Annotated in this window: 55 protein-coding genes, 1 tRNA gene and 1 other RNA gene (1 of these 57 running past the window's edge); 21 read left to right on the top strand and 36 right to left on the bottom strand. The window is 54.0% G+C overall.

Features of this window, described 5'->3' with window-relative positions; all coding sequences use genetic code 11:
• Window positions 1-227: the beginning of an amino acid adenylation domain-containing protein gene (locus AC52W5_RS05560; RefSeq protein WP_495670274.1), read on the bottom strand. The gene continues 5,137 nt to the left of window position 1, outside the view; only the first 227 of its 5,364 coding nucleotides appear in the window; it begins with the start codon at window positions 225-227; the stop codon falls past the left edge of the window.
• A 176-nt stretch (window positions 228-403) separates the two neighbouring features.
• On the opposite strand from AC52W5_RS05560, the gene AC52W5_RS05555 reads away from it, so the two are divergent.
• Complete coding sequence (locus AC52W5_RS05555) at window positions 404-640, top strand: hypothetical protein (RefSeq protein WP_495670273.1); 237 nt, start codon at window positions 404-406, stop codon at window positions 638-640.
• A 17-nt stretch (window positions 641-657) separates the two neighbouring features.
• Here AC52W5_RS05555 and AC52W5_RS05550 read toward each other — a convergent pair whose 3' ends face one another.
• Together AC52W5_RS05550 and AC52W5_RS05545 are read right to left on the bottom strand one after the other, a co-directional pair.
• On the bottom strand, window positions 658-1,419 hold the full coding sequence (locus tag AC52W5_RS05550) for a thioesterase II family protein (protein ID WP_495670272.1): 762 nt from the start codon (window positions 1,417-1,419) through the stop codon (window positions 658-660).
• Entirely contained in the window at window positions 1,419-1,649 is a 231-nt protein-coding gene (locus tag AC52W5_RS05545) for an MbtH family protein (RefSeq protein ID WP_495670271.1), read from the bottom strand. The genes AC52W5_RS05550 and AC52W5_RS05545 overlap by 1 nt, the downstream gene beginning before the upstream one ends.
• 372 nt (window positions 1,650-2,021) lie before the next feature.
• Between AC52W5_RS05545 and AC52W5_RS05540 the strand changes: the two genes are divergently transcribed.
• The gene (locus AC52W5_RS05540) at window positions 2,022-2,609 is read left to right on the top strand and encodes a serine acetyltransferase (protein WP_495670270.1); all 588 of its coding nucleotides are present in this window, start codon (window positions 2,022-2,024) and stop codon (window positions 2,607-2,609) included.
• A gap of 59 nt (window positions 2,610-2,668) precedes the next feature.
• Here the strand turns inward: AC52W5_RS05540 and AC52W5_RS05535 are convergent, their stop codons facing one another.
• Together AC52W5_RS05535 and AC52W5_RS05530 are read right to left on the bottom strand one after the other, a co-directional pair.
• Complete coding sequence (locus tag AC52W5_RS05535; protein WP_495670269.1) at window positions 2,669-2,884, bottom strand: FecR/PupR family sigma factor regulator; 216 nt, start codon at window positions 2,882-2,884, stop codon at window positions 2,669-2,671.
• A 148-nt stretch (window positions 2,885-3,032) separates the two neighbouring features.
• Window positions 3,033-3,542, bottom strand: coding sequence for an RNA polymerase factor sigma-70 (locus AC52W5_RS05530; RefSeq protein ID WP_495670277.1), 510 nt, complete (start codon window positions 3,540-3,542; stop codon window positions 3,033-3,035).
• A 150-nt stretch (window positions 3,543-3,692) separates the two neighbouring features.
• Between AC52W5_RS05530 and AC52W5_RS05525 the strand changes: the two genes are divergently transcribed.
• From AC52W5_RS05525 to AC52W5_RS05505, 5 genes are all read left to right on the top strand, one after another.
• Window positions 3,693-5,081 (top strand): efflux transporter outer membrane subunit, encoded by a 1,389-nt coding sequence (locus tag AC52W5_RS05525; protein WP_133668295.1) that lies wholly within the window; start codon window positions 3,693-3,695, stop codon window positions 5,079-5,081.
• Window positions 5,066-6,307 (top strand): efflux RND transporter periplasmic adaptor subunit, encoded by a 1,242-nt coding sequence (locus AC52W5_RS05520; protein WP_495670268.1) that lies wholly within the window; start codon window positions 5,066-5,068, stop codon window positions 6,305-6,307. Before AC52W5_RS05525 ends, AC52W5_RS05520 begins: the two co-directional genes overlap by 16 nt.
• A gap of 87 nt (window positions 6,308-6,394) precedes the next feature.
• Window positions 6,395-9,589 (top strand): efflux RND transporter permease subunit, encoded by a 3,195-nt coding sequence (locus AC52W5_RS05515; protein ID WP_495670267.1) that lies wholly within the window; start codon window positions 6,395-6,397, stop codon window positions 9,587-9,589.
• A 235-nt stretch (window positions 9,590-9,824) separates the two neighbouring features.
• Window positions 9,825-10,943 carry a glutamate 5-kinase gene (gene proB, locus AC52W5_RS05510; RefSeq protein WP_495670266.1) on the top strand — a complete coding sequence of 373 codons (1,119 nt, stop codon included), beginning with the start codon at window positions 9,825-9,827 and terminating at the stop codon, window positions 10,941-10,943.
• 39 nt (window positions 10,944-10,982) lie between these two features.
• On the top strand, window positions 10,983-11,315 hold the full coding sequence (locus tag AC52W5_RS05505; protein ID WP_081363468.1) for a protein tyrosine phosphatase family protein: 333 nt from the start codon (window positions 10,983-10,985) through the stop codon (window positions 11,313-11,315).
• Window positions 11,316-11,432: 117 nt separating this feature from the next.
• Here the strand turns inward: AC52W5_RS05505 and AC52W5_RS05500 are convergent, their stop codons facing one another.
• The 6 genes from AC52W5_RS05500 to AC52W5_RS05475 form a co-directional block, all read right to left on the bottom strand.
• A complete protein-coding gene (locus tag AC52W5_RS05500) occupies window positions 11,433-11,963 on the bottom strand; it encodes a CNP1-like family protein (RefSeq protein ID WP_133668299.1) in 531 nt (176 codons plus the stop codon).
• Window positions 11,963-12,562 carry a DUF3501 family protein gene (locus AC52W5_RS05495; RefSeq protein ID WP_495670265.1) on the bottom strand — a complete coding sequence of 200 codons (600 nt, stop codon included), beginning with the start codon at window positions 12,560-12,562 and terminating at the stop codon, window positions 11,963-11,965. The genes AC52W5_RS05500 and AC52W5_RS05495 overlap by 1 nt, the downstream gene beginning before the upstream one ends.
• Before the next feature lie 59 nt (window positions 12,563-12,621).
• Complete coding sequence (locus AC52W5_RS05490; RefSeq protein WP_495670264.1) at window positions 12,622-13,953, bottom strand: (Fe-S)-binding protein; 1,332 nt, start codon at window positions 13,951-13,953, stop codon at window positions 12,622-12,624.
• Between the two features lie 163 nt (window positions 13,954-14,116).
• Window positions 14,117-14,536, bottom strand: coding sequence for a rubrerythrin family protein (locus tag AC52W5_RS05485; protein WP_208290978.1), 420 nt, complete (start codon window positions 14,534-14,536; stop codon window positions 14,117-14,119).
• A 210-nt stretch (window positions 14,537-14,746) separates the two neighbouring features.
• The gene (locus AC52W5_RS05480; RefSeq protein WP_074972857.1) at window positions 14,747-15,697 is read right to left on the bottom strand and encodes a D-2-hydroxyacid dehydrogenase; all 951 of its coding nucleotides are present in this window, start codon (window positions 15,695-15,697) and stop codon (window positions 14,747-14,749) included.
• A gap of 88 nt (window positions 15,698-15,785) precedes the next feature.
• Window positions 15,786-16,703 (bottom strand): DMT family transporter, encoded by a 918-nt coding sequence (locus AC52W5_RS05475; RefSeq protein WP_495670263.1) that lies wholly within the window; start codon window positions 16,701-16,703, stop codon window positions 15,786-15,788.
• 76 nt (window positions 16,704-16,779) lie between these two features.
• Here AC52W5_RS05475 and dapC point away from each other — a divergent pair, with 76 nt between their 5' ends.
• From dapC to prmB, 4 genes are all read left to right on the top strand, one after another.
• A complete protein-coding gene (gene dapC, locus AC52W5_RS05470; RefSeq protein ID WP_495670262.1) occupies window positions 16,780-17,973 on the top strand; it encodes a succinyldiaminopimelate transaminase in 1,194 nt (397 codons plus the stop codon).
• Window positions 17,974-18,023: 50 nt separating this feature from the next.
• On the top strand, window positions 18,024-18,845 hold the full coding sequence (dapD, locus tag AC52W5_RS05465; RefSeq protein WP_074972863.1) for a 2,3,4,5-tetrahydropyridine-2,6-dicarboxylate N-succinyltransferase: 822 nt from the start codon (window positions 18,024-18,026) through the stop codon (window positions 18,843-18,845).
• A 272-nt stretch (window positions 18,846-19,117) separates the two neighbouring features.
• The gene (gene dapE, locus AC52W5_RS05460; protein WP_074972865.1) at window positions 19,118-20,251 is read left to right on the top strand and encodes a succinyl-diaminopimelate desuccinylase; all 1,134 of its coding nucleotides are present in this window, start codon (window positions 19,118-19,120) and stop codon (window positions 20,249-20,251) included.
• A 440-nt stretch (window positions 20,252-20,691) separates the two neighbouring features.
• Entirely contained in the window at window positions 20,692-21,600 is a 909-nt protein-coding gene (gene prmB / locus AC52W5_RS05455; RefSeq protein WP_495670261.1) for a 50S ribosomal protein L3 N(5)-glutamine methyltransferase, read from the top strand.
• On the opposite strand, the gene rluB is transcribed toward prmB, so the two are convergent.
• The 7 genes from rluB to AC52W5_RS05420 all read right to left on the bottom strand — a co-directional run bounded on the left by rluB (window position 21,588) and on the right by AC52W5_RS05420 (window position 27,537).
• Window positions 21,588-22,520, bottom strand: a complete 933-nt coding sequence (rluB, locus tag AC52W5_RS05450; protein WP_495670260.1) for a 23S rRNA pseudouridine(2605) synthase RluB — start codon at window positions 22,518-22,520, stop codon at window positions 21,588-21,590. The two genes, prmB and rluB, sit on opposite strands and share 13 nt — an antisense overlap.
• 251 nt (window positions 22,521-22,771) lie before the next feature.
• Window positions 22,772-23,371, bottom strand: a complete 600-nt coding sequence (gene recR / locus AC52W5_RS05445) for a recombination mediator RecR (protein WP_495670259.1) — start codon at window positions 23,369-23,371, stop codon at window positions 22,772-22,774.
• Between the two features lie 62 nt (window positions 23,372-23,433).
• Window positions 23,434-23,757, bottom strand: coding sequence for a YbaB/EbfC family nucleoid-associated protein (locus AC52W5_RS05440; protein ID WP_177219689.1), 324 nt, complete (start codon window positions 23,755-23,757; stop codon window positions 23,434-23,436).
• 14 nt (window positions 23,758-23,771) lie between these two features.
• Window positions 23,772-25,547, bottom strand: a complete 1,776-nt coding sequence (gene dnaX / locus AC52W5_RS05435; protein ID WP_495670258.1) for a DNA polymerase III subunit gamma/tau — start codon at window positions 25,545-25,547, stop codon at window positions 23,772-23,774.
• A 132-nt stretch (window positions 25,548-25,679) separates the two neighbouring features.
• Window positions 25,680-25,778: signal recognition particle sRNA small type (gene ffs / locus AC52W5_RS05430), an RNA gene on the bottom strand.
• Window positions 25,779-26,260: 482 nt separating this feature from the next.
• Window positions 26,261-26,659 carry a hypothetical protein gene (locus tag AC52W5_RS05425; protein ID WP_495670257.1) on the bottom strand — a complete coding sequence of 133 codons (399 nt, stop codon included), beginning with the start codon at window positions 26,657-26,659 and terminating at the stop codon, window positions 26,261-26,263.
• Window positions 26,660-27,460: 801 nt separating this feature from the next.
• A tRNA-Met gene (locus AC52W5_RS05420) sits at window positions 27,461-27,537 on the bottom strand.
• Window positions 27,538-27,914: 377 nt separating this feature from the next.
• Here AC52W5_RS05420 and AC52W5_RS05415 point away from each other — a divergent pair.
• Together AC52W5_RS05415 and AC52W5_RS05410 are read left to right on the top strand one after the other, a co-directional pair.
• Window positions 27,915-28,853, top strand: a complete 939-nt coding sequence (locus tag AC52W5_RS05415) for a diguanylate cyclase domain-containing protein (RefSeq protein WP_495670256.1) — start codon at window positions 27,915-27,917, stop codon at window positions 28,851-28,853.
• 233 nt (window positions 28,854-29,086) lie between these two features.
• Entirely contained in the window at window positions 29,087-29,929 is an 843-nt protein-coding gene (locus AC52W5_RS05410; RefSeq protein WP_495670255.1) for a response regulator, read from the top strand.
• Here AC52W5_RS05410 and truB read toward each other — a convergent pair.
• The 5 genes from truB to rimP all read right to left on the bottom strand — a co-directional run bounded on the left by truB (window position 29,921) and on the right by rimP (window position 36,072).
• On the bottom strand, window positions 29,921-30,859 hold the full coding sequence (truB, locus tag AC52W5_RS05405) for a tRNA pseudouridine(55) synthase TruB (protein WP_495670254.1): 939 nt from the start codon (window positions 30,857-30,859) through the stop codon (window positions 29,921-29,923). The genes AC52W5_RS05410 and truB overlap by 9 nt on opposite strands.
• 183 nt (window positions 30,860-31,042) lie before the next feature.
• Entirely contained in the window at window positions 31,043-31,423 is a 381-nt protein-coding gene (rbfA, locus tag AC52W5_RS05400) for a 30S ribosome-binding factor RbfA (RefSeq protein ID WP_495670253.1), read from the bottom strand.
• A 29-nt stretch (window positions 31,424-31,452) separates the two neighbouring features.
• Window positions 31,453-34,113: a translation initiation factor IF-2 gene (gene infB / locus AC52W5_RS05395; protein WP_495670252.1), complete on the bottom strand. Its 2,661-nt coding sequence runs from the start codon at window positions 34,111-34,113 to the stop codon at window positions 31,453-31,455.
• 17 nt (window positions 34,114-34,130) lie between these two features.
• The gene (gene nusA / locus AC52W5_RS05390) at window positions 34,131-35,618 is read right to left on the bottom strand and encodes a transcription termination factor NusA (RefSeq protein WP_074972891.1); all 1,488 of its coding nucleotides are present in this window, start codon (window positions 35,616-35,618) and stop codon (window positions 34,131-34,133) included.
• Window positions 35,619-35,643: 25 nt separating this feature from the next.
• Window positions 35,644-36,072, bottom strand: a complete 429-nt coding sequence (rimP, locus tag AC52W5_RS05385) for a ribosome maturation factor RimP (RefSeq protein ID WP_495670251.1) — start codon at window positions 36,070-36,072, stop codon at window positions 35,644-35,646.
• A gap of 308 nt (window positions 36,073-36,380) precedes the next feature.
• On the opposite strand from rimP, the gene acs reads away from it, so the two are divergent.
• The gene (gene acs, locus AC52W5_RS05380; RefSeq protein ID WP_495670250.1) at window positions 36,381-38,345 is read left to right on the top strand and encodes an acetate--CoA ligase; all 1,965 of its coding nucleotides are present in this window, start codon (window positions 36,381-36,383) and stop codon (window positions 38,343-38,345) included.
• Between the two features lie 66 nt (window positions 38,346-38,411).
• The gene (locus AC52W5_RS05375; protein ID WP_495670249.1) at window positions 38,412-39,404 is read left to right on the top strand and encodes an MBL fold metallo-hydrolase; all 993 of its coding nucleotides are present in this window, start codon (window positions 38,412-38,414) and stop codon (window positions 39,402-39,404) included.
• 81 nt (window positions 39,405-39,485) lie between these two features.
• On the opposite strand, the gene AC52W5_RS05370 is transcribed toward AC52W5_RS05375, so the two are convergent.
• The 12 genes from AC52W5_RS05370 to cysS all read right to left on the bottom strand — a co-directional run bounded on the left by AC52W5_RS05370 (window position 39,486) and on the right by cysS (window position 50,945).
• Window positions 39,486-40,313, bottom strand: coding sequence for a TrmH family RNA methyltransferase (locus tag AC52W5_RS05370; protein ID WP_074972898.1), 828 nt, complete (start codon window positions 40,311-40,313; stop codon window positions 39,486-39,488).
• The gene (greB, locus tag AC52W5_RS05365; protein ID WP_495670248.1) at window positions 40,310-40,951 is read right to left on the bottom strand and encodes a transcription elongation factor GreB; all 642 of its coding nucleotides are present in this window, start codon (window positions 40,949-40,951) and stop codon (window positions 40,310-40,312) included. The genes AC52W5_RS05370 and greB overlap by 4 nt, the downstream gene beginning before the upstream one ends.
• A 130-nt stretch (window positions 40,952-41,081) precedes the next feature.
• Entirely contained in the window at window positions 41,082-42,086 is a 1,005-nt protein-coding gene (locus AC52W5_RS05360) for a glucokinase (protein ID WP_495670247.1), read from the bottom strand.
• Complete coding sequence (locus AC52W5_RS05355) at window positions 42,083-42,868, bottom strand: M90 family metallopeptidase (RefSeq protein WP_074972905.1); 786 nt, start codon at window positions 42,866-42,868, stop codon at window positions 42,083-42,085. The genes AC52W5_RS05360 and AC52W5_RS05355 overlap by 4 nt, the downstream gene beginning before the upstream one ends.
• A 45-nt stretch (window positions 42,869-42,913) precedes the next feature.
• The gene (locus tag AC52W5_RS05350) at window positions 42,914-44,056 is read right to left on the bottom strand and encodes a DNA recombination protein RmuC (RefSeq protein WP_074972908.1); all 1,143 of its coding nucleotides are present in this window, start codon (window positions 44,054-44,056) and stop codon (window positions 42,914-42,916) included.
• Window positions 44,057-44,231: 175 nt separating this feature from the next.
• The gene (locus tag AC52W5_RS05345) at window positions 44,232-44,690 is read right to left on the bottom strand and encodes a hypothetical protein (RefSeq protein WP_143104267.1); all 459 of its coding nucleotides are present in this window, start codon (window positions 44,688-44,690) and stop codon (window positions 44,232-44,234) included.
• Between the two features lie 42 nt (window positions 44,691-44,732).
• Window positions 44,733-45,287, bottom strand: a complete 555-nt coding sequence (locus tag AC52W5_RS05340) for a DUF488 domain-containing protein (protein WP_495670246.1) — start codon at window positions 45,285-45,287, stop codon at window positions 44,733-44,735.
• A gap of 135 nt (window positions 45,288-45,422) precedes the next feature.
• Complete coding sequence (locus AC52W5_RS05335) at window positions 45,423-47,177, bottom strand: tetratricopeptide repeat protein (RefSeq protein ID WP_495670245.1); 1,755 nt, start codon at window positions 47,175-47,177, stop codon at window positions 45,423-45,425.
• A gap of 207 nt (window positions 47,178-47,384) precedes the next feature.
• Window positions 47,385-48,179 (bottom strand): EI24 domain-containing protein, encoded by a 795-nt coding sequence (locus tag AC52W5_RS05330; RefSeq protein ID WP_495670244.1) that lies wholly within the window; start codon window positions 48,177-48,179, stop codon window positions 47,385-47,387.
• A gap of 249 nt (window positions 48,180-48,428) precedes the next feature.
• On the bottom strand, window positions 48,429-49,043 hold the full coding sequence (locus AC52W5_RS05325; protein WP_495670243.1) for a hypothetical protein: 615 nt from the start codon (window positions 49,041-49,043) through the stop codon (window positions 48,429-48,431).
• Window positions 49,030-49,422 (bottom strand): DUF5675 family protein, encoded by a 393-nt coding sequence (locus tag AC52W5_RS05320; RefSeq protein WP_074972918.1) that lies wholly within the window; start codon window positions 49,420-49,422, stop codon window positions 49,030-49,032. Before AC52W5_RS05320 ends, AC52W5_RS05325 begins: the two co-directional genes overlap by 14 nt.
• A 125-nt stretch (window positions 49,423-49,547) precedes the next feature.
• Entirely contained in the window at window positions 49,548-50,945 is a 1,398-nt protein-coding gene (cysS, locus tag AC52W5_RS05315) for a cysteine--tRNA ligase (protein WP_074972920.1), read from the bottom strand.
• An 88-nt stretch (window positions 50,946-51,033) separates the two neighbouring features.
• Here cysS and AC52W5_RS05310 point away from each other — a divergent pair, with 88 nt between their 5' ends.
• The 6 genes from AC52W5_RS05310 to AC52W5_RS05285 all read left to right on the top strand — a co-directional run bounded on the left by AC52W5_RS05310 (window position 51,034) and on the right by AC52W5_RS05285 (window position 56,276).
• Window positions 51,034-52,218 carry a L,D-transpeptidase Cds6 family protein gene (locus tag AC52W5_RS05310; RefSeq protein WP_495670242.1) on the top strand — a complete coding sequence of 395 codons (1,185 nt, stop codon included), beginning with the start codon at window positions 51,034-51,036 and terminating at the stop codon, window positions 52,216-52,218.
• A complete protein-coding gene (locus tag AC52W5_RS05305; protein ID WP_495670241.1) occupies window positions 52,215-53,456 on the top strand; it encodes a L,D-transpeptidase family protein in 1,242 nt (413 codons plus the stop codon). The genes AC52W5_RS05310 and AC52W5_RS05305 overlap by 4 nt, the downstream gene beginning before the upstream one ends.
• A 114-nt stretch (window positions 53,457-53,570) precedes the next feature.
• On the top strand, window positions 53,571-54,194 hold the full coding sequence (locus tag AC52W5_RS05300) for a peptidylprolyl isomerase (protein ID WP_495670240.1): 624 nt from the start codon (window positions 53,571-53,573) through the stop codon (window positions 54,192-54,194).
• 1 nt (window position 54,195) lies between these two features.
• Entirely contained in the window at window positions 54,196-54,690 is a 495-nt protein-coding gene (locus AC52W5_RS05295) for a peptidylprolyl isomerase (RefSeq protein WP_495670239.1), read from the top strand.
• A 13-nt stretch (window positions 54,691-54,703) separates the two neighbouring features.
• Window positions 54,704-55,360, top strand: a complete 657-nt coding sequence (locus AC52W5_RS05290; protein ID WP_495670238.1) for a PEP-CTERM sorting domain-containing protein — start codon at window positions 54,704-54,706, stop codon at window positions 55,358-55,360.
• A 91-nt stretch (window positions 55,361-55,451) separates the two neighbouring features.
• Window positions 55,452-56,276 carry a M48 family metallopeptidase gene (locus AC52W5_RS05285; RefSeq protein WP_074972931.1) on the top strand — a complete coding sequence of 275 codons (825 nt, stop codon included), beginning with the start codon at window positions 55,452-55,454 and terminating at the stop codon, window positions 56,274-56,276.
• A gap of 152 nt (window positions 56,277-56,428) precedes the next feature.
• On the opposite strand, the gene AC52W5_RS05280 is transcribed toward AC52W5_RS05285, so the two are convergent.
• The coding region (locus AC52W5_RS05280; protein WP_495670237.1) for an Ig-like domain-containing protein at window positions 56,429-57,548 on the bottom strand (1,120 nt) is incomplete at its 5' end.

Genomic DNA, 57,548 nt, shown 5'->3' with positions numbered 1-57,548 from the left:
AGACAGGCAAAGAAGCCGATTACGTAATGCTCATCATTTTCCATGAGCAACAGGGCGCGCTCGCCTGCCGAAAAACGGTCCTGCAAAATGGCTGCGAGTGCACGAACATGTTGATCCAGTGTTGTGTAGTCGAACGCTTTTTCCACGGCTCTCTCGCCTTCCTGGCCCATTACCGTCAAGGCGAGGTCTGTGGGACGTGCCAACGCGAGACTACGGAGATGCGTCACCAGGTTTTGCGGGTAAACGCGGTGAAAAATTGACCTTGGCGTCATAGTGAAACCTTTCAATGGACTGACTTTGAAACCTTTTCAGGCGGGATCTATCTGGCGAATGGACTGATCGCAAACCTGCGGATATGCAGCCCGACCTTGGCAGGGATCCAGTCTTGACAGGGGAAGCCGGGATGTCTGTCCCGACACTTCACGGCTTTTCCCCTGAGTTGAAGCCCGGTCATGAGTCTGGAATGCCAGGGCCGCTGCATAGCCATCGGTACCGGGAGGCGCCGGGCTTGTATTTCCGGCCACTCCGGGGAATCATGCGCAATCTGGTAAGCCTCATCGTCCCGGGGGCACGACAGCCCAGCATCAAACTCGAGCAACCACACTTCGATGCCCCCCGGAATGCGCTCGGGCAGCGATAAGCGCCTTAGGGGATACCTTAAGGAATACATAAGGACATATCACCAGGTTCTCGATGCGCTTCCTGACATGCTTCCGGATGGTGCAGCGCCATCCGCTGGACGAGCACGTGAAGAAAAGCCTCTTCGTGCTGCCGGAGAAAAAAATGTCCCCCTTCAAACAGGTCCAGCGAGAAATCTTCTGTGGTTTCGGATCGCCACGCTTCCAGCTTCGACTCATGAATTTCATCGTCACTGCCCCCAAAAACATGGATCGGCAGCGGCAAAGGCAAGGATTGTGCGTAGCGGAAGCTTGCACAGATGCGGTAGTCAGCGTGCAGCAGGCTGAGTGTCATAGACAATAACTCGGGACTCTCGAACACTTCTTCCGGCGTCCCCTTCTGCTTGTGCAGATCGGCGATGAGCGACGCGTCGGTATTCTTGTCCGCATAGCGCCGCCAGTCCTGCCGGGAGGGTGCGGCACAGGCTGACACAAACAGGGCAAGAGGCAAGGCTTTTTCTCTCTTGCGCAGGGAATGGACAATTCCGAAAGCGAGCAGCGCCCCCATGCTGTGCCCGAAGAATGCGTATCGCCGAGGCGGATACGCCTCGAGCTCATCCGCAAGGCGTTCGACCAGTAAAGGGAAGCTTCTCTCGAATGTTTCATCCAGACGGCCTCCCCGGCCCGGCAACTCGATCGGCTCCACTTGCACCCAGGAAGGCAGCCTGCGCCGCCAGCGCAAATACATTACTGAGCTCGCGCCCGCGCAAGGCAGTGCGAAAAGCGTCAGAGGTGCAGACATCACCTGGCTTCAACTGGACATTGTTCGTCCATGAAGCGCCTCAGGCTGAGGGGACGCATATCCGTCCATACTTTCTCTACATGTTCGAGGCAGGTTTTCTTGTCTCCCAGCACCCCGATGTCACGCCATCCTCCCGGAATGGCTTTCCACTCCGGCCAGATGGAGTACTGCTCTTCATGATTGACCAGCACGCGAAACGTCCCGTCTTCGCGGTCGAAGCAACTTGTCATGTTTGTTCTTCCCCTTAGTCTGTAAGCAGATGGCGTTCCAGATTCCCTGGACGAATTCCAATGATTGGAAATGCGTCTTAATCTTATTTGGAATCTTGTTTAGCTAGACGAATAAGGATTCGAAGAATTTAGGAAAATGACTGATAGCCTGCAGGGCTTTTTGATCAAAGCCAGTTATAATCTACCAGGACAAAATTTTTTCGTAGCCTGTTCATCGCAAAGATGCCGCGATAAAACCACCCCCCCAACTAGCAAGTATCAGGGCATAGATTTCAGGTTCAGGAACAATTGCGACTGCAATAACCTGTCCTCGATTGGTGATCCCTGCATTGGAACCGGTAGTAGTAATATGAGTGCATCCAGGTACGAGCAATGACATTGAATGAACTGAAATCTGATACCCCTGATACCCATCGGCAGTGCGGGCAATTCAGTTGGGGTCACCTAGTCAAGGAGGCGATCACTAGCAGAACGTTTCGGGTGGTCGTAACGATGAGGCTGTGCCAGGCGGCAGCAGCAGAGCCGGGTCTCCTGCGCCTTACGCTCATCCCTTTGAAAATTATGCATCGTTTGTCGACGCATTTGGCGGCTGTAGACTTTTCCTGGCGGACCAAGGTTGGCGCAGGTATAGCCATAACACATGGCTGGGGGCTGGTTGTGAATCCAGGCGCAAGGATTGGTAATAACGTAACCCTTTTTCATGGGGTCACCCTTGGGCGCCGTGATCGCATTTCCCCTGACGGAAATCGTCAAACTGAATACCCCGTCATTGAGGACGAAGTCTGGATCGGACCCCACGCGATCATCGTCGGAGGAGTAACCATAGGTCGCGGAAGCAGAATCGCAGGAGGCACATTTGTTACAGAGAGCGTCCCTCCTTATTCAATTGTATCGGGAAATCCCTCTACGATTGTTAAAGCGAATTGTACGCCGGATGTAATGAATCCCGCTCCCCTCTGATAAGACGCACGAATCATTCAGAGATATTGCATATTGGTACCCGTTTTATCTCTTCGTCATCAATCCTCGGCAGGCGGTTCAAAGGGTGGAACAAGACCGGTGATGAGCCAGAGGCGGAAGGCCTCGTCGTAGGCCTTTCTATGTGCCGGATTCATGTTCAACCAACCGATCAGCTCTTCCCATTCAGCGGGGCTGAGTGACTCGTGCTCACGTATTACCCACTCGACTGCTGTATGCCACACCTGATCCGAATCCTGGTCCTCTGAATTCGCCACGGTTTCACCTTGATGTTCCCCCGATGAATCTTCGAATTCATCGATTTTCCACAGTTTTAAACTTACCCGAAACAAGTATAGCGGATACCGCTGTGCAAGTGCTTCCAGGCGGTGGGAGTGATCAAGCTGGCAGTGATCAAGTGGGGGACTAGGTGGATTGGAGAGCAGCGCGGCAATGGTCTATTGCCTCGTGGATCAGGATATTCACCAGGGATGTCGAGATAGCCAGTTCGGCCGCGATGGCGCGATGCGTCTGCCCTTCCAGACGATGGAGTTCAAAAGCGCGCCTCGTCCGCTCCGGAAGTTCCGATATTGCTTTTGCAACCAGTTTCAGATGCTCGCGGCTGATGACTGTGGCTTCAGGCATTCCGATGTGGGATGGCACATGCAGCCCGCCGTCTTCGCCCTCGAAAAGATTCAATTCGAATGAAATGCGCCGATGATGATCGATGGCAAGGTTGCGAACTATCTGGAACAGGTATGCCACAGGCTGCTTGACATGGAATACTGCCGCTGCTTCCGATACTTTGAGATATGCATCCTGCACCACGTCCTCCGCCCGTTCGGGATTACCGAGAATCTTGAGCGCCGCCCAGCGCAACTGGGACCGATGAGCCATGAAAACTTCGCTCAGTTCAATCTGCTCTTCGACAATCATCACCGCATCTCCACAGGAAGCATATAATAATAACAATAACGAGAACTATTCTTATTATCATATAGCAATTTCTATTTTACAATATAGATTAACTTCCGGTTCCGAAGGATATAGCGAATATCCTCGCTTCTCGGATCGGCTTGAACCGAAATGCCCAGGATATTTGCGATAATAATTGTTTCGATTTCCCTTGCCGGAATTGGCGGTTGCAAAACATCTCCACTGAGAAATCCTGGAGATGCAGGCGCAGCATTCCCATCCAGATGGGCGGCGGATAAAGGGACTCCACAGCCGACCCCCGAAAACTGGGTAGAAGCTTTTGGTGATCCTAATCTGAGTGCCCTGGTTAACAGCGCCCTGGCAGATAATTATCAACTGAAGGCTGTGGCGGCGCGGGTAAAAGCTGCGGTGGCCCAGGCGCGCATAGACGGTGCAAGCCGATGGCCACAACTGCTCTTTGCCCCGGATTACCAGTATACGCAAATCCGCGAGGCGGGATTCGGTTCGGCTCGATTCAGTGTGTTTGAAACATTGTTCAGCTTGAGCTGGGAGCTTGATGTGTGGGGACGGATAAGCGACTTCCAGCAGGCAGCAATAAGAGAGGCGAATGCAACCGCAGCCGATTTTCAAGGCGCGCGCCTGTCTCTGGCCGCCCGGGTGGCGCAGGGTTATTTTGAGCTTGCCGAAGCCAGGCTCCAAGCAGCAGTGGGAGAGCGATCAGTAAAGGACCGAAGCGTTATTGTCGACCTGGTACGTGGACGCTTTGCCCGCGGTTTGACGAAAGCGCTCGACGTGCGCCTGGCCCTCACCGACCTTGCCAATGCGGAGGCTGAGCTTACCCAGGCGCACAACCAGGTTCAGATCATTGCACGCCGACTGCAAGTGCTGCTGGGGCGCTATCCGGAAGCTGTGCTGACGGCGACTGCGGAACTGCCTGAACTTCCACCCGATATGCCAGCGGGGTTGCCCTCGGAATTGCTGGAAAGACGTCCGGATCTCGTCGCTGCCTATGATCGTTTGCTGGCTGCCGACTCACGTCTGCAAAGCACGAGAAAATTACTGCTGCCGCGTGTTGCCCTGACTGCAGCCGGAGGAATGCGCAGCCAGGCACTGACCGAATTGGTGGATCCCAGGGCTCTCGCATGGAACGTGCTCATCGGCTTGGCGCAACCGGTATTCACGGGAGGGCGCATCCGGGGCCAGATCGAACTTGACAAGGCGCAGACCGAGCAGGCCCTTAATCTGTACAAGGACACGGCACTCAATGCTTTCCGGGAAGTGGAACAGGCGCTGGCAGCCGACGAATGGCTACGGAAGGAAGAAAAAGCCTTGAAAAATGCGGTTGAACAAACCGAAGCCAGCCGAAAACTGGCAGTCTATTCCTATCAACATGGGTATATCGAAATTCTTACACTGCTGGACAGTTACCGTAGCACCCTCACTGCTCAAAGTGCGCATCTTTCCGTCAGGCGCCAGCTTCTGAGCAATCGAATCAATCTTTACCTGGCATTAGGAGGCAGCATTTGCGAAGCCTGCTGAAACAAGTGGCAAGCAAGAGCATGCTCAAAATCATCATCCCCGTTCTTGTTGTGCTGGCAGGCATCAGTATTTCGTGGGCGATTGCCGTTCACCGGCCGTCACTGAAATCCGAATTGCCGGATAGCGGAATACCAGTGGTAGGGGTAATCGAGGCAACTCCACAAACGATCAAGCTGAATATTCGCTCCCAAGGTGTGGTCGTACCCCGTACCGAGATTGACCTCGTCCCCGAAGTAGCGGGCCAGATCGTCCGGCTCCATCCCAGCCTGGCCGCCGGGGGTTTTTTTGAGGCGGGCGATATCCTGATGATGATCGATACGCGCGACTATGATCACGCGATCGCCGAGGCACACGCACGCATCGCCGAGGCGGAGCGCCAGGTTGCGATGGAAGAGGCGCAGGCGGAACAGGCGCGCCAGGAATGGCAGGTTCTGGGGGAAGGAATGCCCTCGCCTTTGACCATGCGCGAGCCGCAACTGGCGGAGGCACGCGCAAAATTGAAGGCCGCGCAGGCCGACATGGTAAAAGCCCGCCTGCAGCGAAGCCGCTGCGAGTGGCGCTCGCCATTTGCAGGACGTGTGCGCAACATGCATATCGGTCTTGGTCAGTACGTTCAACCTGGAGAAAAACTGGCCCGCCTTTATGCAACCGATGTTGCCCAGATACGTCTGCCTTTGGCGACCGACCAATTCGCATACCTCGATCTCCTGCTCGATCACAGGGACAACAAGGCAGAAAGGGGGCCCAGGGTCATCTTGAGCGGAGAATTTGCCGGTATCACTCGTCGGTGGGAGGGGCACGTTATCCGGACGGAGGGTGCGCTGGATGAGGAAACTGGACTCCTCCACGCCATTGCCGAGGTGCAGAATCCTTATAAGGTCAAGCCGGGCCAGCCTCCGCTCATACCCGGCTTGTTTGTAAGAGCCGAGATCGAAGGGCGGGAGCAGGCCGATGTCTTTGTATTGCCGCCCGGTGCCGTCAATGCTTCCCAGGAGGTGCTACTCGTCGACGCGGAAAACCGCCTGCATATCCGTCGTGTAGAAATATTGCGTCGTGAACCCGATCGCATTCTTGCCAAAAGCGGATTGAAGGCAGGGGAAAGGCTGGTCATTTCGAGAATCGAAGTTCCGGTGGAAGGAATGAAGGTAAGCGCCGAGATTGTGGCTCCGGGGCCGAAGCTCAAAAAGACCGGTCTGGAGACGACAATGCAGGGCAACGCGCGATGAGCGAAGCTTTTATGCGTGACTGTTCTGCATTCCATCCGCTATGCCCACATCTTGGCCAAGGGAGGATCCATTCGTGAGTTTTTTTGAATGAAGAGTACCTTTTCTCCTTCCCTTCCCTCCTCCGGTCCGATTGCGTGGTTCGCGGCTAATCCGATCGCTGCCAACCTCCTCATGTTGCTCATTCTGCTTGGGGGTGCGGGCAGTCTGCTGTTGATGGACAAGGAAGTGTTCCCCCGTTTCATGCCACATCAGATCGAGATCAAGGCCACCTATCCCGGAGCAGGTCCTCAGGAGATCGAAGAGTCTGTTTGCATCCGCATCGAAGAGGCGGTCTACAACTTGCCCGGCATTAAAAGGTTGAATTCGGAAATTGTCGAGGGGGAATGCACGATCAAGCTGACCGCTCTGCCCACCTACGACAGGGATCAGGTGATGAATGCGGCGCGTGGAAGAGTGCAAGCGATTCAGCGTCTGCCGAAAGGCCTGGAGAAGATTGACGTGCAGCCGGCAAACCGCATCGGAGATGATGGCGTTATCTGGGTGGCGTTATATGGCCCTACCGATCCGCTTACCCTCAGGCGCTTGGGCGACGGCATTCATGCCGAACTCTCCCGCATACCGGGGGTAACGCGGGCGCACAACTATTACGAGCTGCCGTACGAGATTGCTATAGAGGTATCCACGGAGAAACTGCGCCAGTATGGCGTCTCGCTCAAGGAGGTGACGGAAACCATTCGACGCGCTTCGGTGGACCTGCCCGGAGGGGTAATGAAGAATCCGGCAGGGGAGCTGCTGCTCAGGGTCAAGGGCAAGGCCCAGGATGATGTATCGGTTGGAAATCTGGTGGTGAGCACCCGGCCGGACGGAAGCCGTGTGCTGCTTCGCGATGTAGCGGTCATCAAGGATGGCCTGGAAGAGCGGTTGTCGGAGTGGCACCACAATGGGGAAACCGCTCAAGGCTGGGAAATTCATGCCGAAAAAGATTCAGTAGCTGTGGCACGCCGTGTCAAGGCTTACGTAGCGGAAAAAAAAGCGGAGCTTCCCCAGGGAGTGGGCCTGATCACCTGGTGGGACGATTCGCAGGCTTACGAAGAGCGCATTGGCACCCTGCTCGAGGACGGGCTCACGGGATTCGCACTGGTCTGCCTCATCCTGACGCTGTTCCTTCAGTTCAAAGTGGCCGTGTGGGCCGGAGCGGGAATTCTGACGTCGATATTCGGCGCGTTCTGGCTGATGCCAGCTCTGGATATTTCCCTCAACATGCTGTCGCTATTCGGTTTCCTGCTAGCGATGGGAATTCTCGTGGATGATGCAATTATCATAGGAGAAGCCATCTATGCCCGCCAGGAAGAGGCGAAAGCAGGAGCCGCTGCCGCGACGGGAGAAGGGAACGGCTCATCGGCTGCGGAATTCCGCTGGGTGCAAAGAAACCTGCAAGCAGCAATCCTCGGCGCGCGCGAAGTCGCGCTGCCGGTTACTCTCGCCGTCATGATCGCGCTTGTCGCGTTTCTGCCCGGCTTATTCCTGCCGGGGTGGGCAGGCCAGATGATGAAACCCATCTGTCTGGTAATGGTTCTCACGCTGGTATTTTCGCTGGTTGAAGCGCTGCTGATCCTGCCCTCTCATCTGGCGACACCCTCCAGGAGCACATGGGCCTATCCCCCGTTGCTGCGGCTGCGCGCCGCGCTCAATCATGGATTGCAGCAGTTCGTCCGCCGTGTTTACGAACCATTGCTACAGAAAGCGCTTGCCTGGCGTTATCTCACGATCGCCATTTTCGCTGTCCTGCTGATGCTGGCTGTGGCACTGGTGGCCGGAGGCCATGTACGGATGGCCTTGCAGGCAGACGTGACAAAAGAGAGCTTCTGGGTCTACCTGAAATTGCCCGAAGACGCACCCTATAGCGAAACGCGGAGAATAGCGGAAAAAGTAGAACAGGCGCTGCTGCAATTGCGGGAGGAGCTGGATAGAGAGGCAGCAGACAGTGACCCGAATATCGGCGGGAGCGTCATCGTCGGCATGGAAACGATCATCGCGGAGCACAGCGCGGGTTTTTGGACCGAACTCTCTCCCACCGGACGCCAGCACATCGTGGTAGAGGATTTCATCCGGGAATGGCGCAAGCGTATCGGTGACATCGGCCGAGCCAAGATCGATTTCCTGTACAAGGAGGGGGATCTCCCCTACGATATCGAATTCGATCTCGGCCACCCCGATCCGGAGACCCTGACGGCAGCCGTGACGGTATTCAAACAGAAACTGGCGGATTACATCGGGGTATACGATGTGGTGGATTCCGCCGAGGCCGGCAAACCCGAAGTCCGCCTGCGTCTCAAACCCGAGGCGGAACGGCTGGGCATCCGGCTGGAAGATATTGCCGAGCAAATGCGCCACGCCTACTATGGCGACGAAGTGCATCGGCTTCAAAGAGGGCGCAATGAGGTCAGGGTCATGGTGCGCCTGCCACGTAGCGAGAGGCAGTCACTCGACGATCTGCAGAACCTTCCAGTTCGTTTGCCCAGTGGAGCCCAAGCCCCCCTCGGAGTCCTTGCGGAAATCGAATTGATGCCCGGCCAGGCAAAACTGCTTCGTCAGGACCGGCAGCGCATCCTCAAGGTACAAGCCCAGACCGACCCCAAACTTGCTGATGTGAATCAGATTTATGCCGGTTTTGCAGCGCATGAAATACCTGAAATAAAACGTCAGTTTCCAGGGTTGGATATCGACATTGGCGAAGAGCGCCAGGAACAGGAACAGACAATCCAGAAGCTGGTGCTTTTTACCGGAGCTGCCCTGGCCGTTATCTATGCCCTAATTGCCATCCCCTTTCGTTCGTATACCAAGCCGCTGATCTTTCTTCTGGCGGCTCCGGTGGCCTGGAGCGGCGCGGTGTGGGCGCACTGGCTGATCGGTCTTCCGCTATCCATGGAGTCGCTGGTAGGCATGATCGCCGCGAGCGGGGTGGTAATAAACGATAGCCTGGTACTGCTGGATTACGTACAAAAACGGGGAGACAGCGGCCGGGCCGTATCGGCGCTTATCCTCGAGGCATGCAGCGCCCGCTTCAGGCCAATTCTGCTCGCATTTCTCACCAACTTTGTCGGGTTTCTTCCCATCCTGCTCGAAAGGAGCGAACAGGCACAGTTCCTGGTCCCCATGACGCTCTCCCTGACCGTAGGCCTGCTGGTGGGCATGGCGGCGAGCCTCATACTGACACCCGTATGCTATGCTGTCACCGAGCCTTCCCGCAGGCAGCCGGTTCTGGCGGAAATGGCTCACTGAGGGTTCGAAACTTCGCTGTTTATAAGGATGGTGGCAGTGTTTATAATAAAAACCGTGCTCCAATCCTCCATGATAGCCGCACAGATTTGAGATTTGTTTCTGGCCTTCTGGTCTTCTAACCTTTAACCACCTCTTCAAATTGCCCTGGATTTGATTTTTTTGGTATCTGGAATAGATACCCGGTATTGAAAACCGGAATACGGGCAACTGCACATTCAATTGTAAAGCGTCAAATATGGAATCCGTTTTGAAGCAGTCGCGGCGAATCGTCGTCAAGGTCGGCAGCAGTCTGGTAACGAACCAGGGACAGGGCCTTGACCATGCGGCGCTCGCGCACTGGGCTGGGCAAATCGTTAAACTCAAGAAGATCGGCAAGGAAGTGGTGCTCGTTTCTTCCGGGGCCATAGCGGAGGGGATGCAGCGCCTGAAATGGAAAAAGCGCCCGCACGCGGTCCACGAATTGCAAGCGGCGGCAGCGGTAGGACAGATGGGCCTGGTGCAAGCTTATGAAACCTGCTTCCGCAAGCACGAATTGCAATCAGCCCAGGTTTTGCTCACCCACGAAGACTTGTCCGACCGCAAGCGCTATCTGAACGCGCGCTCCACGCTGGCCACGCTGTTGAATCTGAACGTCATTCCAATCATCAATGAAAATGATACGGTAGCGACCGATGAAATCCGCTTCGGCGATAACGATACGCTAGGCGCACTGGTAACCAACCTGATCGAAGCGGATGTGCTGGTAATTCTGACTGATCAGCAAGGGTTATTCACGGCCGATCCGCGAAAAGATGCCCAGGCGAAACTGGTGGAGCAGGCGAAAGCCGGGGATCCGGACATCGAACGGATGGCGGGGGGTGCAGGCAGCGAAATAGGACGGGGCGGCATGTTGACCAAAGTGCTGGCGGCCAAACGCGCGGCGAGAAGCGGCGCGCACACGGTGATTGCGTCGGGACGCGAAGCGGATGTCCTGATTCGCCTCGCCCGAGGGGAAGCGATCGGCACCCAGTTGCTGGCGGAAACCATGACGCTTGCCGCTCGCAAGCAGTGGCTGGCGGACCATCTGCAAATCCGGGGAAATGTCACGCTGGACGAAGGAGCGGTGGAAGCACTGGCCGTTGGCGGCAAAAGTCTTCTGCCGGTCGGCGTGACCGACGTGCGTGGCAACTTCGAGCGTGGTGAGGTCGTAGGCTGCCTTGATCCGCAAGGAAGGGAAATCGCCCGCGGGCTGGTCAATTACAATGCTACGGAAACCCAGCGTATTCTCCGTCGGGCAAGCGACGAAATCGAAAGCCTTCTCGGCTATATAGGTGAACCGGAGCTCATCCACAGGGATAACCTGGTTCTGCTTTAACACCTCTATGCAATACTCATTATCGCGGGAGAAAACCTGATGAAACCAATGACCAGAATTGACGATAATTTCTCCACCAGCCCCCAGATCGATGCCGAAGATCTGATCGATATCAAGGCCGCGGGTTTTAAAAGTGTGATTTGCAACCGCCCGGATAGCGAGGACGGAGGCCATCATCCAAACCACGATTTTCTCGCATCTGAAGCCAGCAAGCTGGGACTTGAATTTGCTTACCTACCGATTGTGCCAGGACAAATCAATGACAGTCACGTTGAGCAGTTCAAGACACTCATGAACGAACTGCCTGGTCCTACCCTTGGCTACTGCCGTCTCGGGCTTCGCTCCAAAGCACTTTACGAGCGCTCGCGATAAATATTCTTAAAATAGGCCGATCCGGGAGTTCGCTTTCATGGTGGTCAGTCCAGCCCCCGCCTAACCGTCACTTTGTTTCGCCTTCCTTGTGGAGAAGGAGAGCACTCATCCTCTCAGCTAATACCTTACCGCTCGCGGATGGATGCCGGCTTTCAACGCCTGGATCGCTTCATCCGCATCCTTCACTGTCTGAAGTCCGAGAGGACAGAAAAAATACCGGTAAAGCGCGCGCTGAGGATAGTTCTGGACGATACCTTCGAGATCGACCCATTTCGACAATCCTGCCCGTGCCCAGGTTTTATCGTTGCGCCCATAGGCATAGGTTCTTTTCTCTTCGGTCTGGCAGCGTATTCCCTCGTAGCTCACATTCATCGCACCCGTGGGGGACTTGATGACGAGGGTGTAACGCACGACACCATCTTCTCCCACTGTAATAGACGCACCGTCGACGTAATGCGTATTCGAACTTGCGGGGCCTGCATCGAATTGCAGCAGATTTTCCTGTTCGGGATAAGGAGGCAATTCCGCCTGCAGCTCAACCCACGGCCGTTCATGATCGAACTCATATTCGAATTTTTGTTGCTGGGCAGAAGCTGAAATCGATGCACTCGAAAGCAGCAACCAGAATATGAGCAGGTAAGTTCTCATCACCCCGCGAGATCCGCGGTCAGATCATCCATCAAAGCATTCCGCACTGCCGCATCCACTTCCTGCCCCGGCACTTTATAGGCAAGATGATCGATGCCCATGCTCAAAGAGGCACCTTCACGCAACGCCTTTATCATTTCCAGCTCCAGCTCGAATCGCAGAAAATGGACGGAAGCGGTCTTTTTTTCATTCTCCCGATCCAGGTCTTCATCCGCAATGGCATAGACCGGATCGAAGCCGTTCACTTTTACCCACACCTTGTCCTCTATGCCTATCAATTCGGCCAATCTGGCTACGCGCTCGACAGGATCCGGGTACTCGATCATCATGGTTGCCTTCCAGTTGGTCCCATCCGGCACCAGCGGATTGTAGGCTTCCAGTTCATCCTGAATGCCAGCTTCCTCAAAAATCTTTTCTACCCGCAGCATTTCCTGGATCTGATACCGCATCGTCAGCTCATCCTCGAAAATGAGTGTCACGTTCGTGCCGAGATGTACCTTACGGTTACGTTTGTGCGCCATTACGCGTGCACGGAATTCCTGCCGTGACTTTGCGTAATCTTCCAGGGTCATCAGGCTGCTGCGTGTGATCGGAGGCATAATTATTATTTGATCATGATAATGAATAGAGGCAACGCCAGCTGAACATCGGCAGTCGTTCAGGCCAGCCCGTAAGCAATGCGGATGAGGGTCAGGGGATGCACCTTCTGCGCGCTTGTCTCGCCCATTCCCTGCTCGATATGGCGACCAGCGATGGCGCAATCGGAACTGATATAGTCAGGATCATGCTGAGCCATCTGCCTGAACACAGGCCTGCCGATTTTCATGGAGTCGGCAAAGTATTCGCTTTTTACGCCCCAGGTGCCGTCGTGCCCGGAGCAGCGCTCCACGATGGTCACCTTCGTGTCCGGCACCATCTGCAACAGATCTTTCGTCTTCTGCCCGATATTCTGCACGCGCAAGTGGCAGGGGATATGGTACGAAACCTTGCCTAGAGATTTCTTGAAATCTGTTTTCAACAGGCCATCACGGTTTCGCATCGCCAGATATTCGAAGGGATCGAGCATGGCTTTGGCTACCGCCTTCACATCCTCGTCGTCCGGGAACATGAGCGGCAATTCCTGTTTGTACATGAGCGTGCAGGACGGCACCGCGGTGAGTATTGCATAACCTTCCCTGGCCAGTTTCGCCAGCGGGGGAATATTTTTGTCCTTGAGTTCTTTCACCGAGTGCAAGTCGCCCAGTTCCAGCTTCGGCATTCCACAACAGGCTTCTTTCTCCACGAGGCGCACTGGAATCTCGTTATGGTCCAGTATCTTCAATAAGTCGTGCCCTATTCCAGGCTCGTTATAGTTGATATAACAGGTGGAATAAATCGCCACTTTCCCCGGCGTCCGCTCGCCGTTGCGCACTTCGTGGTCCGCGTTCGGTTGGGCAGTTGCGCGAAATCTGTGACTGTCGTACTCCGGCAATCTGCGCTCGGCGTGAATGCCAAGCATGCTGTCCATCAGTTTGCGGGTAGTGGGTGCCTTGTTGATCGCATTGACTGCCTGGACCACCACGGGAATACTGGCAAGCTTACCCACTGCGTCGGTGCTGGACAACAGCTTGTCACGGAAACGCACGTCGCCTTTTTTGTGCTTGACCGCCTTGGCGCGCAGCATCAGGTGCGGAAAATCGACATTCCATGGATGAGGAGGCACATACGGGCATTTCGTCATGGAGCACATATCGCAGAGATAGCAGCGATCCACTACCTCCCAATATCGGGATTTCTCCACTGCGTCCAGTTCGCCGGTCGGTCCCTCATCTATGAGATCGAATAAGCGCGGGAACGCGGTGCACAGACTCACGCAGCGGCGGCAGCCGTGGCATATATCGAAGACACGTTCCATCTCGGCGAACAGCTTCGGCTCGTCATAATATTCCGGGTTTTCCCAATCGATGGGAAGGCGCTTTGGCGCCTCCAGGCTGCCTTCGCGAGTGGTCATACGTGAAAATGAATGCAGAAATAAAACAGATGGGAATTCAGCTGAAAGTTCTGAAACAATAACAATACAAGCGGAAGGAACGGGATGCAGGAGCCGATCCCTTCCGCTTGTTGTCTATAGCCGCTTCTCGGGCGGGCTGCCTGTCGGGCTACTTGTCGAATCGTTAGTCACCGAGATTGTCCAGAGCCTTCTGGAAGCGGTTGGCGTGAGAGCGTTCGGCCTTGCCCAGTGTCTCAAACCATTCGGCGATTTCATCGAAACCTTCATCACGTGCAGTTTTAGTCATTCCGGGATACATATCCGTATATTCATGTGTCTCCCCGGCAATTGCGGTTTCAAGGTTGGCGCGGGTCGAACCGAACGGCAAGCCGGTGGCGGGATCGCCGCTCGCCTCCAGGTATTCCAGGTGGCCGAGCGCATGTCCGGTTTCGCCTTCAGCAGTGGAGCGGAAAACCACTGCAACATCGTTTTGCCCTTCCACATCCGCTTTGTTTGCGAAGTAGAGATAACGCCGGTTCGCCTGCGATTCCCCGGCAAAAGCCGCTTTCAAATTTTCCTCGGTTTTGGTTCCTTTGAGTTCCATCATTCCCCTCCTGTAATCAAATTGCCATAAATAAAATAAAGCTTTCCGCCAATGCGACGGGATATGCGATTCGAATGAACCGGGACCAACCGGGGCTATATGCATCAGCTCGCTAACCCTATGAGACTATCGAAGGCCACTTGAGTTGTCAACCGCCTATATGCGTTCCTTATATTCCGCCTTTCTGCCGATGCGAACCGGACTGGAAATTCAGGTAAGCAGGTTTTGCGGCTTGCCCGCAACCCAGGCTTCGATATTGTCGACCAGCTGATCGGCAAGAAAACGCATGGCCTCGGTAGAGGCCCAGGCGATGTGAGGTGTCAGGATAAAGTTGGGACGATGCAAGCCAAGCAGGGGATTGCCGTTTCTTGGGGGTTCCGTCGTCAGCACATCGAAACCGGCGCCGGCGATAGTGCCATCGTCCAGGGCCTGTACCAGCGCTGCCTCATCCACCAATCCTCCCCGCGCGGTGTTGATGAGCAATGCGCTGCGCTTCATCTTGCGCAATTCGTCCGTGCCAATCAGGTTTCGGGTAGCGGGCGTCAGCGGGCAATGCAGTGAGAGGATGTCGGATTCCGCAAGCACCTGATCGAACGGGGTGAGAACCACGTCCTTCTTCTTCCGCGATTCATGATAGGCAAAAAGCACCCGCATGCCGAATCCCTGTGCAATGGCGGCAGTGCCGCGCCCAATCGTGCCCTCCCCGACAATCCCGATGGTAGCACCAAACAACTCGCTGATCTCATGAGTAAACAGGCAGAACTGCTCCGATTTCTGCCACCTTCCCTGCTCGATCTCCTGCCGGTAAGCAAAAAGATTTCTGCGTAGCGCGAGCACCAGGGCGAATACATGCTCAGGTACGGTATGAATTGCATAATTGCGGATATTCGCCACGGCAATGCCGTGTCTGCGGCAAGCGCCGATATCGACAGCGTCATATCCGGTAGCCGCGATGGCGACCATTTTCAGCTTTGGCAATTGCGCCAGGGTTTCCTCGCTCAACCCCACCTTGTTGATGATTGCGATGGTTGCGTGCTGCAAATGCGATACCACTTGATCCTGCGTTGTTTTGGCGTATTCCTCGTACGTATGCTCGAAGTTCGGCCGGCGCACCTCCACCTGCAGGGAATCCCTTTCCAGAAAAACGACGTGATGATTCATGTTCATTTCCCTCTTGTATGAAATTTGTACAGGAAACCGGAATTCCAGTGCAGTATCGGCAGAACCGGCAGAACCGGTACGGACGATGTTACTCCCGGTTCATTCTCGCTGAAAAAAGACTGGCCGAAACGATCATTGCTCCGCCGGTCCATTCCCTCAGCGTCATGGCTTCGTCGGTCAGGAAGTAAGCTGCAACCGCCGCCACCACCAACTCGAACAGCATAATCACGATAGCCTGGTTGGCAGGGGTATGGGTAAGCCCGTATTGCACGACCAGGCTCAGGGCAAATACCGTCAACCCCACCAGCAGCAGGAGCAAAAGCGTATAGGTGGAAACATCGACCGATACAGGCAGATCAGGCAGGAACAGACTGTAACCGAATGCCACCAGGGCAACTCCCACCCATACCGCAACCGATTTTAATTGAACATCATGATACTGGTCTTTTCTGCTCAGCACGTTCGCCAGAGCGAACATGAAACCAGCGGATATTCCCATCCAGTCGGCATAGGAGGAAGGCAGCAGGCTGCCTTCCGGCTGCCATAACATGATTATCGCACCTCCCAAAGAAAAAACGATAACCAGGTAGCCGTGCACGCTTAATACCTCGCCCAGCAGGAAGCGCGCAAATACGATGGTCCATAGCGGCGAGAGGTAAAATAACAGCATGACCCGCATGATTTCGCCATGGAGCACCCCAAGAACGTAAGCGAGGTTGGCCCAGCCTGCGGATAATCCTATTCCGACAAGCAGCCAGGTTTCCCTGTCAAGCATGCGTACGGTGCGCAATTTATCACGAAATACGGCCAGGCCGAGCAGCAGGGCCACAAGGTAGGTAATAACGGTTGCAGCCGGCCCGCTTACCCCGGCCTGTTCCAATAAGCGGTAGGGGTACCACAGCAAACCCCAGATCGTGGCGCCCACAAGCAGGGCAGCGATCGGGAAAGCGCTTTGCCCGCCGCTTCGTTCACCTTGGGTATATTGTTTATTTTGCTTTGTGAGCAAGAGAGTGCCCTCTTATAATCCTGCTTCGATCAATCACTCAACCTGGGGAATAGAGCTTTCTTCCCACCACCTTAAATTGAATCCTAATCTGGACCGCCTGCAACCATACCCTTTCGAGAAGCTCACCAAGCTATTCGCAGGAATCGAACCTGCATCGGCTTTTACGCCAATCAGCCTCCACATCGGGGAGCCCAAGCATTCGACTCCGGATTTCATTCGCCAGACCTTGACGGAAAATCTGGTGAAGATGGCGCACTATCCGGCAACTCTCGGGGCGCGATCCCTGCGTGCAAGTATCGGCAAATGGCTGATGCAGCGCTACGGCCTGCCGGCAATCGCTCCCGATACCGAAATCCTGCCGGTCAACGGCAGCCGGGAAGCATTGTTTTCTTTTGCGCAGGCAGTGATCGATTCTTCCAGGTCCGATGCAATTGTAATTTGTCCGAACCCGTTTTATCAGATATACGAAGGCGCTGCCTTGCTTGCGGGCGCAACGCCCTGTTTCCTCAATACCCTGCCCGAGAATGATTTTTCGCTCGATTATGCTCAGTTACCGGATGAAATATGGGCGCGCACACAACTCGTGTATGTCTGTTCGCCCGGCAACCCCACCGGGCGGGTAATGTCGATGGACGAATGGCGCCATCTATTCGAGCTTTCGGACCGGTATGGCTTTGTCATTGCGTCGGATGAGTGTTATTCTGAAATCTATTTTGATGAAGCCTCTCCTCCGCTGGGCGCACTCCAGGCCGCCCACCGTCTGGGCCGGGAACGCTTTCCCCGGCTGGTCGTATTCAGCAGCCTTTCCAAAAGATCGAACGTTCCCGGCATGCGTTCCGGATTCGTTGCCGGAGATGCGGCGATCCTGAAAAAATTCCTGCTCTACCGCACCTACCACGGCAGTGCGATGAATCCGGCAGTGCAGGCGGCAAGCGAGGAGGCGTGGAATGATGAGGTTCATGTTGTCGAAAACCGCCGCCTCTATCGCGAGAAATTCAAAGCAGTCATCAAATTACTTCAGGGTACGCTACCGGTCTCGCTGCCTGAGGCGGCTTTCTACCTGTGGCTGAAAATACCGATGAATGACGTCGAATTCGCCCGGCAGCTCTATCGCGATTATAATGTCACGGTTTTGCCCGGCAGCTATCTTGCACGGCATGCGCATGGGATCAACCCCGGCGAAAATTTTGTCCGGATTGCCTTGGTGGCATCCGTAATGGAATGCGCCGCCGCTACCGAGCGGATAAAAAAGCTGGTATCCAGCCTGTAGCAGGCAGCCTGTAGAGCAGCGATATATCAACAAGAAATCGAAGGAAGACCATGGATCAGCTCCAAAGCACGATTGAAGAAGCGTTTGAACGCCGCGCCGAGATTACACCGCGTAACGTCGAAGCGAAGCTCAAGGAATCCATTACCCAGGTACTGGAAATGCTCGACAGCGGTAAACTGCGGGTGGCGGAAAAAACGGACGGTGAATGGAAAACCCATCAATGGATAAAAAAAGCCGTGCTGCTGTCATTCCGCATCGAGGACAACAGTTTCATCAAGGGGGGATTTTCCAATTATTTCGACAAGGTACCTTCCAAGTTTGCAGATTACAGCTCCCGCGATTTTCGTAATGGCGGCTTCCGCGTCGTGCCTCCCGCAACCGTACGCAAAGGCGCTTTCATTGCCAGCAATGTCGTGCTGATGCCCTCCTACGTCAATATCGGTGCATACGTAGATGAAGGCACCATGGTCGATACCTGGGCTACGGTGGGTTCCTGCGCGCAGATCGGGAAAAATGTGCATCTATCCGGCGGTGTCGGAATCGGCGGAGTGCTCGAGCCCGTGCAGGCCAATCCTACCATTATCGAGGACAACTGTTTCATTGGCGCACGCTCGGAAGTCGTGGAAGGCGTGATTGTCGGTGAAAATTCCGTGATTTCGATGGGCGTATACATCGGCCAGAGCACCAGGATTTATGACCGCGAAACAGGTGAAATCAGCTATGGCCGCATCCCAGCCGGTTCCGTCGTCGTTTCCGGCAGCCTGCCCTCCGCGGACGGCAAATACAGCCTCTATTGTGCAGTCATCGTGAAACAGGTGGATGCCAAAACGCGCGCGAAAACCGGTATCAATGAGCTGTTGCGCGGCATTTAACGCGGCTACAAGTAGCGCAGGCAGATTGGAATTGGAGTGAAGCACGAGCCCAGGAGCAGCAGTAGGATGGATGGGTCTGAAAGCCGCAACTCATTACCCATCACCGAAACTCGATGGGTTACGCTCCACTCCACCCATCCTGCGATTATTCGAGCTTGCGGTATCAAACCCCATAAAGGCGGCGTACGTAGTACGCTTTAAAGTACATACCCCAGGTAACTTGTATTCCTTTATCATCATTGCCATATAAATTCTTTTCTGGAAAATAATCCATGCTCAATAACACGCTGGCGCTCGCGCAAATGCTGATCGCCCGCCGCTCTCCGACACCTTTCGACAATGGCTGCCAGGAAATCCTGATCGATCGCCTGGAAAGAATCGGCTTCAACATTGAAAGAATACGCTGCGGCGAAGTCGATAATCTGTGGGCCAGGCGCGGAACGGGAGCACCGCTGATTTGCTTTGCCGGTCACACCGATGTCGTGCCAACCGGCCCCCTGGAAAAATGGGAAAGTGACCCATTCGATCCCGTCACTCGAAGTGGCAGGCTTTATGGGCGCGGCGCCGCCGACATGAAGGGATCGATAGCAGCATTCATCACCGCAATCGAGGCTTTCGTCGCGGAGCATCCCGATCACGATGGTTCGATTGCGCTCCTGATCACCTCGGATGAGGAAGGTATTGCGGTAGACGGTACTGTACGGGTGGTGGAAGCCCTCAAGGCGCGCAATGAACTGATCGATTATTGCATCGTCGGAGAACCCACCTCTGTCGACAAGCTCGGCGATATGATCAAGAACGGACGGCGCGGCTCCCTGTCCGGAACGTTAACTGTGAAGGGTATACAGGGCCACATTGCTTATCCTCACCTGGCAAAAAACCCAATACACCTGGCGGCTCCCGCCATTGCCGAACTGGCCAATACGAAGTGGGACGAAGGCAACGAATATTTTCCCCCTACTACCTGGCAGGTTTCGAATATCAATGGGGGTACGGGTGCCACCAACGTAATTCCTGGCGAAGTAACGATACTGTTCAATTTTCGTTTCTCCACCGCTAGCACGGTAGAATCACTTAAAACCCGGGTGCATGAAATTCTCGACCGGCATAACCTCGAATACGACTTGCAATGGGAAAATTCAGGCAAGCCTTACCTCACCCCGAGGGGCAGCTTGGTCGATGCGGTAAGTGCCGCCATTCGCGCTGTAACGGAAATCGAGCCTGAGCTTTCCACCTCGGGAGGAACCTCGGACGGCCGCTTCATTGCCGACATCTGCCCACAAGTGGTGGAGTTGGGACCACGGAATGCAACCATTCACAAGATCAACGAATACGTCGAGGTTGCGGATCTGGAACAGCTGCCGCAGATTTACCGCCTCACGATCCAGCGTTTGCTGCTGAGATGATAAGAATAAATCCGGAGATCACCCATTTCTACGGACAGGACTGACCCGGACGTACACACACATCATCGCACTGCCCGCTCTCACAGCTACCGCAGCATCTCCAGCCGGTGGGGCAGCACTGCTGCGGGGGCGGGCAAACCACCTGGCAAAGCAGTCTACATTGCTGCGGAATGACCTTGGCAGATGCAATATCCGCAAAAGCTGCATGAGCGGCACGATAAGTATTGCTTGCCATGTACATGGACGCCTCTGCGTTAAATCCTGGCATATTCCCGTTCATTTCTTGCCTCCTTCCGGTTGCAAGGTTAACTCCATAGGATGACTGATATTTTTGCTTTCGAATATTTTCAAGCGATTAGAAGATAGACGTTAAACCAGGAGTAATCCGTTCGATGGCGCACGGATACATAAGGATCACTTTTTCTCACGGACAGGAATGAATGTTCATTGAAGCCCAAAACCAGCTCCAGACTATCCGCGACGTACTGCGTTTCGCGGTAAGCCGCTTTAACGACGCGGGGCTTCATTTTGGCCATGGCTCTGCCTCAGCGTACGATGAAGCAGCTTATCTCATTCTCCACACGCTGCATCTTCCGCTTGACCAGCTGGAACCGTTCCTGGACGCTCGCCTTCTTCCGGTCGAGCTGGGGTTGGTCTTGAAAACAATCGAGCGCCGCGCAACAGAAAAAATTCCGGCCGCCTATCTGACCAGAGAAGGCTGGCTGGGAGATTTCCGTTTTTATGTGGATGAACGCGTAATCGTACCGCGCTCCTTCATTGCGGAATTGCTGCGGGAACAACTTGCGCCCTGGATAGAAGAGCCGGCAGAAGTTTATTCCGCATTGGATCTGTGCACTGGCTCCGGATGTCTGGCAATACTGCTTGCCCAGGCATTTCCCAATGCAGTGATCGATGCGACAGATATTTCGACTGATGCCTTGCAGGTTGCTAGAAAGAATGTGGCGGAGTATGGCCTGGAAGATCGGATCGATCTTATCCAGTCGGATCTATTCGCGGAATTGGCAGGGCGCCGCTATGATCTTATTGTCAGCAATCCGCCCTATGTCAATGCGGAAGCAATGGCAGCATTGCCGGAGGAATATCGCCATGAGCCGCAAGGTGCGCTTGCCAGCGGCGAGGATGGACTGAAGGCGACAAAGGTAATACTACGGGACGCAGCAAACCATTTGACCGACGATGGCATGCTCATTGTCGAGATCGGTCATAACAGGGAAACCCTGGAGCATGCCTTTCCCGATACACCTTTTACCTGGCTGGAAATCAGTGCGGGGAATGAATTTGTTTTCCTGCTGAAACGGGATCAGCTTCCCGGCCATCAGGCTTTGTAACCGACCAGTTCCAGCAGTCGCCCTATCTCTGCCTCGTTCAATTCCATCGACTTTCCCCGTTTCAAACGTGAGGGCAAGTTGACAGGACCAAAACGAACCCGCATCAGGCGGCTCACCGTCATTCCCGCCGCTTCAAACATTCGGCGCACTTCGCGATTCCTGCCTTCCTTCAATATCACGCGATACCAGTGGTTGGAGCCCTCACCCCCTTCATCTGACAGGTAATCGAACTTGGCCACGCCATCCTCCAGCGCAATACCCGAGGTCAGCAATGTTGCCTGCTCCGGCGTTAGGCGTCCGATGATCCGCACCGCGTACTCGCGCTCGACTTCGAAACGGGGATGCATCAGCCGGTTTGCCAATTCCCCATCCGTGGTGAAAACCAGCAGCCCGCTGGTGTTGTAATCCAGCCTGCCAATAGCGATCCATTTGGATGACCTCAACTGTGGCAGCTTGTCGAAAACCGATGGGCGGCCTTGAGGATCATCGCGGCTGACGATTTCCCCTTCCGGTTTGTGATAGAGCATGACGCGGGGCAGACGCCGGGCGGATCTGAAGTGAATGATGCGCTTTCCTACCCTCACGACATCTCGAACGTCGATACGGTCTCCCACCTGCGCAGTCTTTCCATTGATCGTCACCTGTCCGCTGGCGATCAATTCCTCCATTTCGCGCCTCGAACCCAATCCTGCCTGAGCCAGCACCTTGTGCAATTTCTGTGTAACGGGTTGAGTGGAGGTGGAATCCGCACCAGAGTAAGTTGCTGCCGCTGGTTTTATCGATCCCTTCAGTCGGGTTCGTGCAGGCGATTGAGGTGATCGGGGCAAGCCTGCCGGAGTTAGCGAACCCGGAGATTTGGCGGTCGTCCCTGAGTGGCGTTGTCTGGGCGCATTGGATGATTGCGATGGCTTAGTTTTCATCGCAGTCCCAATTTCAAGCCTTCTGCCAATTTCCCCTTTCTCATGCTAACGAGTACTCGGATGGGACGAGAAAAACTTGTACTGTTTGTATTGAACCCTTCGTCTCCCGCTCCCACTAACCCTTCGTCTTCCCGTTCATCCTGAGCCTGTCGAAGGTCGAACAGGCTTAGGACAGGTTTGTCGAAGAGTGAATCGATAAAAAGGCACAATAACATAAGATAGACAGGGGCAAATATTTCCCCGAATAAACACTACTTGACTTCCCTGCGCTCGAGAACCGCTTGCGCCAGGGTACCGCTATCCACATGCTCCAGTTCCCCGCCCACGGGCAATCCCCGCGCGATACGCGTGATTTTCAAGCCCTCCTTCTGCAGCATCTCCCCGATATAATGCGCCGTGGCTTCACCTTCCACGGTAAAATTGGTAGCAAGAATAACTTCCTTCACCATATTATCCCGGGCGCGCTTCGACAGGCGATCAAGATTTATTTCCCGAGGGCCGATGCCATCCAGGGGTGAGAGCCGCCCCATCAACACGAAGTACATGCCTTTGTAGCAATGTGCCTGCTCCATCATCAGCAAATCGGCAGGCATCTCCACCACGCACAGCAAAGCAGAATCTCGCCGCTGAGAACTGCATAACTCGCATACCACCTCTTCGGTAAAGTTATTGCATTTTTCGCAATGCCTGACATGTTGCAGGGCGTAATCGAGTGAATCGGCGAGGCGGCGGGCGCCCTCCTGGTCGCGCTGCAACAAATGATACGCCATGCGCTGTGCTGACCGGGGACCGACACCGGGCAGGCAGCGTAACGCATTGATCAGTTCGTCGAGACTACGCGGGGCGTTCACTCAAACCTAAAATTACTTAACAGGATCAGGAGTTGCGGAATCGCGTCAACTTGGAATTCACGTTAGAACGGCAGTTTCATTCCCGGAGGCAGGCCCAAACCGGAGGTAAATCCCGCCATTTTTTCCTGTGTGGTCGACTCCACCCGCCGCACCGCGTCGTTCACCGCTGCCGCGATCAAATCTTCCAGCATTTCCTTATCATCTCCCATGAGGCTGCTGTCAATGCTGACACGCCTGACATCGTAACGGCACGTCATCACAACCTTCACCATACCTGCGCCGGATTGGCCCTCAACTTCTATCGAAGCCAATTTCTCCTGCATGGCTTTCATGTTCTCCTGCATCTGCTGAGCCTGTTTCATCAGATTGCTCAAGCCACCTTTCATCATTTTTACCTCCACTATTGAATAGGTTTGATCGATGAAACGATCAGTTTTGCATCGAAATTTTCAACGAGGTCACGCACGAACGGATCGGACTCGATAGCCGCGATGGCCTGCGATTGCTTCTCCTGTTTTTCACGATTTTCCTGCTCCGCCGGACTCATGCCGTTAACGACTCCCACTGAAAACTTCAACCGTACCGGCTTACCAAGATACTCCCTTATGGCGGCTTGCAGTCTGTCCTGGTAGGTCTTGTCCAGCAAATGCTTATGGAGTTCCGGTACGCAAAATTCTATTTCATCCTCGGAAAAACTCTTCACCTCGCAGTATTGAGCCAGCATTCTGCTCAATCCGTTCACCTTCAGGTGGCCAACTATCGTAATCCAGCTATGACTGAAAGACTCTGTGGAGCCCGGCTTTTCCGGCATCGGATCGCGCTCCGGCGAATCCGGCACTGGCCCTGCCGACCGCCTTGAATCACCAGTGGAATCATTCCTGGCCACTCTCCCTTCCCGGGAGCGCCCTTCCTTTTCCATCTCTGCTCGCCCTGAGCCTTTCGTCTCTGTTCGGCCTTTCGTCTCCGTTTGGCCTGAGTCCTGAGCCTGTCCAAGGGTCGAAGGATATTTGCCGCTCCCTGACTTTGCAGGCGAAGAACCTGACGTTCCTCTGTCCCTGCCTGTCTCCCCTCCTCCTGACAGGAAATCCTCCGGAATGAAAGCCAGCATACGCAGCAAAGTCATGGTGAAACCTGCATACTCATCCGGTGCCCGGCCCAGATCCTCGCGTCCGTGTATGGCAATCTGATAAAACAGTTGAATATCTTCTGGCGCGAATGTTTTCGCTAGCTGGAAAACCCGATCCCGCTCAGGCTCATCGTCACCAATCGCCGCCGGCACAATCTGCGCGAGGGCTAGACGATGCAGCAGGGTCGCCAGATCCTGCAAGGCGGCGTCGAACGAGAGACTGCGGGTTTCCATTGCATCGGCGATCGCAAGCATTCGTGCGCCATCTCGTTGCGCCAGCACCTCCAGCAGATCAAGCAGGTACCCCTGATCGACCGCACCAAGCATGTCGCGCACACTTGCTTCTTCGATCTTTCCCTCACCAAAAGCGATGGCCTGATCCAGAATGCTCAAGGCATCACGCATGCTGCCCTGTGCCGCACGTGCCAATAACTGCAGGGAAGTGGCATCACAGTTTATATGCTCCTGCTCAAGCACATGCCTGAGGTGCGAGACGATCAGCGGAAACGGAATCTGCTTGAGATTGAATTGCAGACAGCGAGACAAAACCGTTACCGGAATCTTCTGCGGATCAGTGGTCGCAAGTATGAATTTGACGTGTTCCGGCGGCTCTTCCAGCGTTTTCAGCATGGCATTGAAAGCCGATTTGGAAAGCATGTGCACTTCATCGATGATGTACACCTTGTAGCGTGCGACCGTAGGAGCGTACAGCGCGTTCTCCAGCAGTTCGCGCATTTTTTCCACCTGCGTATTGGAGGCGGCGTCCACTTCGATCAGGTCAACAAAACGCCCACCATCAATTTCGATACAAGCAGAACAGATTCCGCAAGGTTCGGGGGTAACCCCGGCTTGGCAGTTGAAGGCTTTCGCCAGGATGCGCGCGATAGTCGTCTTGCCGATACCGCGCGTGCCCGTAAACAGATAAGCATGATGTAAACGCTTCTGTTCGAGCGCATTGGTAAGTGCACGAACAACGTGATCCTGTCCTGTCAGTTCGGAAAAGCACCGGGGACGCCATTTGCGGGCAAGGACTTGAGTCGGGGAGGACACGCTATGTCGAGAATCGAATCGGCGAAACGGTTATTTCAGATTTTCAGGCTGAGGCCGTAACTGACGGTATGAATCCTTGAAGCGTGCAGTTGGGAAGATGTATTCGTCCATCCACCCAACCTGCACAAAAAGGGTGGCGAGCCCGACCCCCGGCACTTGCAAAAAATAGCTGTGGCTGCTTCCTTCCGGACCTGACCAGGTTCACTACCATGCAATGCGGGGAGGCCCGCCGTAAAGCTAAAAGAAAAAATTAAAAAAGCACAATCCCCGCAAACTGAGAAATTGTGCATATCCGTAATTTTGATATTTTGCCCGGACTCGAGGCCCACGTCTACTACCGTTCTTTCCAAACGACGAGTATCAGCCTCAATTGAGGCCGCATCTGGACAACATGCGTCGGAATAGCAGTTACGAAGGGGGTCTACCCGGATTGCGGCCGCTCGGATTCTAATTTTGCATGCTCGCCGCAATCTCTCCGGCCACCATCGCCGGGGGCGCTGACGGTAACACTCTTACCGTCCTAAAACAGGATAAGCAGTAACCGTGAAATGGCATGGGTGTATCGAGGCTACGCCAAGGATCAAAGTCTCTATCTTCTGCAGTCTGCGGCAATGATAGTGAGACGCGGATCATGATCTGATCCCTCCCCTCGCCACCCTGGAAATTTCGCAAGAGAAAGAGCTGATAAGAAAAACCCGCCGAAGCGGGTTAGATCAAGCTACTTTTCTTTGTTTTGCAGTCAATTGACGCAGATTTTTTGCCGCTTCTTTCCCCATCGATTTCATCTTTGAAGCAGCCTCTCTTAATGCTTCCCTCCTCGTCGACTTCATCTTTGAAGCAGCCTCTCTCAATATCTGTTTCTTCTCCGAATCTGCAAATCGTTTCAAAATATGACGCATCAGAGGCTGGTAGCCAATTCCATACATCGAGGCGATAAGCTTAAAATCCTCAATCAAAGATTTCTCAAGTCGTATTGAGACAGGTTGCAAATGATGCTTGTCTGTCAATGCCTGCACATCCTCTGGGTCGATTGTGACAAATTCTTCTGCTGCGCCACGCTCTCTTGAATCCTGCTCCTCTTTTGTGCTCTCGATTGTCTCCCGATAACTCATGGCCCTCTCCTTTCCAGTTAATCAACGGGTTGCGATACCTTTCTGTATATACGCAACTCTTCAGTACCAGGATCGTATGCCGATTTAATCGTCAACTCCTTCTGTGTTGGCAATTAAATTGGCATATTGTTTATACAAAACGCACCAAAGTCAACCCTAATTAACCGTTGCGAACCCAGGTCTTTTCTCTTTTCTTCAACCCGCCCTGAGCGGGTTTTTTATTTCCATACGTTAAGTGTTTAACGGTAAAAGCTTTCTTGTATTGTTAATCTGCCTGCTCGCTTCTTTCCTCCCTGCACGAAGAAGCGATTGCAGTAAACTCCCTTCCTGGCCCGGCGTTCGGCGGGCCTTTTTAGTGCCTAAGTAATTTCAGACATCGGAATAAGTGGTATTGTTGCCATTTTCTGTTCATAGAGGGTGGGTCCGAAACGAGGTATTCCAGAATCCAGGCACGCTGAGGCGCTGGAAGGGAAACGAGACAATGAGGCAATGTGTGAAAGCTATTGGAAACCTGCCATGGAAAGAGCAGGAGCAGATACCGTCGCTCTTATCAGGCGCAATTTCTCGGAGCAATTGAGATGATGATCTCTGCCGGAGAGTCATCCATGTGGATAGCTCAGCAGATGGGAAATTCTGGCTGGGGGATGATCCGTGGGATTTAGGACCGGCTTATGCCAGATGCTGGATAGAAAGCGGTAAAAATCTTCTCAAAAAAGCTGTGATTCCGGTGCCAAAACACATCATTTAGCACCTATTTAATCTACCGCTTTTCATAGAACTTCACGAAAATCAATAGCTTTTTGGTTGCGGGGGCAGGATTTGAACCTACGACCTTCGGGTTATGAGCCCGACGAGCTGCCAGACTGCTCCACCCCGCGCTAGAGAATTGAGATTATAACAAGCCGGGTTTATAAAGGTCAAATCTCTTTTATTATAATCATAGATCATAGGGCTTATGTTCGCCTCGAACTGAATGCCTTTCGGACCTTTCGGGAAGGGGAAAACGATCTCCTGGAAAAAACGGCGCCTTCTTCTACATATTATCATTAATTCCCATTTTCTTATGAGAGTTAGCGCACAGAGAGACGGGTAAAATAGGGGCAATATTCGACCTTGCGATCTTGTGCACGTTAAGTTCCGCTTACTTGCTGCCCTCAGCCGTTTGTGCGCGGATAAGCAGAAAGGGGACAGGCCACCCGAAGGTTAACGGGTTTAGAAAGGAAAGGCGATAAGTCCTTATGAAGGTATAGGCAATATGATTACCGAAGCTGATATTCATACAGCAAGGATTCTGATTGTCGATGATCAGGAAACAAATGTGCAGTTGCTGGAAAGCATGTTAGCCGCCGCAAACTACACGTCTGTCACCTCGACGACCGATCCGTTCATGGTGTATGAACTGCACCGGCAAAACCACTACGATCTGATTTTGCTCGATTTGAAAATGGCTGGCATGGATGGGTTTCAGGTACTCGAAGCCCTGAAAGAAATCGAAGCAGATGGATATCTACCTGTACTGGTCGTCACCGCCAATCCCGATTCCAAGCTGCGAGCGCTTCAGTCCGGCGCCAAGGATTTTGTCAGCAAGCCTTTTGACATGAGCGAAGTGCTCGCCCGCGTGCATAATCTGCTCGAAGTGCGGCTGCTACATCAGCAAGCGCGCAGTTACGCAAAGTCGCAGGAATTCATGGCACTGCATGATCCGCTGACGGAACTGGCCAACAGACGGCTTCTGGTGGAAAGAGTATCCCAGGCTATCATCCACGCAAAGCGCAACAATAGCGTTATGGCAGTCTTGTATCTGGATCTGGATGGGTTCAGGCAAATCAACAACACAATGGGTCACGATGTAGGCGATCTGCTTCTGAAGCTGGTCGCGGCCCGCCTCATTGCCGCAGTTCGACAGGAAGATACCGTGGCTCGGCTCGGCGGTGATGAGTTTGTGATTTCGATGCCGTATGTAAGCAATCTCGATGGCGTAAGTCGTACAGCGGAAAAAGTAATAAAAGCACTGTCGCAGCCTTACAACATTCAGGGAAATACCATCACCCTGACCGCAAGTGCTGGTATCGGGATTTTTCCTGATAATGGCGAAGATGCGAAAACCCTTTTGAAGAATGCAGATGCTGCCCTGCTGAAAGCAAAGCAGGCGAACAAAAATACTTATCGAATTTCAGAACGAGTAAGCGCCTAGCATTTAGCCCCGCTTCCGCCACTATTGCTGTGTCGCCGCAAATTTCCCATATTTTGCTGAAATCAGAACATTTATCGGAAAACCACATTCTGTTTCTGCTCGCCAAGAAAATATAATAATGACTGGCTCAAGAAAAAGAAGAATCGGTTTTTCCGTGCTATTCATCTATAAGACGGGTTACGAATAGAGGAAAATGATGAAACCGGTCAACGGGAACAAACGGGATAAAAATAATGATCAATAAACCTGACACTCTGAACGCTAAAATCCTGATCGTGGATGATCAGGAGGCCAACGTCCGGCTGCTTGAACAGATGCTGAGCGACGCGGGTTATAAAAACATTACCTCGACGATGGATCCGCGCGAAGTCAGCGATCTCTATCGGCAGAATCATTACGATCTCATTCTTCTTGATCTGTATATGCCGGGAATGGATGGTTTTCAGGTATTGGAAGCGCTAAAGAAAATTGAACGGGAAGGTTATCTTCCGGTACTCGTAATCACTGCGCAACCGGGTCATAAGTTGCGGGCGCTGCAAGCAGGAGCAAAGGATTTCGTCAGCAAGCCGTTCGACCTGATTGAAGTTCAGACCCGTATTCAAAATATGCTGGAAGTGCGTCTGCTGTATAAGCAGTTGGAGGATTACAATAAAAGGCTGGAACAAACGGTTGCGGAGCGAACCGCGGAACTGCGTGAAAGTGAAGCCAGATTTCGCCGTCTCACAGAACTGGCTTCTGATTGGTACTGGGAACAGGATGAAAAGGGAAATTTCACCAAAGTTTACGGTCCCGTCCTGGATATGCTGGGGATTAAAGTCGACCACTTGATGGGGGAATCCAAGGGGCATAATGGAACGCGCTGGAACGAAGCGGAGTATTCAGTTTTCAAGGCAAATATCGCGGCAAGACGGCCTTTTATCGATTTTATCTACAGACGGACCAAACCGGATGGGTCGACGCAATATCTGATGGTCAGTGGTGAACCTATGTTCGATTCTTCCGGCCGCTTCACTGGCTATCGGGGTATTGGCAAGGACATCACCGACAGCATGCATGCAAGTCAAGCTTCACAATGACTGCTCAACCCTTATGAGTCTTTTCGGTGAGACGTAACCTTCCGTTGAAATTTCTCCCAGTCCAAGGAATCGCTGCCCCTTGTCATACAACCGCACCTGTCTTCCTGGTGAGAGGCTTTCCCCTGCCGGATGACTGGGGATTGCGCGTCCCTGGAGCAGAGATAAAGCCGCGGCAGAATCCACAATAACCGCGGGAAAAGACTCCAGGAGACTATCGGCTGGCAGCAGGCAGGAATCCCGTTGAGATGGCGGCATAGCTTCGAGTGCGGTCAGTGTATGAGCCTGTGGCAAATTAAAACCGCCCAGTGCGCTCCGGCACAATGCGGTAAGATAAGCACCACCGCATCCCAGCGCACGTCCCAGGTCCTCTGCCAGCGTACGAACGTAGGTACCGCTCCCACATGTCACGCGCATGCGTATTTCATTGCCTTGATAAGCCTCGATACTCAAGTCGTGGATCGTTATCTCACGCCGCTGTCGTTCGATTTCCACTCCTGCTCTGGCAAAGGTATACATGGGTTTCCCGCGGTGCTTGATTGCGCTGTACATGGGCGGCACTTGCGTAGTTACGCCGATAAAGCTTTTGAGTACTGTCTGAATCTTCTCCCATGTCAGATCCTCGCATTGAGGTTCCGCACCGGCAGCAATTGAAATCTTCCCCTCTGCATCACCAGTCGTACTCATATAGCCAAGTCTCAGAGTGGCTTCATATGTCTTGTCTGCACCGAGCAGGACCGATGAAAATTTGGTAGCTTCTCCGAAGCAAATGGGCAGCAAGCCTGTCGCCATCGGGTCAAGCGTACCGGTATGGCCGGCCTTATGAGCGGAAAAAATGCGTTTGGCGGTCTGCAGGGCTTGGTTGGAAGAGAAACCGGAGGCTTTATCGAGCAGCAGCACACCGCTGATATGCCGCTTGGTACCTGCGGACATTTGAACTATGGGGTCTCGGAGCTAACCTGAATCCCGGCAGTTACTATCGAAGGTAGAGCGGGATTTGCAGATAGTGCTGGGAACTGCCATCGATCATGATGGGCCTGGTGATATCCAGCTCCGGTCATGCAGCTTGCGGGAGTAGCTGCATGAATTCGACCAGATATAAGCGTGATAAACAATTCAGGTGTTGTCAGTTTCTTTTCCAGAACGGTCGGAAGCCACGGCTTCATCTATCAGTTGCGACAGGCGGACTCCACGTTCGATGGATTCATCATAAATGAAATGCAGTTGTGGTATGACGCGTAGCTTCAACCGCTGCAGCAATTGGCCGCGCAAAAAGCCCGCGGCATTTTCCAGCCCGTTCTGGACGAGAAAGTTGTCACTTTCACTATGCAGCGTGGTATAGAAAACTTTCGCGTGCGCATAATCCTGACTCACCTCGACACCGGTCAAGGTAATCATACCTATGCGGGGGTCCTTGAGTTCGTTGCGTATCAGATCGGCCAACTCACGCTGCATCTGATCGGCAATCCGCAACGTGCGGGAATAATCTTTGGGCATAAAACTTCAATGCGGAGCTTTCGCCCCGCTTACAGAGTCCGAGCGATTACCTGGATTTCGTAGGTTTCCAACTGGTCGCCCACCTGGATGTCGTTAAAGTTCTTGAGTGACAGGCCGCACTCGAAACCCGCCCTCACCTCTTTCACATCATCCTTGAAGCGCTTCAACGAATCCAGTTCTCCGGTATGGATCACCTGGCCATTGCGTATCACTCTCACGAGCGAACCACGCCTGACAAGCCCCTCCTGAACAAGGCAACCCGCCACCGCGCCTACTTTGAAAATGCGGAATACTTCGCGGATATCCAACAGTCCGGTGATATTCTCCTTGCGCTCGGGCGCCATCATGCCAGAAAGTGCAGCCTTGATCTCATCCACAGCTTCGTAAATGATGCTGTAATAGCGCACATCCACTCCGGCAGAATTGATGAGTTTGCGCGCAACCGCATCCGCCCGACTGTTGAAGCCAATGACAACTGCTTTGGAAGCCAATGCGAGATTGATATCCGATTCTGTAATCGCCCCCACCCCACTATGAATGATGTTGACCTTCACTTCGTCAGTTGAAAGTTGTTGCAGCGCGTGCACCAGAGCCTCGTAAGAACCTTGTACGTCGGCCTTGATAATAAGTGAAAGGACTTTTACTTCTCCCCTCTGCTCGAACACGTTCTCCAGTTTGGCTGCCTGCTGCTTTGCAAGTTTTACATCGCGGAACTTGCCTTGGCGGAAGAGGGCAATTTCACGCGCCTTGCGCTCATCCGTCAGAGCCACCACCGATTCGCCGGCTACGGGAACCTCCGATAAACCCTGGATTTCAACCGGAATGGAAGGTCCTGCCTGCTCCACCTGTTTGCCGTTCTCATCCAGCATGGCCCGCACCCGACCATAAGCCGCGCCCGCCAGCAATATATCACCGCGCTTCAAGGTACCGGATTGAACAAGCACGGTTGCAACCGGGCCTCGCCCTTTATCCAGCCGTGATTCGATCACAATTCCCTTTGCCGGCGCATCCTTCGGCGCCGTGAGTTCAAGAACTTCAGCCTGGAGCAACACACTTTCCAGCAGATCATCGATACCTTGACCGGTCTTCGCCGAAACTTCGACAAACATGGTTTCACCGCCCCAATCTTCCGGCACCACTTCCTGTACCACGAGTTCCTGACGAATCCGCTCGGGATTGGCTTCCGGTTTGTCGATTTTCGTCATTGCCACTATGATCGGCACCTTCCCCGCCTTGGCATGATGTATTGCTTCAGCCGTCTGTGGCATTACTCCGTCATCCGCCGCCACAACCAGTATGACCAGATCGGTAACCTTGGCTCCCCGCGCACGCATGGCCGTAAAGGCCTCATGCCCCGGTGTATCCAGGAACGTCACCATGCCCCTTTCAGTCTCGACGTGATAAGCCCCGATATGCTGGGTGATGCCACCTGCTTCGCCGCTTGCCACTCGTGTGCGGCGGATGTAATCCAGAAGCGAAGTCTTGCCATGGTCTACATGACCCATTACCGTAACGACCGGTGCACGTGCTTCCATTTTCAATTCGGAAGGCGCGATCTCGGCATCAGCCAGGAAGGCTTCAGGGCTATCGATCGCGGCGTATTTGGCGACGTGGCCCAACTCCTCAACCACGATCATGGCAGTTTCCTGATCCAGCATCTGGTTGATGGTCACCATGTTGCCCATTTTCATCAGAGCCTTGATGACCTCAGCCGCCTTGATGGACATTTTCTGCGCAAGCGCCCCGACAGAAATGGTTTCAGGCACCAGCACCTCATGGACCACCGGCTCGGTCGGCGCTGAAAAAGCATGAGGGGTGGGTTCCCCGGAAATTCTGCCATGCTTATCCTTGCGCGCGCGCCAGCCGCTCTTTGCTCCAGTCAGATCACCCCTGGTCTTGAGACCACGCTTCTCGACCTTCTCTTCCTTCCAGACAACCGGCTTTGCCGGTTTCTTTTTCTTATCCGCCTTCTCTTCCGGCTTCACTACCGGCTTGTGTAAGGTACCTTCGGTAGAGGCAGGCTGCGACGCAGCTGCTTCCGCTTCCCCAGGTGCCACCGTTGCCGCCGGGGCTGCCGGAGCTGGCGAAGGAGTTTCAGTCGCAACCGGCGCCGCCTCAGGCCCGGCTACAGGAGCAGTAACCGGCGCCGGGGGCGTTGCAGATTCTTCGGACTCTTTGATCTCCACAACCGGAGGCCTTTCACGCAGCCTTTTTTCCCGCAACTCTGCAGCCTGGCGCGCAATCAATTCAGCCTGCCGCCTTGCCTCCTCCTGCCGCAATGCCTGCTGTGCCGCATCGATGACAGGGGTTCGCACCGGAGGCACAGGAGGAGCGGAAGGTGCAGAAGGTGCAGAAGGTGCAATGGTCTCAGCCGTTTTCCGTTCGGCTGTCAAATCGCCTTTTACAAATACGCGCTTCTTGCGCACTTCCACCTGGATGCTGCGTGGCTTACCGGTGCTATCCGCCTTCTTGATTTCCGAAGTCTGTCGACGCGGCAGGGAAATCTTGCCCTTCTCCTCCTTGGCGCCATGAATCTTGCGCAGATACTCGAGAAGCTGCGTTTTGTCCTTCTCGGTCAGGCTATCCTCGGTCATGTGCTTGCGCACACCGGCGGCCTGCAATTGCTCCAGCAGCACGGTGGGAAGCACGCCAAGTTCACTCGCAAATTGCTCTACATTCATTTGAGACATTAATTACCTTCAGTCGGCTATGCTCTATCGGCCTGAGCAAACCACGGGGCACGTGCCGCCATGATCAACTGCCTGGCCCGTTCAGTATCCATTTCGACCATTTCCACCAGATCATCCACGGCCAAGTCGGCCAGGTCTTCCTGGGTGCTTACTCCTTTAGCCGCAAGTTCACGCGCGGTCTGGCTGTCCATGCCTTCCAGCGCGAGCAGGTCTTCCGCAATGTGCTCCACCTTTTCCTCGCTCACGATGGCCTCGGTCAACAACGCGTTGCGAGCCCGATTGCGAAGCTCGTTGATAGTCTGTTCGTCAAATGCCTCGATCTCCAGCATTTCGCTGAGGGGGACGTAAGCCACTTCTTCCAGAGTAGTAAAACCTTCCTGCGCCAGAATGTCCGCCACTTCCTCATCCACATCCAGTTTTTCCATGAAGAGCTGGCGCAAAACCGAAAACTCCTCTTCATTTTTTGCCTGCGACTCTTCCATCGTCATGATGTTGAGCTCCCAGCCCGTCAATTCTGATGCCAGCCGGACATTCTGGCCTCCGCGCCCGATCGCCTGGGCAAGATTGCCTTCGTCCACGACAATGTCCATGCTGTGTTTCTCTTCATCCACCAGAATGCTGCTGATCTCGGCAGGAGCCAGCGCATTGATTACGAATGTGGCGGGATCATCCGACCAAAGGATGATGTCTACCCTTTCACCGGCCAGTTCGCCGGTCACGGCCTGGACTCTGGAACCTCGCATGCCTACACAGGTGCCGATCGGGTCCACCCGCTGATCATTCGACTTCACTGCGATCTTCGCACGCGAACCAGGATCGCGCGCTGCCACCTTGATCTCCAGCAAGCCCTCCTCGATCTCAGGCACTTCCAGTTCAAACAGCTTTATCAGAAATTCCGGCACGATTCTTGACAGGACTAACTGCGGACCTCTCGTGGTACGGTCGATCCTGTGCAAGTAAGCGCGTACTCTATCCCCAACACGCAGGTTTTCCTTGGGGATCATCTGGTCACGCGGCAATATGGCCTCCACCCTGCCGGATTCGATAATCGCGTTTCCACGTTCCATGCGCTTGATGGTCCCGGTAACCATATATTCCTTGCGCTCGAGAAAATCGTTCAGGATCTGCTCGCGTTCGGCATCACGGATTTTCTGGAATATCACCTGCTTTGCCGCCTGGGCACCGATGCGACCGAATTCCACCGGCTCCAGAATCTCTTCGATATATTCATCAAGCTTGATTTCAGGATCTTGCTGCAATGCCCCGCTCAGCGATATCTGACGGGCCGCATCCTCCACCGCATCGTCTGCCACCACCTGCCAACGGCGCAAGGATTGATAGTCTCCTGTCTGGTGGTCGATCGATACGCGCACGTCAGCGTCCTCGTTAAAACGCTTTTTCGTGGCGGACGCCAATGCAAGTTCAAGTGCCGCAAAAACAATGTCCTTCTCGACATTCTTTTCGCGTGCCAGTGCATCCACCAATAGCAAAACCTCGCGGCTCATGTTATCTCCAGCCAGTTACTCATAATTACAGTTTCGGAACGAGACGAACCTTCTCAAGGTTATTGAGTTCAAGGTCCAGCATTTTTCCATCTACTTCCAGTTTTAAAATCCCGTCCTTCACTTCGCGCAAAATGCCGACAAAATTTCTTTGCCCCTGTAACGCCACCCGCAGCCTGAGTTTAACGGACTCTCCCGCAAAGCGGATAAAATCTGCTGTCTTTTTCAGAGGCCGGTCGAGGCCCGGCGAGGATACTTCCAGCCTGTCATAATCCACGTTCTCAACGACGAGAAGCCGGCTCAGATGATTGCTGACAGCCACGCAATCATCCACATTCACGCCATCGGGCTTGTCGATGAATACCCGCAACAGCTTTCCCCCTCGTGACCGCTCCAGGTCAACCAGTTCATAACCCAGTCCTGCAAGGGTCGGCTCGAGCAATTCGTACAGATCCATAGGTGCCGATACAAACAAAAAATGGGCTGAAAGAAGCCCATCGTTATTATTCTATTTTAACAAATATTTATGATCCGGGAAATAGGAACTGAATTCCGCTTTCATGATCAACTGACAAAAAATCTGTCAAAAAGTTTTTTCTGCCAACATGTTATAGAAAAAAAACGGCAAGCCTGCAAGGGGGGACCGCAATGCGCGGATTTGCCATCGGCATGCATAAATGGCGGATCGGTATGAAAAAACTTATTACGAAAAGCGCCGAATGATACAATTTACCAGCTGAAACAAAAATATTCAGGGAGGTAGCTGTGGCGACGATTCAATCCATCCTCAATGAAACACGCACCTTTACACCCTCCGCTTCGTTCGTGGAACAGGCGAATGTATCCGGGAAAGAATATGATGCCCTTTGCGCAGAGGCTGAAAAGGACGAGACAGCGTTCTGGGCCAGACTGGCACGGGAGCACATTTCCTGGCACAAACCATTTACCCGCGTGCTGGATGAAACCAACCATCCGTTCCTCACCTGGTTCGATGACGGAGAACTGAATGTTTCATACAATTGTCTCGATCGACACCAGGTCACCCAAGCGGACAAGGTTGCGCTTATTTTCGAGGCGGATGATGGCGCTGTTACGTCCTGTACCTACCAGGATCTCTACCGTCGCGTATGCCGGTTTGCAAATGGTCTCAAGTCACTGAATATCAGGAAAGGTGATCGCGTCGCCATCTATATGCCGATGAGCATCGAAGCGGTAGTGGCAATGCAGGCGTGCGCGCGCATAGGTGCGATACATTCAGTCGTGTTTGGCGGCTTCTCCGCTAAAAGCCTGCATGAGCGGATTATTGACACAGGGGCGGTAGCCGTGATTACTGCGGACGAGCAATGGCGCGGCGGCAAGATCAACTATCTGAAAGCCGTTGTCGAAGATGCGCTTGGCAGAGGTGGAACGGATTCGGTGGAATCCGTCGTAGTCTACCAGCGGGGCAGCGGGGATCTGCAACTGCACGCCAATCGCGACATCTGGTGGCATGATCTCATCCGGGATCAGAGCGAGAACTGCGAACCCGAATGGGTGAACGCCGAGCATCCGCTATTTACGCTCTACACCTCCGGTTCCACCGGCAAACCAAAAGGCGTGCAACACTCTTCCGCGGGTTTTCTGCTGGGTGCCATCACGAGCATGCAATGGATTTTCGACTACAAACCCTCCGATATCTTCTGGTGCACGGCCGACGTAGGCTGGGTCACGGGGCACACCTATGTGACTTATGGTCCGCTCGCCGTCGGCGCGACCCAGATCATATTCGAAGGCGTTCCTACTTATCCTGACGCGGCCCGCTTCTGGAAGATGATCCAGGATCATAAGGTGACCACGTTTTATACAGCACCCACTGCCATCCGCTCGCTTATAAAACTCGGACCTGACCTGCCGAAACAATATGATCTTTCCTCATTGCGCCTGCTCGGTTCGGTGGGCGAACCGATCAACCCCGAAGCCTGGGTGTGGTATTACACGACCGTTGGCCAATCCCGCTGTCCGCTGGTGGATACCTGGTGGCAAACCGAAACAGGTGCTCACATGATCGCCCCCACGCCTGGAGCAGTAATGCTCAAACCCGGTTCCTGCACTTTGCCGCTTCCAGGTATCAAGGCCGGTATCGTGGATGAAGCGGGGCATGAGGTACCGGTCGGCAAAGGCGGCTTTCTCGTGATCAAGCGCCCGTTTCCTTCCCTGGCCCGCACATTGTGGGGCGACCCGGAACGCTTCAAAAATACCTATTTTCCAGAAGAGCTTGGCGGCAAGTACTATCTCGCGGGAGATTCAGCCCACCGCGATGCGGATGGCTATTTCTGGATCATGGGGCGCATCGACGATGTGCTGACTGTTTCCGGTCATCGTTTAGGGACAATGGAAATCGAATCGGCACTGGTAGCGAGTCCGCTGGTTGCTGAGGCCGCGGTGGTAGGCAAGCCGGACGAAATCAAAACCGAGGCTATCGTGGCTTTTGTGGTATTGAAAGGCGCACGCCCGAAAGCGGAGGACGCTCATCACATTGTCCAGGAATTGCGCAATTGGGTATCGCAGGAAATCGGTCCCATCGCCAGGCCTGATGAAATCCGGTTTGGGGATAACCTGCCGAAAACCAGATCCGGCAAAATCATGCGCCGGTTGCTGCGTACGCTCGCAAGGGATGAGGAAATAACCCAGGATGTATCCACTCTGGAAAACCCGGCGATACTTGAACAATTGAAACAGGTGGTAGCGTAGTTGGGGAATCTGCATCTTGGCCAGTTGCATGATGGCGCGCAATCTTCATCGGACGCCGAGCCTGGAATGACTTCATCGCCCTCTATTTTGCCTCCGCACATTTCTCATCTTCCCAGCCTCACTGATTATGAAAATGGGATCAGCGCCATTGATGCCGATTATTTGCGCCCCGGCCTGGCTGCAATTCATCTGATTGTGGAAAACGGCAAAGCTGCGCTGGTGGATACCGGAACTTCATCTTCCGTTCCCCGTGTACTGGAAGTGCTGCAGAAAAAGAATCTGGCTCCCGCAGATGTGGCGTACGTACTTGTCACTCATATCCATCTCGATCATGCGGGGGGTGCGGGAGAATTCATGCGCCATCTCCCTAACGCCAAACTGGTAGTGCATCCGCGCGGAGCTCGCCATATGGCAGACCCGGCGCGTCTTGTCGCCAGCGCGATGACCGTCTACGGCGAAGCGGAATTCAAGCGCATGTACGGGGATATTCACCCGATAGATGCGAGCAGAATCATTGAGGCGCCGGATGAATTCAGGCTGGATTTCAACGGCAGGCCGCTGCTGTTTCTCGATACGCCGGGACATGCGCGTCACCACTACTGCATCTTCGACGAGCAAAGCAATTCCTTTTTCACTGGCGACACATTCGGCCTTTCCTATCGGGAATTCGATGTCGATGGCATGGAATTCGTGTTTCCGACGACCACTCCCGTGCAGTTCGACCCCGTTGCGGCGCATGCCTCACTGGATCGGCTCATGAGCTACAACCCGTCTTACGCCTTTCTCACGCATTATGGCCGCATCGCGCATCTCGCACGCCATGCGAACGAACTGCATGGCCTGATTGACGCGCACGTATCGATTGCGAGAAAGCTGCGAAACGTGCCTGACAGGCATGCAGCGTTGGTGGAGGAACTGGGCGAATTGTTGTTGCGCCGAGTAGTCGCACACGGCTGTAAATTAACCGAGGAAAGGATTCACAGCCTGCTGAGGCTGGATATCGAGCTCAATGCGCAGGGTCTGGAAAACTGGCTGGATCATTCCGAGGGGAAAGGTTGAGCCGCACCAGCCAGACAGCTGTGGAAGCTGCTATAGCAGCCATATTAACGGCATGAGGAGTAGATAATAAAAAGCGGATACTTATGCGCTTCCCGCTTCCGTCTGCCTCACCCTCTCAAAAAAACAAACTGCTGCCGCAGCCGCCGCATTCAGTGATTCTGCATCCCCCGGCATGGGGATAGTAATCCGTTCATGGGCGACCTGAAGCAACTCATCGCTCAAACCCGCACCCTCATTCCCGAACACGAAGGCTACCGGACCGGTCAATCGCATCTGGTAAAGACTTTTTTTCGCACCCAGTATGCTTGCAATTACCTTGCCTCTGAACGCCCGCGCAACTTCTGCCAAGTTGGCACGTTCGTGTATTCGAACAAGGAAATGAGCGCCCATGGCGGCACGAAGCGTCTTCGGCGACCAGGCGTCGGCACAGCCGTTGGAAAGATACACGTCGCTCGCACCAGCCGCGGCGGCGGAACGCAGTATGGAGCCGACGTTGCCAGGGTCTTGTATGGCTTCAAGCAATGCACAGAAGCTTTCTGCCTGCCCTCTCTTTTGCATGGGAATGGCTTCAGGAGAAGGAATCGGTACCACAGCCATGAGGCCGGTTGCAGTCTTTACTGTGGAAACTTCGCGGAACAACGCGTCCGGTAAAACCATCACTATCGCTTCCCGCGTGGGGACGCCTTCTGTCACTTTTGTTACTTTTTCCAGCAGGAATCTGATTTCCGGGTTTTCACACCCGGTCTCGCTCACGACCAGCTTTTCTGGCTCTCCCAGCGCAAAATAAGCTTCAACCAGATGAATGCCGTCAAGGAGTGTCAGTCCCGCAATTCGCCGTTGCCGGGATGATTCCTGCAATTTAACCAGTTCTTTGAAAGTGGGATTATCGCGAGAGGTAATAAACTTCATTGAGGAGTGGAGTTATCGGCGGAGCCCGCCATCGCCCTCCCCGTTCCCGAACCCATCCCGAAGGGTTCCATGGGAATTGCCTGGTACCTGACTTCCAGAATCTCCAGTTCTTCCGTTCCCCCGGGCGCATGTAATGTCACTACATCACCTTCGCGCGCTTTGATCAATGTCCGCGCCAGCGGCGAAACCCAGCTTATGTAGCCCCTGGTGGTATCGATCTCATTCACACCGACGATGGAAACCGTTTTCTCCTCGCCTTTCTCATTGACATAGGTAACGGTGGCACCAAAAAATATCCGCGTTTCATCTTCCCGGGGCGTGGATGGATCGATGATTTCCGCCATATCCAGTCGTCTGGTGAGAAAACGAATGCGCCGGTCGATTTCGCGCAGGCGCTTTTTGCCATAGATATAATCCGCGTTCTCCGAACGGTCGCCGTTTGCGGCCGCCCAGGAAACCGTTGCGGTTACCTGAGGACGTTCCCTGTTCATCAGCCACAAAAACTCATCCATCAGCCGCTTATGCCCCTCCGGAGTGATGTAATTTTTGGCGCCGGAAGGTAATGACGGCAGAGCATCCCCGTTGCCTTCTTCGTCAAGGTCGTCAGGCTCGATTTCCCTGGTAAATGCCTTGCTCATGCTTACTCATCCAATCTCATTCAATCGATCAGCAATCGGATCTGGTCTTGTGACAAACAGGCACAATGCCTGGACCCGTTTGACAGATCCAGATCAGAAATCCAGGCTCCCAACTGTTTTCGCGATGTTTTTACACCTCATCCAGCATTCTTCGGGCTTCTTCCGCAGCCCCAAGCAATCCGACTTTTGGATTCATCACCACATGTACCGGAATTTCCTCCATCAGCCCGGAAAAGCGTCCTTTGTTGCAAAATGCTTTCATGAAAGTGCCTTCTCTCAATTTGTCGATAATTTTTGGCGCAATCCCTCCCGCCACATACACGCCACCCCGGCACAGGCCCGCCAGGGCCAGATCGCCGGCATAGGCCCCGTAAACCTCGACAAATAAATCCATTGCTTTCACTGCTAGCGGGTGCTTCTGGTTGAAGGCGAGATCGGATATAAGAGCGGCATCATCTTCTTCCAGCTGCATCGGTATCCGTTCGCGGCTGTCATCCGATTCTTCCTGCAGAAAACGAAAAACATTTGTCAGCCCCGGACCGGAGAGTATCCGCTCGACCGATACATGGCCCAGGCGTTTTCGCAGATGATGCAACAACCGGTCCTGCAACTCATTCGCCGGTGCAAAATCAATATGTCCAGCTTCGCTCGGCAACGATGAATAGTCTCCATCTTGCCAGGCGAGCCATGCCACTCCCATCCCGGTACCCGCACCCAGCACGACTCGCATCCGGCCGGCATGACATTGGCCGGCCTGCAACGTCATCAGGTCGTTTTCCTGCAGGATACCCACACCCGATGCCACGGCTGCAAAGTCATTGATGAGTTTGACTTTGGGAATGGAAAATTCCGGGGAGAGCGCCGCGGAGTTCATCACCCACGGCAAATTTGTGAGTGCTACTTCCTGTCTGGCAATCGGCCCCGCTACCGCGAAACAGGCGCTCACAGGATTGCCATCAATATCGAGCGTGGAGACTTCATTCATAAAATCCCGGAGCATGTCTGAAAAACTCGAATAGGCCGAGCTCTCATAGCGTCGTTCGCAGCGTACCCGGATATTGCCGTCTTTCAGTTCTGCCGCTTGCAGCAAGGTCTTGGTTCCGCCAATGTCGCCACTGATGAAATATTCGTTCACTGTTCACTCCATCGCTGTGCGGGGTCCTGACGATAAAACAGCGCGAGCTGCTCATATACTGCCGGGAAATGTATTCTGACAGAGAGAGGCATTTCGAAAAAAGCTTCGCTGATCACCGCGAAGAACTCTGCCGGACTCTCGGCCGCATAAGGGTCGATTTCCATCATCTCCCCCTCGTCGATACTCCTGCAAAAATCCGCATAAGCTTTACTGAACGCTTCACTCCATGCCTGCTGGCTCATATCCGGATGTATGGGAGGAAACCCGTTGGCCTCCCCATTCAGCATATCCAGCTTGTGGGCAAATTCGTGTATGACAACATTGTATCCCTGGCTGATCCCGGTTCCTGCCATAGCAGCCACCGTATCTTCCCAGGAGAGAATCACCGGTCCACCCAGCCAGGATTCGCCGGATGCAGGCTCCACTGCATGATGCGCGATGCCGTCCTCATCCACATATTCGTAATCGCGAATAAATTCACCCGGATAAACGATGATTTCTACCCAGCCATCGTAATAATCGAGATCGAGATTCAGGATCAGAATGCACGCCTGTGCAGCGATCAGTACGCGCATTTCGTCGGTGATCACCAGTCCGTGGGCACCGCTGACTTGCTTGACGTGAAGAAACAGTATGACGCATTCCCGCAAGCGCTCGAGTTCAGCCGCTTCGAGCGCGCGCAGGAATCGCAGGTGTGTTATCGCGTTCTGCCAGATATCATCGGGGACGGATTGATTCTCGATGATACGGCGGCGATACCAGGTTTTGATGTTCGAGAGCATGGGGGATTCTGGATGTATCCTCCTGCATGTGATGCCCGCCGGGACTTATCTGGAAGTTTCTTCGTCCGTCGGTTCCATCACTGACGTTTCCATTTCCAGTTGAGGCGGCTCGAGATCCACGGCCTCTATGCGGGCAAAACGTTGGCTTATCTTCCGGCTTGAAACATGCACCTCTTCCACGTCCTGATTGGCCTGACGGATATGGTCTGCAAGTTTTTTCATACGCTCGTCAAAGCGTGCAAAATCCTTGCCCAGCCTGGACAGTTCGTTCTTGATGATGTGTACCTGCTCGCGGGTTTCGATATCCTTGAGCACGGCGCGCGCGGTATTCAGTACCGCCATCAGGGTGGTAGGCGAAACTATCCACACCTGCTTCTGCATGGCGTAATCGACTATGTCCGAATGATAGGCATGGATTTCGGCGAAAACAGCCTCTGCCGGTACGAACATCACCGCCCCGTCGCAGGTTTCGGGCGGCAGGATATATTTTCCGGCAATATCATCCACATGTTTTTTCACGTCTGCCTTGAACTGCTTCTGGGCCAGGGCACGACTCGTTTCATCCGTATGACGATCGAACATGCGATGAAAATTTTCCAGCGGAAATTTTGAATCGACCGCGACCATTCCCGTTGGAGGCGGCAGCTTCAGCACGCAATCGGCGCGGCCGCCGTTGGAAAGCGTATGCTGCATTTCGTACGCAGAGGGCGGCAGGATGTTGCGAACCAGCGCCTCCAGTTGCACTTCGCCAAATGCACCGCGCGAGCGTTTGTCGCCCAGGAGTTCCTGCAGGCTCACCATATTGGTGGTCAGGCTGTCGATCTTTTTCTGGGCTTCATCGATTGTCGCAAGCCGCGTCATGACGCTGGTGAAAGTCTCGTTGGTTTTCCTGAACCCTTCGTCGAGACGTTCCGCCACCCGACCACTGATCTGGTCCAGCCGCGCTTCCACCGTTCCCCGCAGTTGATCGGAATTCCTGCCCAGGACTTCGGAAAGCCGGTTGCCCTGGTTTGACAGTCCTTCATGCAAATCCTTGAGCATGTCGCGATGCTTGTCTTCCATCAGCCTTGCCTGCTGCCCCAGCAGTTCGCGCACCATGGTCGAGAGCATGCCGAGCCTGATCACCAGATAGGCCATGGTGACAAGCAGAATCGCAGCAGCAGTAATGATCAGCAGGTAGTCTTGCATTATTTTCTGAAGTATACCGGAGAATGGTCTTTATCTGCCTGCTTTTACTGATCAGGAGAAAAACCATCGGTTGCCCTGGAAAGGCCTTCCATCAGACAGCGGCCCGAAACCCGGAAATCGGAATCGGTAACTGAGCATAGTATGCAGCATGCTGCATTTTTCAGTGCTCCAGAAGTTATCTTGCACGACCGGCCTGATACAGTTCGCTTTGCATCTGGAGCTTCCGCCATCTCTCCTGGCGCTGCCTGGAGCGTTCCTCATAGCTGCTCAATCGCTGCTTGCTTTCATGGCTTTTCTCGGCCCGCTCCTTTCGCGCCTTCCTGCCCGCCCGACGCCTGCTCTCCACAGATCTTTCCTCTCCCGTGGCATCTTTCGGTCTAACCTCCTCCGAAGCCTCTTCCCATGGGCGCGATTCTCTTGGATCCGGCTGTAAGGGTTTCGTCTCCAACGGGTTGGCGCTCCACGGACGCACTTCCCAGGGCTTTGGTTCGCCGCTTTCCTTCCCGCGCTGTTTTGTCTGGGTTTTCTGAGGCCCTGGCTTTCCCCACGGATTATCGTCAGATGCCGCAGCGGGCTGCACGATCAGCATCGCAAAACCGAGCAGCACCATCAATCGGGTAAAACATATGTTCATATTTCATTACCCCCTTTTAAAAGGTAACAATCCAATCATCGTTTATATCAGCCGCCCCTGTTGCGCAGGATAAAAAATTTTCAGGCCATCCGTCTGCGCCCATGGAGTCAGTGAATGCGGTTTTCGTCCGTGGTTATCGATGATGTCTTCCACCCGCATGCCACGGACGACAAGCGCGTCCGCAATCAATGAACGATGGCATCGCCAGGGAACGGCCTCGGCGCACATCAATGCGCAACAGTCATGCGCAGCGAGCTCGATAACCTGGTTCACATTTTCCACAAATTCCTGAGTTTGCATATAGTCCGCATAGCCACGGAAGGATGCATTGCGCCAGCCCTCATTGATCGAGTCCTTGCGCGCACGCCGAAGCCCGCCCAGGCCAGGTAAATGAGTGTACTTGATACCCGTTGCTCGCAGAGAGTCCGGCAGGGTTTCCTTGTTGAACTGGGGATTATGCCGCGAACGCGGTACGGTTCGTACATCGAGCAGGTGTGTAACTTCGTTTTTTTTCAACAGATTGACGAATTCTTCAAGAGGATGAGTTGAATGTCCGATGGTGCATATCAAGGGCTCTGCACCGAAGGAATCTTTCATGCTGTTCGCGGTGGCTTCCATAGGAGCGCTAAAATCCAGTCTGTAGTAGACCCCCATACCGGGAAGGTACGATCTGGATTAAATCCGGCTTCAGGGCCTGTTTTGTGATGAATCAGCCGATATTGCTTGCTATCGCTATTGCCCCGCCACTGTCATAGGCGAAAAAACACACCCGAAGCGGGAGGCGCTGAGTTTCACGTCCGCCCGTACCCACGCCTTATTGAAACGCTCTTCAATCAACGCCGCCCCCTCGTTTTTGCCCTGCGCCCGCAGAGCCTGCAACAAGCCATAAAGCGCCCATCCATTGTTGCGATTGCGCCGCAGGTCTTCCCAGTATACTGTCTCGGCTTCGGCGGGATGTCCTGCTTCGATCAACAGGGCCCCCAGCGTCAACCGCGGGGGCGCTTGCCATTCCGGCGGCTCGGTGTAAGCCAGTGAATCCTCGAGACGAACCGCCTGCTCCAGATACGCAATGGCGGAATCGAACTGTCCGCGCGCAGCGGCAATCTCGCCGGCGAGGACCGCGGGACCGATGCTCAAAACCGAGCGCGCTGTATTGACGGAAAGAAGTCTCCCATCGAGCGAGTCATCCTTCATGATCCCCCGTAAAGCAGCCAGCTCCTGCTCAGCCTGGGGCAGCTGCCGCTTGGCGACAAAGGCAAGGCCCCGTGCATAGTGCCATCCGCCTTTCAGAAATGCATTGCTTGAGGGAGGCTCCGGTTCCTGAAGCATTTCGTCCCACTTGCCAAACCTTGTAAGCGCCCAATAAGGTACCACCCGGAATATTCCGGTCATGGGCATTTCTTTCAAAACTGCGTCGTCGATGGTGCTCGCGACCTCTCTTGCCGATTCGATCGCCAATTCGCTTTGGCCATCGGCAGTGGCAACAGCCCAGAGGAAGTGAATATTGTGGGGAAAATAGGCCATCGCATAAAAGCCATGCTCATGCTGCCGGACGAGATATCTCACATCGGCCGCGATTGCACGCTGATTGGCATTTATGGCATCTTCGTAGCGGCCCACGCGCAGGTAAATGTGCGACGGCATATGTATCAGGTGACCGGCGTCGGGCATCAGTGTTAGCAGCGTATCAGCTGCCCGCTCGGCTCGCTCCGGCATGTTGGTCGGTTCCATGAGGTGGATATACATGTGTGTCGCGCCGGGATGCCGGGGATTGCCTTGCAGCACATTCTCGGTAACTGCGACGATTTCCTTTGTCCCTTCCATCGGATAGTCATCGCGCATCCAGTAACCCCACGGACTGGTATCCATTACCGATTCTACAAAAAGCATCGCGATATCCTGATCACCGCGAAAACGCCGATGCACCTCTCGCATAGCATTTGCATAGGCCTTGTCGTTGGCCTTTCTATCTTCGGGATTGCCGGTGTACCGCTTTTCCAAAGCCCCGATCAACGCACGCTCCCTGTCAGACGCGCTTGAACCGAGAGAAGCGGCCCTTCTGATCAGTTCCAGCGCCAACGCTTCGTTTTTTGCCTCCATGGGCGCGTTGATATTGGGTCCGAGCACGAGCGCCTGCCCCCAGTAAGCCATTGCGAGAGCAGGATCCAGCCGCGCCGCTTCCCTGAATGCACGTCCCGCTTCCGCATGATTGAAAGCATAGGAGAGATTCAGGCCCTGATTCATATAATGCTGCGCCAACTGGTTGCCGGTACTGACGGGAAACGTATGCGAACCGAGATTCAGCAGGCGGGGAGCTCCGTAATCAGCGTCCATTCGCTCACCCGATCCTTCCTGACGACGAGTTGCGTGGTCTCCGGCAGGCTCTCCGATCTCGCTGCTTTGTCCATTCTGGGCAAAAGCGCCGGAGGTTGTCCCGATCACGGACATTATTACCAGGGCAATGAAATAAAGAACGTAGGCTTGCATTGATCTCTCCTTGTCAGCCGGTTATCACAGGTTCGACTGCGTCTGATCGAACTCCGAAAACCGCATTTTAGTATTTTGATATGCAGCAATAACGAGACAATAAATAAATAACCCCAACTCAAAAAGCGTTATAAACGAATATCCACATATTCACCCGTAAAATTTTTGCTGCCGGAGCGCGGATCTTCCGGACATGACGGATTTGACTCATAGCGGCAACTCGTGGGGCAACTCGGGCAACTCGTGGCGCAGTTCCGACAGGCGGGCCAGGCAAAAATGAATGAAGGCCAGCCCTGCCAGCACAGCGGCAAACAGGTTTAAAATCGGCACGAATTGCACCAGACCTGCGAGCAGCCCCAATCCCCACAACAGAGACCGGTCCCTGGAAAATATAGCTCGCATTTCTTCCTGGGTGGCATGTTCCGCCAGTGCATCATAGCGAAACAGGCGCTGGTTCAGATAGGCGGCAGCAATAAACGGGATAACCACGCCTGCACCCGCCAGCCATAATGGAAGGGTAACCAGCCAGATGGCAATGAAAATGGCAAGAGCAATCCCCGCATTGAGCAGACTGCCGGCGAGCGTCCCGCCTTTTTTGCGCTTGAGCAACGGATAGTCGCGACGCGCGACCAGGCCGATCAAGGCAGGCATCGCGAACAGGGCAGTAATCACGAGTGCGGTCACAAAAACCAGCGGCACAAACAGGATCAGATGTGCGATCGCCTGGATTCCATAGGCGATCCATCTCGGTTCAACGCCTTCAAGCCAGGTCTGGATACCGATCGCCGTCAGCGCCTCGGCTATCCAGCCGGAGAAGGTCCCCCAGAAGGCCACGCCCAGAACCACCCACAGCAGACTTGCTGCGAGAATAGGCCAGACGATGATCCATAACACCTGAAACTGAAACAAATCACGAAATGCCCGTGATAACGCCTGAAATATCGACTCCACACTTCCCCCTTCCAAGTACCGGAATTCGGCCATGAACGAGAGAGTCGGCATTATATAAACCGCCGAATTGGCTGTGGCTCGTCTTCTCCCGCACCTTTCAATCCAGTTCAAAAATCACAACGAACTCATGGTAAGCCACGAATGACTGCACGCCCCCCAATCCCACTGAGCCCTCACTCTACTTGATTTATAGTTGAAAAGTTCAGCTATGGCTGGAATGACGATACACAGCATGATAGACGGAACAATACACGGCAGAAGCGGCAGCGATGAAAGGGGATTAAAAGCTTAACTGCTCAACTATTCGATTCCGCCCTCACATCGAGGGTCCCAGTCATACGCAAACGCGTTGTACCACGTGCTATGTTCCCAGATTTCACTGCATATCTCACCACAGATTTTTCGCTCGAATCCGCACATGCCCCCCAGCCGGAAATGTGCCGTATAGGCTCCTGCCGCGTCGCCTCCCTTCAGTTCGATAACCACGTGGCCATTCTGCTCAGAGACATGCAGCGAACGGGTATTGGTAAGATCCCTATAGAATTTCTCCGGGATGTGGAACCGCTGTCCGTCGATGAAAACAAGAAAAGCTTCAGTCACGAACCGCGGTACACCGCTATCCATTCCCCATGTGCCACCGTCGGTTTCACGGCACTCACCGCTTTTACACTTGCGCTCACGAAAAATCACCTCTACCTTTTTACCGGAGGGAAGAGCATGGTTTTTTTCGTGCTGAAAGGGCGGCGCTTCTTTTTGCGCGAGAACCGTGTCGGATGCGAAAAAGGATAGACCGATCAACGCAACGGAGAAGAGGGTAAAGCGCAAGACACTTCGTTTCAAGGGACTCAACATCGTTGGATTGATGCGTAGAGCATTGCTGCCGCCTGCCGCACTGCTCCCCCTACTCGATTTCAATGAATATTTTCTGGGTCTCGGCTGCGGTTTTCATTTTCTCAAACAGGCGAGCGAAAGCAACTCTGCTTTGTCCGATGCAGTCGACACCTTTGGTTTCACCCACCAATATGCACCCTTCTGTATTCGCCGGTATATTGCCGGGATGTATCCTGACGCCTTCAAAATTTGGCACGTTCAAAAGAAGCGGAAGGGGTTTTTGAAACCTCTGGGAAAAATTTATGACAACCTCATATTGCCCCGCGGGAATCGCAGTCTTGCCCTTGATCTTCACAGGCCTCACCTTGTCTTCCAGTGTGTAGCACTCGAACCGTCCATCGACTGACAGCTCACCTATCGTACTGTCATCGGAAAATTCCAGTCTTTTTACACACAGATCCATTTCGCTTCTCCTTCATATTTATACTTATATTGGAAAGGATAGCCGATGTGGAGGATTTCACCCGGCAAATTTGACCCGGCAAATAGGGAGAGCCAGGACTGCCATCCCGTCGATCCATGGAGTACTCAGAGAGTGGATAGACTCGTTGCCCTCCGCCAGGTAGTGCCATGAGGCCCGTCTTCCAGAATGATGTTAGCCTCCATCAATTCCTGGCGAATGCGATCCGCCTCCCGGTAATCCTTGTTGGCGCGCGCAACCAGCCGCTGTTGAATCAACTGCTCCACCTTTTCAGGTGCAAATGCGGAATCTTCCGTGGAACCCGCTTGCTGGAAATATTGCCGGGGATCCTGCTGGAGCAATCCCAGCACCCCGCCCAGGGCTTTCATCAAGGCGATATCCCTGGGTAGTCGGGTTTTATTGACTTCGGTAGCGAGGTCGAAAAGTACGGCAAGAGCATCCGGCGTGTTGAAGTCATCGTTCATCGCTTCCCGGAAACGCGATGCATATGGGTTATCCCAGTCTATTTCGACTTCGTCGTGGGCTCCACTTCCCTTGAGCGCGGTATATAGTCGATCGAGAGCTCGTCCGGCGTCTTCCAGTTGCATATCCGAATAGTTGAGCGGGCTGCGGTAATGAGCGCGGAGAATAAGAAAACGTACCACCTCCGGCTGAAAGTGGAGGAGGATTTCGCGTACGGTAAAAAAGTTGCCGAGCGACTTGGACATCTTCTCGTCATTGACTCGCACGAAACCATTATGCATCCAGTAGTTGACAAAAGGATGCCCGTGCGCCCCCTCGCTTTGTGCAATTTCATTTTCGTGGTGGGGAAACTGCAAATCCTGGCCACCGCCATGAATGTCGAAGTGCTCCCCCAGATAATGCTCGCCCATGGCCGAGCATTCGATATGCCAGCCCGGCCGCCCCGGTCCCCACGGTGAATCCCACCGGGGTTCGCCGGGCTTTGCCGCTTTCCACAGCACGAAATCCAAGGGGTCGTTTTTATGCGGATCGACAATTACCCGTTCGCCTGCCCGCAGCTCATCAAGGGATTTCCCGGAAAGCTTTCCATAACCCGGAAACCGGTGAACCGCATAATATACGTCGCCATTGGAAGCGGGATACGCCAGCTTTTTATCCACCAGAACCCGGATCATGGCAATCATGTCTTCCACATGGCGAGTGGCACGCGGCTCCCATGAAGGCGGCTCCACCCCAAGTGCTGCGGCATCCTCCTCCATTGCCTGGATAAAACGCGTGGTCAGCGCTTCAATAGATTCGTTATTTTCCTGCGCACGCCTGATAATTTTGTCATCAATATCGGTAATATTACGTACATAAGTTACATCAAAAAGGTTGGCGTGAAACCAGCGCTGCACCATATCGAATACCACCATCACGCGTGCATGGCCGAGATGGCAGTAATCGTAGACGGTCATTCCGCATACATATATTTTGACCTTGCCTGGCGTTAGCGGGATAAACTCCTGTTTTTCTCTAGTAAGAGAATTATGAATTTTAAGCATCTGGGGGAGATTTTGAATTGAACAGGCTTCTTGGTAGAATCTTGCGGACGCTGAGGGCACTACTTACAGGACGGAGAAGTATAGCACAATGAAAACGCTGGATTTTCGCCGGGCAGGTGCGCGCATTGCCTTGGTCGTGCTGTTCGCTGCTTGTCCGGTTGCGTTTGCTGATGAAAACGACGAGGTGGCCAAACTATACCAGCAGGGCAACCTGGACAAGGCACTGGAACAGGCAAACGCGTACCTCGCCCTCAAGCCCCAGGAGCCACAAATGCGGTTTCAGAAGGGGTTGATACTGACCGAGCAGCAGAAAATTCCTGATGCGATCAAGGTCTTTTCTTCACTATCGGAGGACTACCCCAATCTGCCCGAGCCGTATAATAACCTGGCGGTACTCTATGCCAGCCAGGGCATGTATGAAAAGGCGAGGGGGGCGCTGGAGGCAGCCATACGCACCCACCCCAGCTACTCCATCGCGCACGAGAACCTGGGCGATATCTATGCAAAACTGGCCAGCCAGGCCTACGGCAAGGCCTTGCAACTGGACCAGAGCAACGCGGCGGCCCAGACCAAGCTTGCGATGATCAAGGATTTATTCATCGGCAAATCTGGCGCGATAAGAACTGCATCCGCGGCCACTACTGCGCCGGCGCCGCCTGCTTCAGCCGCCACTCCATCTCCGGCCCGCTCCGCTGCCGCCGCAATGCCATCTCCCACTCCGTCATCTCCCACCCGATCCGTTGCTCCTGCGGCGCCCTCTGCTGCCACGTCTACTGCTCCCGCAACGCCGCTTGCTTCCGTCCACGCCGCGCCTGGCAAGGCGCCGCAAAAATTAGCGGAAAAAAAAACTGAAAAGGCGGAAAAATCAGCACCGGGAAAGATAGCAGCGGTTGAAACACATCCACCGGAAAAGAAATCCGGTGTTCCGGATGAATCCGACGATATCATCAAAACTGTCAATGCGTGGGCCAAGGCATGGTCCGACAAGAATGTGACGGCATACTTCGCATTCTACGCGAGTGACTTTCAAACCCCTCGTGGCGTCAAACGCACAACATGGGAAAGAACGCGGCGTGACCGCATCATCAAGCCAAAATCCATCCAGGTGGAAATCACTCACCCCAAGGTAACTTTAATCAATCCCACACGCGCGAAGGTAAGCTTCAGGCAGCTCTATCACTCCGACGCATTCAAACACGATTCGTCCAAAACACTTGAAATGGTTAAAACCGATGGGAAGTGGCAGATACGGCAGGAGCGCCCCGGGAGATGAATGTGCAAACCCCGCGTGCCGGATGCACCCGGCGGCTGATAACCACGCTTGCCGGAATAACTGCAGCAGCGCTTTCGCTCTGGATTACCGCCGCGCTGGCCGAGGAAGCCTCGGGCCTATCCACTGCCTCCATGACCGGACCGGAATCGATGCTCGTCAAGAGTCTCCAGGAAATCTCCGAGAGCCGCATGGATTCCGCATTAAACGGAATCGAGCAGCTGCTCAAGACCAACCCTAATTTCCGGCTTGCTCATCTAATCAAAGGTGACCTGCTGCTGGCGCGCGCCCGCCCCATCCACACCATTGGCGAAACAGGGATGGCAATACAGCAGCCTATCGACGATTTACGCGACGAGGCAAGAGCGCGGCTTCAACGCCATCTGGCGCCGATACCGGTCGACATGACGCCCAAGTATCTGCTGCAAATGCCGCCTGAGCAGAAATACGCAATCATTGCCGACACCGGCAGATCGCGGCTATATCTCTACAAGAATGTCGATGGAAGCCCGCGCTATCTGGCGGATTACTACATCAGCACAGGCAAGAACGGTTCGCAAAAGCTGAAGGAGGGAGATAAAAAAACACCCATAGGCGTCTATTTCGTTACTGACAACCTGCCGCGTCAAAGGCTTTCGGATTTTTATGGAGGCATGGCGTTCCCCATCAACTATCCGAACGAATGGGACAAAAAGCACGGACGCAGCGGTTATGGCATCTGGCTGCACGGCACTCCTCCGGATACCTACAGCCGTCCGCCCCGAGCGAGCGATGGCTGCGTAGTACTTGCAAACGATGACCTGAGTGCATTGGCGTCAACGCTTCAGGTCGGCATCACATCCGTCATCATCAGCGATCAGATGGAGTGGGTCAAACCTCACGATGCCGCCGCGTTGCGCAGGAAACTGGCCCAGCACCTAGAGAGATGGCGGCGGAGCTGGGAAAGCGGAAATATGGATGATTACGTCGCCATTTATGGAAACGACTTTTCCAGTGGCGAGCAGAAGCTGACGGAATGGATGCAAGACAAACGGCAGGCAGGTGCGGAAAAAAACCAGGCCAAAGTCGGCATCAGCAATGTGGGCATCTTTCTTTACCCCGGAAGGGACGATCTGGCGGTAATCAATTTTGATGAAGAACATTCCAGCAATGATCTTTCCAATAAAATCAAGAAACGCCAGTACTGGATGAAAGAAGATAAAAGCGGATCCTGGAAAATCATTTACGAAAGTGCGGCATAATCAGGAAGTCATGACTGCCTGCCCTTTCTTCACACACATGTCACTCGAGGATAGGTCGAGCAGGAGTCGACGGGTACATAATCGATAATTTTTCCACTCTTATTACTGCAGCCAATGCATATTTTCAAAGTTTTTTCAGCCTTCGCGCTCTCTTTCAGCTTCACCGCCCTTGCCGCAAATTCCCCGGCAAGCTACCCGCAAGTTGAAATAAAAACCAGTCTCGGTAAAGTAGTACTGGAGCTCTACCCCGACAAGGCCTCAAAAACCGTCGACAATTTTTTACGCTATGTGAAGGATGGGCACTACACCGGCACCATATTCCACCGTGTTATCCCGGGATTCATGATCCAGGGCGGCGGATTCGACAAGTCTTTCAAGCAGAAACCTGCCAGGCCTCCTGTTGAGAATGAGGCGGCCAACGGCCTCAGGAATGAGATTGGAACGATTGCAATGGCGCGCACCATGGACCCTCACTCAGCCACCGCACAGTTTTTTATCAATGTGGCCAATAATACATTTCTTGATCACACCTCGCCTACCCCGCGCGGTTATGGCTATACCGTATTCGGTAAGGTCATTGAGGGAATGGACGTTGTCAACAGGATTGCTGCTGCCCCCACCGGTTCTGGCGGGCCATTTCCAGCCGATGTGCCAAAGGAAACCGTAGTAATTGAGGAAATGAAACTTATTGCAAACCCCTCTCTTACCTCCCCCATTCACCCACAAAACAGGGACTGACATGATCAAACTGCACACAAATTACGGTGACATCACGCTCGAACTCGATCGGGAAAAAGCGCCGGTAACTGCCCAGAATTTTATAGACTATGTAAATAGCGGGTATTACGACAACACGATATTTCACCGCGTGATTGACGAGTTCATGATTCAGGGGGGCGGTTTCGAACCGGGTATGATCCAGAAAAAGACTCGCGCCCCGATTGCAAATGAAGCAGGCAATGGTCTCAAGAACGATAAATACACGATTGCCATGGCGCGCACCTCTGATCCACATTCAGCAACCGGTCAATTTTTCATCAATGTCAAGGATAACGATTTTCTGAACTATAAATCGCCCACAGCGCAAGGCTATGGCTACTGCGTGTTCGGGAAGGTGGTAGAAGGCATGGATGTAGTGGACAAGATCAAAAAAGTTAAAACGGGCACACGCAGCGGTCATCAGGATGTGCCAGTAGAAAATGTGATACTGGAGAAGGCAGAGATAATTCAATAACGCTGTTAACATCGTGAACACGTCCGCACCTAAAACTTTTTTCTCGCTTGGATTTGCGATCGCGCTGTGGCTGGCGGCCCCGGCTTTGCACGCCCTCCCTTTTGCAGACACGGTAGTCAGCTTTACCCCCGGAGACAGCGGCTCCGGTGTGGAGGACACCAGCGACGGCGCTTATACAGGTCTGGTGGGAGAAGGCGAATTTGATGCCCGTGCAGTAACGGCCCTGGATGGAGCGGTGTTCGGACTGGGTAGCACAGCCGAAACATCCGGATCCATAACTTTGCGCTTCAGCGACGGTGAGGTGGTGGATGGGCCCGGCGCGGATCTGCGGTTGTACGACACGTTCAGCTTCCGGGACGGGGTCAACGTGGAAATAAGCGCGGATGGGACACACTTCATGAACGCCTTTCTCTCCGCCGGGGATTTGTCGTATTTTAGATGTTCTCTTCAGCAGCCTTGCACTGCCGATGTAGACATTGCAGACCTCCAGCTGGATGCGTTCAGCTACCTCAAAATCACTACCGCGGGTACCATCGCCCTAGGCTTTCCAGGAGCCTATACGCTGGATGCCGTGGAGGCGCTCCACTACCGTCCCAACACGGTTCCCGAGCCCGGAACACTTGCATTGTTCGGCCTTGCTGCCCTCGGTCTGGCTTTTGTTCGCCGGTAATGACTGAATTGCAGGTTGAATTGCGCTCGAACCGCCAAGGAATGGGCGCCGCGGGCTGTCTTATCCAGTTTATCTTTTATTGGGAGAAATTATGTCCATCCTGTCCACCTTCAGGCTCCTCATCGCGCTATCGATCAGTGCCTGGCTGGCAATGCTTTCCGGTTGCGCCACCACCACGGCAGGCGGTGCGGTTGGCGCAAACCGTTCCCAGCTTTTGCTCATATCCTCGGAACAGCTGGAGCAAACGGCAGCGCAAGGCTATACCCAGCTGAAAACAGAAGCGACCCAAAAAGGCGCCCTGAATACCAATGAAAAACTGCTGGAACGAGTGCGCGCTATCGCTCGTCGCATCGAACCGCAAACAGGCATATTCCGAAAGGACGCTCCCGGGTGGAACTGGGAAGTCAATGTGATCGACAGCGATGAGCTTAATGCTTTTTGCATGCCTGGCGGAAAAATCATGTTTTATTCCGGGCTGATCAATCAGCTCAAATTAACAGATGAAGAAATCGCCGTGGTGATGGGGCATGAAATTGCCCACGCCCTGCGCGAGCACTCGCGCGAGCAGGTGTCGCAGGCTATTGCGGCGCAAACGGCACTGGGAGTGGGAACCGCAGTGTTCGGTCTCAGCCAGACTACCGCCCAGCTCGCCGGCATCGGCTATCAGGCGTTCATAGCCACCCACTTCAGCCGCACGGATGAGGCCGAGGCGGATCGCATCGGGCTCGAATTGTCGGCTCGTGCTGGTTACAATCCCCGAGCCGGGGTCACACTGTGGCAAAAAATGATCAATGCCAATGCGGGAGGACAACTGCCGGAGTTTCTGAGCAGTCACCCTGCTGATTCCACCCGCGTGCAGCAGATCGAGTCGCTGCTGCCAGTCGTCATGCCGCTTTATGAAGCAGCCCGCCGGTGACGGCTAAAGTTGGATTAGCCGTCCTCAAAGCAAGCTGCTTGCGTCGGTAAGCCACCGCGTCACTCCGGGAAACAAAAACAAAGCCGGGCCTCCTTCCCTTCCTTCCTTTGGCCCGGCTTTGCCAAGCCAGAAGAACGGTCTACCGGCTCCCGCTACTTGACTACCATCACGTTGACGGATGAGGATGCGCTATTTCCCGCTGCATCCTTGGTGACTACCTGGACAGTATGTGCGCCTGCCACAACGTTGCGTATATTCCAGTTGTAACCCAGCGTACTTCCCTTTCCGGTAGCCTTGAGCGCACCGTCGATGTAGAGCATATGGGTGATTCCCGAGGCGCCGCTATCGTCGCTCGCATTCACGCTGATTGGAACGTTGTTGCCCGAGACATTGCCTGCCACCGGATTGATTATCTTCACCCGCGGAGCAGTGGCATCCTTGATCACCGTGGTCGTTCCGTTTGCCACGTTCACCGATACGGCAGTCGAAGCCTTGGAATTGCCGGCTGCGTCGAACGCATAAGCGACCAGGCTTACCATGCCGTTGGTCACACCCGTCGAATCCCAGATGAAGGTGAACGGCGCCGAGGTATCAACCGCCACCGTCGTGCTGTTTGCTCTCAGCTCCACCCGCGTCACCCCGACATTATCGGTAGCTGTCACATTCACTCCAACCAGGCCCGTCACGCTTGATCCGCCAGCAGGGGAAGTAATGGAAACCGCAGGTGCCTGTGTGTCGCCGGCGATCACTGCTGAAGCCGCCGCCTGCACCGCGCGTGCAGCATCGACCCGTCCATAGCCATAATAGGGATCGCGCCCGGCCGTACCCAGGTCCACCGCCGTGGAATACAGCAGGCTCTCGATCTGGGTATTGGGTAATGCCGGTTTGGCCGCCATCATGAGTGCCACCACGCCAGCTGTTACCGGGCTGGAGAACGACGTGCCGGAAGGCGCGCCATAACCGCCCCCCATAGTCGTCGTCCATATCCCAGCGCCAGGCGCGGCAAGGGAGATGTAGTTTCCGTAGCTCGACCAACTGGCTCGGAAGTCGTTCGAATCTGTAGCGGCTACAGCTACCATCGATGTCGTTACTGCATAATTCTGGAGCACCCCGGTATTTCCGCCACTCACGATAACCAGCCCACCTTTATCCTTCATGTATTGCGCGGCGCTGCGGGTGCTCGAACTGTCAGTCAATCCAAGGAAGCTGGCATTGGCGACACGAACTCCGCGGTCTGCCGCATAGATGAGCCCTTGAGAAATCGCACTCCAG

The sequence above is a fragment of the Nitrosospira sp. CT genome (genome assembly GCF_059489795.1).
This window is presented reverse-complemented; position numbering and strand designations above follow the sequence as displayed.

What these genes read in the sequence shown, in the direction of transcription:
- AC52W5_RS05555 (WP_495670273.1), top strand. Translation starts at nt 404, where the DNA reads ATGTCTGTCCCGACACTTCACGGCTTTTCCCCTGAGTTGAAGCCCGGT.
- AC52W5_RS05550 (WP_495670272.1), bottom strand. Translation starts at nt 1,419, where the DNA reads ATGTCTGCACCTCTGACGCTTTTCGCACTGCCTTGCGCGGGCGCGAGC.
- AC52W5_RS05545 (WP_495670271.1), bottom strand. Translation starts at nt 1,649, where the DNA reads ATGACAAGTTGCTTCGACCGCGAAGACGGGACGTTTCGCGTGCTGGTC.
- AC52W5_RS05540 (WP_495670270.1), top strand. Translation starts at nt 2,022, where the DNA reads ATGACATTGAATGAACTGAAATCTGATACCCCTGATACCCATCGGCAG.
- AC52W5_RS05530 (WP_495670277.1), bottom strand. Translation starts at nt 3,542, where the DNA reads ATGATTGTCGAAGAGCAGATTGAACTGAGCGAAGTTTTCATGGCTCAT.
- AC52W5_RS05525 (WP_133668295.1), top strand. Translation starts at nt 3,693, where the DNA reads ATGCCCAGGATATTTGCGATAATAATTGTTTCGATTTCCCTTGCCGGA.
- AC52W5_RS05515 (WP_495670267.1), top strand. Translation starts at nt 6,395, where the DNA reads ATGAAGAGTACCTTTTCTCCTTCCCTTCCCTCCTCCGGTCCGATTGCG.
- proB (WP_495670266.1), top strand. Translation starts at nt 9,825, where the DNA reads ATGGAATCCGTTTTGAAGCAGTCGCGGCGAATCGTCGTCAAGGTCGGC.
- AC52W5_RS05505 (WP_081363468.1), top strand. Translation starts at nt 10,983, where the DNA reads ATGAAACCAATGACCAGAATTGACGATAATTTCTCCACCAGCCCCCAG.
- AC52W5_RS05500 (WP_133668299.1), bottom strand. Translation starts at nt 11,963, where the DNA reads ATGAGAACTTACCTGCTCATATTCTGGTTGCTGCTTTCGAGTGCATCG.
- AC52W5_RS05495 (WP_495670265.1), bottom strand. Translation starts at nt 12,562, where the DNA reads ATGCCTCCGATCACACGCAGCAGCCTGATGACCCTGGAAGATTACGCA.
- AC52W5_RS05490 (WP_495670264.1), bottom strand. Translation starts at nt 13,953, where the DNA reads ATGACCACTCGCGAAGGCAGCCTGGAGGCGCCAAAGCGCCTTCCCATC.
- AC52W5_RS05485 (WP_208290978.1), bottom strand. Translation starts at nt 14,536, where the DNA reads ATGGAACTCAAAGGAACCAAAACCGAGGAAAATTTGAAAGCGGCTTTT.
- AC52W5_RS05480 (WP_074972857.1), bottom strand. Translation starts at nt 15,697, where the DNA reads ATGAATCATCACGTCGTTTTTCTGGAAAGGGATTCCCTGCAGGTGGAG.
- dapD (WP_074972863.1), top strand. Translation starts at nt 18,024, where the DNA reads ATGGATCAGCTCCAAAGCACGATTGAAGAAGCGTTTGAACGCCGCGCC.
- dapE (WP_074972865.1), top strand. Translation starts at nt 19,118, where the DNA reads ATGCTCAATAACACGCTGGCGCTCGCGCAAATGCTGATCGCCCGCCGC.
- prmB (WP_495670261.1), top strand. Translation starts at nt 20,692, where the DNA reads ATGTTCATTGAAGCCCAAAACCAGCTCCAGACTATCCGCGACGTACTG.
- rluB (WP_495670260.1), bottom strand. Translation starts at nt 22,520, where the DNA reads ATGAAAACTAAGCCATCGCAATCATCCAATGCGCCCAGACAACGCCAC.
- AC52W5_RS05440 (WP_177219689.1), bottom strand. Translation starts at nt 23,757, where the DNA reads ATGAAAGGTGGCTTGAGCAATCTGATGAAACAGGCTCAGCAGATGCAG.
- AC52W5_RS05425 (WP_495670257.1), bottom strand. Translation starts at nt 26,659, where the DNA reads ATGAGTTATCGGGAGACAATCGAGAGCACAAAAGAGGAGCAGGATTCA.
- AC52W5_RS05415 (WP_495670256.1), top strand. Translation starts at nt 27,915, where the DNA reads ATGATTACCGAAGCTGATATTCATACAGCAAGGATTCTGATTGTCGAT.
- AC52W5_RS05410 (WP_495670255.1), top strand. Translation starts at nt 29,087, where the DNA reads ATGATCAATAAACCTGACACTCTGAACGCTAAAATCCTGATCGTGGAT.
- truB (WP_495670254.1), bottom strand. Translation starts at nt 30,859, where the DNA reads ATGTCCGCAGGTACCAAGCGGCATATCAGCGGTGTGCTGCTGCTCGAT.
- rbfA (WP_495670253.1), bottom strand. Translation starts at nt 31,423, where the DNA reads ATGCCCAAAGATTATTCCCGCACGTTGCGGATTGCCGATCAGATGCAG.
- infB (WP_495670252.1), bottom strand. Translation starts at nt 34,113, where the DNA reads ATGTCTCAAATGAATGTAGAGCAATTTGCGAGTGAACTTGGCGTGCTT.
- nusA (WP_074972891.1), bottom strand. Translation starts at nt 35,618, where the DNA reads ATGAGCCGCGAGGTTTTGCTATTGGTGGATGCACTGGCACGCGAAAAG.
- rimP (WP_495670251.1), bottom strand. Translation starts at nt 36,072, where the DNA reads ATGGATCTGTACGAATTGCTCGAGCCGACCCTTGCAGGACTGGGTTAT.
- AC52W5_RS05375 (WP_495670249.1), top strand. Translation starts at nt 38,412, where the DNA reads ATGACTTCATCGCCCTCTATTTTGCCTCCGCACATTTCTCATCTTCCC.
- AC52W5_RS05370 (WP_074972898.1), bottom strand. Translation starts at nt 40,313, where the DNA reads ATGAAGTTTATTACCTCTCGCGATAATCCCACTTTCAAAGAACTGGTT.
- greB (WP_495670248.1), bottom strand. Translation starts at nt 40,951, where the DNA reads ATGAGCAAGGCATTTACCAGGGAAATCGAGCCTGACGACCTTGACGAA.
- AC52W5_RS05355 (WP_074972905.1), bottom strand. Translation starts at nt 42,868, where the DNA reads ATGCTCTCGAACATCAAAACCTGGTATCGCCGCCGTATCATCGAGAAT.
- AC52W5_RS05350 (WP_074972908.1), bottom strand. Translation starts at nt 44,056, where the DNA reads ATGCAAGACTACCTGCTGATCATTACTGCTGCTGCGATTCTGCTTGTC.
- AC52W5_RS05345 (WP_143104267.1), bottom strand. Translation starts at nt 44,690, where the DNA reads ATGAACATATGTTTTACCCGATTGATGGTGCTGCTCGGTTTTGCGATG.
- AC52W5_RS05340 (WP_495670246.1), bottom strand. Translation starts at nt 45,287, where the DNA reads ATGAAAGATTCCTTCGGTGCAGAGCCCTTGATATGCACCATCGGACAT.
- AC52W5_RS05335 (WP_495670245.1), bottom strand. Translation starts at nt 47,177, where the DNA reads ATGCAAGCCTACGTTCTTTATTTCATTGCCCTGGTAATAATGTCCGTG.
- AC52W5_RS05330 (WP_495670244.1), bottom strand. Translation starts at nt 48,179, where the DNA reads ATGCCGACTCTCTCGTTCATGGCCGAATTCCGGTACTTGGAAGGGGGA.
- AC52W5_RS05320 (WP_074972918.1), bottom strand. Translation starts at nt 49,422, where the DNA reads ATGGATCTGTGTGTAAAAAGACTGGAATTTTCCGATGACAGTACGATA.
- cysS (WP_074972920.1), bottom strand. Translation starts at nt 50,945, where the DNA reads ATGCTTAAAATTCATAATTCTCTTACTAGAGAAAAACAGGAGTTTATC.
- AC52W5_RS05310 (WP_495670242.1), top strand. Translation starts at nt 51,034, where the DNA reads ATGAAAACGCTGGATTTTCGCCGGGCAGGTGCGCGCATTGCCTTGGTC.
- AC52W5_RS05305 (WP_495670241.1), top strand. Translation starts at nt 52,215, where the DNA reads ATGAATGTGCAAACCCCGCGTGCCGGATGCACCCGGCGGCTGATAACC.
- AC52W5_RS05300 (WP_495670240.1), top strand. Translation starts at nt 53,571, where the DNA reads ATGCATATTTTCAAAGTTTTTTCAGCCTTCGCGCTCTCTTTCAGCTTC.
- AC52W5_RS05295 (WP_495670239.1), top strand. Translation starts at nt 54,196, where the DNA reads ATGATCAAACTGCACACAAATTACGGTGACATCACGCTCGAACTCGAT.
- AC52W5_RS05285 (WP_074972931.1), top strand. Translation starts at nt 55,452, where the DNA reads ATGTCCATCCTGTCCACCTTCAGGCTCCTCATCGCGCTATCGATCAGT.